Raw genomic sequence first — 53,220 nt, 5'->3', positions numbered from 1 at the left:
GTCATAGAAGCAAGCTTCTAATCAGTTCGCTCGACTTGCATGTATTAGGCACGCCGCCAGCGTTCATCCTGAGCCAGGATCAAACTCTCCGAAGAAATGTTTGACTTGCTCATAAAAGTTTAAAAAATTAACGTTGACGTTTGTCGCTTTGTTCAGTTTTCAAAGTTCAACCGCCGCTCTTAAGCGACTTTTCTATCTTATCAAGTTTACAACTCGATGTCAATAGTTTTTTTATTTCCTTTGAGATTCGTTTGTGTCTCTCAAGGACATTTATAAATATAACAGACATATTATCATATAGCAATACCAAAATAATAAGTTTAAATTTTCTAATATCTTCTATTCGTTATATCGATTGGATAAAAAGGAAAAAGACAGCTTTTTAGCTATCTTTTTCTAATTAATAATAAAATTTACTTCCCAGACGCATTCCCTTCTAAAATAAAGGTACTAAAAGCTGGTACAGTTACATTGTCACTTTTTACTTTCTTTATAGGCTTTGTACTCGCTTTTTTCCCATCAGCAAGCAGCGATAGATTACCTTTGGTAGACAAGTTGATCTTTATCTCTTTCGAATTAGCGTTGTGTATGATAGTTAGTTGCTTTTTGTTTTTATCCTTCAACGTATATGCTACTACATTTTTAGGTGCATTTAAAAATGATAGATTCTGACTAATCTCAGAGGCAGTTGTTGAACGAAATGCTGGATACTTTTTACGAATTTCAATCAAGCCTTTCATATACTCAACTTCTTGATTAAACGCTAAACGTCTCTTCCAATCTAGTTGATTTACAGAGTCTGGTGATTTATAGCTATTATGATCTCCACCTTTAGTTCTCATAAACTCTTGACCAGCGTGTATGAAAGACATGCCTTGTGAAGTTAATACCATAGATGAAGCAAGTTTATGCATTTGCTTACGCTCAGATTCAGTAGCAGTAGGGTTTGTTAATAGTAACTTATCCCATAACGTATGATTATCATGAGCTTCTACATACGTTACTACTTGTTCCGGATCTTGATAAGTAGCTGTTGATGAATCATATTGAAGTCCACCTGCTATACTCTTTTTCATTGTGTCTTCCATACCTTGTCTGCCATTTACAAAACCATTATCTTCATCATAAAATACGCTACCCTTTAAACCATCGCGAATAACATCATTAAAATGCGCTACACCTGGCATTTTCTTTGCATTCTTCTGGTTTGCTTTTTGATCAGCAGATAAAGGCGTGTTTAAGTCCCAACCTTCTCCTAAAACAATAATGCTTGGATCAACTTTATTTAAAGCTTCTCGAACCTCTTTCATGGTTTCTACATCATGAATTCCCATTAAATCAAAACGAAAACCATCTAAATTATATTCTGTTGCCCAATATGTTACCGAGTCTACAATAAACTTCCTCATCATTTTACGCTCTGAGGCTGTATCATTTCCAACTCCTGTTCCATTAGCTAACGTTCCATCTTCATTATATCGGAAGTAGTAACCTGGTACTAACTCATTAAAGTTTGACTCATTTACAGCATACATATGGTTATAAACAACATCCATAATTACACGTAAATTATTTTTGTGCAGTGATTGTACCATCTGCTTCATTTCTTTAATTCTCACTTTAGGTTCATATGGGTTTGTTGAATAAGAGCCTTCAGGCGCATTATAGTTCTTTGGATCATAGCCCCAGTTATACTGAGCCACGTCTAACTTGGTTTCATCGACTGTACGGTAATCATAAATAGGAATAAACTGCACGTGCGTTACACCTAAGTCTTTAATATGATCTAACCCTGTTTTCACTCCACCAGGACCTCTTGTTCCTTCCTCAGTAACACCTAAAAACTTACCTTTGTTTTTAATTCCACTATTTTCATCAATTGATAAATCTCGTACGTGAAGCTCATAGATAATCGCATCTTCACGATTTTTTAGAAAAGGTTTTTTCGCTGGCCACTTCTCTGGATTTGTAGTTTTTAAATCTACTACTACACCTTTATCTCCATTTACAGTTACAGCACGTGCATAAGGGTCAACAGCTTCATTCCATTTATCTCCAATTTTAACTTTATACGTGTAGATTAATTTATCTTGATTCCCTTCTAACTGTGCAGTCCATGTACCTCTCTCTGCTTTTTTCATTGAAATTTCAGTTCCGTTAGTTGAGTCCCACTTTTGATATGTAACTAGTTTCGCTTCAGTAGCAGTAGGAGCCCATAAGCGGAAAGATGTTTTTTCTTTTTTATACGTATTTCCTAGGTCGTTTCCATCGTAATAAAACATATCATCGAATTCTTTTGAGCGCACTGCTGCCCCAATTTCAACTGTCGCACTTCCAAACAAGGACTTTGAGATTTTATATACCTTTGTTAAATCTAAATTATTTTTTGTCACAATGCGGACTTTGTTCGTTGTTTTTTCACCCTTATTAAATGGTATCACTTCTTTAATTTCTGCTCCTTCTACTGTAATACCAGAGTTATCTGCCTCTGTTATAGGGAATGGAACATTTGTTTGAAGCGTGATTTCATTCATTTTGTCAATGCTCGCTCCAATAATCTTTGGATTTAAATCTATTTGGCTTGGATCATAAAATACACGCTCGATTCCTTGAGCAATCCAAATTTCAGCTGATCCATCTTCTTTAAATTTCGTGATATAGCGATTATCTAACTCTTTATTACCCCACTCATTTCCATCTATGCTTTGTCGAGCAACAAACCCTACCTTTTGAATACCCTTTGGATCATTTAATTCGACCGTAGCGACTTTTCCAAATTTATCTTCTCCTTTAAATTGAACAGCTTGACCATCCTTTCCATCTGGCCAAACCCATAAGTCCCATCCTTCATAGTTTTGATCATAACGTGCATAATGAATGGTAACTTTAACGTTTTCATAAGATGGTAAATCACGATATTCTCCATCGGGTGGTTCGTTATACACCGTATTATCTCCACTTTTTATCCATACTTCACCTTCACCATTTTGGATATCAACCCAGCGGTCTTCCCCATCTTTCTCCCAAGTATCTGTGCGAACAATGAACCCTACCCTTTTAGTATTTGTAGGAATTTCAATCTCAGCAACTTTTCCAAACGCATCTTCTCCTGTAAAGTCGTAAACTTTCCCTTCTCCACCTTCAGGCCAAACCCACAGGTTCCAATTTTTTGCGTTATTCGGTGCTTCTTGATAATGAATAACTACTTTCGTTGTATTTGCAATCGTTTGCACAGGAAAGCTCGAAAAAACTGATGCAACCATCGCAAAGACAATTAGAATAGCAAACCATCGATTAATTTTCATAACACCCATCCCCTTTGTTTATAGTCAATAACAAATCTATTATATAAACACTGAAAACGTTTGCACAATACAAAAAATTGAATTTTCGAAAAATGAATCCAAAAGACCTATTTAATGACAAATAAAAGAGACAACCAATTGGTTGTCTCTTTCTGTTAACGATGGCGCATTTGTGGGAATAATAGTACATCACGAATAGACGGAGCGTTTGTTAACAGCATAACTAAACGGTCAATACCGATTCCTAAACCACCAGTTGGCGGCATGCCATATTCTAACGCTTCAATGAAGTCATCATCCATCTCATGTGCTTCATCGTTACCTTGTTCTTTTTCTTTTAACTGCGCTTCAAAACGTTCACGCTGATCAATTGGATCGTTTAACTCAGTAAATGCATTGGCATGTTCTCTTGCTACAATAAACAACTCAAAGCGATCTGTAAATCGAGGATCATCCTCATTCTTTTTCGCTAATGGTGAAATTTCTACAGGGTGTCCGTAAATGAATGTTGGTTGAATTAATTGCTCTTCTACTTTTTGTTCAAAGAATTCATTTACAATGTGCCCATATAACATGTGCTCTGTAATTTCAACATTATGTTCTTTTGCAAGAGCACGTGCTTCTTCAACAGATGTTTCTTTCCAAAAATCAACGCCTGTATATTGCTTGATGGCATCTACCATATGAAGTCTTGTCCATTCTGGAGTTAAGTCTACTTCATGCTCCCCATATTGGATTTTAGTCGTTCCTAATACTTCTTTCGCAATATGTGCAATTAGGTTTTCAGTTAATGCCATAATATCCTTGTAATCAGCATACGCTTCATACAGTTCAATCATTGTAAATTCTGGGTTATGGCGAGTTGATACACCTTCGTTACGGAAGACACGGCCAATTTCGTACACTTTTTCTAAGCCACCAACAATTAATCGTTTTAGGTGTAGCTCAATAGCAATACGCATATAAAGTTCCATATCTAGAGCATTGTGATGAGTAACGAATGGACGAGCTGATGCACCACCAGCAATCGAATGCATCATTGGTGTCTCAACTTCTAAGTAGCCATTATTATCTAAGTAGCGACGCATTGATTGGATAATACGGCTTCTTAAGATAAATGTTTGTTTACTTTCTGGATTTGTAATTAAATCTAAGTAGCGCTGACGATAGCGTTGTTCAATATCTTTTAAACCGTGATATTTATCTGGTAAAGGACGTAAAGCTTTTGATAATAAAGTGAATTCTTTTACCTTGATTGATAATTCACCCACTTTTGTTTTAAACAATACACCTTGTACGCCGACATGATCACCAATATCAACTGTTTTAAAGATTTCGTATTGTTCGTCCCCTACTGCATCTTTACGAACATAAAGCTGAATTTGACCTGTTAAATCTTGAACATGAGCAAAGCCTGCTTTTCCTTTTCCGCGCTTTGTCATAATACGTCCTGCTAATAAAACTGAAACTTCGTTTTCCTCTAAAGCTTCTTTCGTTAGTTCTTCGTATGCGTTAACGATCTCTTGTGATGTATGTGTACGTTCGAAGCGTTTCCCAAATGGATCCATACCTTGTTCTCGAAGGTTGTTCATTTTTTCACGACGAACGAGAAGTTGATCATTTAATTCTTCATGATTCATTATGTGCTCATCTCCATCGTATTAATAAATTTTCTAAAACAGAAAAAAGGCCAGCTTTTCCACTGGCAATTCCTACGTTTCTTTAAAATTATTATAAATTCAGTCGTTTCTCTATGTCAAATCGCTTTAGACTTACAGTATTTTCTTGTCTCAAGCTAAAACAACTTAATATAGTAACACAACTGCCTTAACGCGTAGTTATATTACTTCTTTCCCTTACGCACTTTCGGCCTTAACGAATTCTAAATAATGTTTGGTTATCAATTTCTTATTGTAACGAACTAAGAAAAGCAAGTAAACCTCCTCGCTCTTAAAAACAAAAAACGTTTTTATGGAATCGTCACGTCATGTAAGTCACCAATTAATTTAATCCCTTGTTCTGCAGCTAATCGTTCCGCTAAGTATAATGTAGGTATATCTTCAGTAGGCATAATAAAGTCACTAGCAATTTCTGATAGAGGGACCATTACAAATGCTCTTTCTGTCATTCGAGGATGAGGAACGATAAGCCTAGAACTATGTATAACCTCTTCATTGTAGAGAAGAATATCCAAGTCTAACGTTCGTGGCCCCCATACAACCTCTCTTTTTCGATTTTGCTGTAGCTCAATCTCCTGCAAAACATCTAGTAACCCTAAGGGAGGAAGTTCTGTTTTAATTTCGGCTACCATATTTAAGAAAGCACTTTGGTTAGTGTAGCCAACCGGATCTGTCTCGTATACTGAAGAAAGATTTTCTAATAAAATACCTTCATGACTGTTTAGTGATTGGACAGCTTGCTTTAAATAGTTACTGCGGCTTTTAATATTAGACCCTAGGGCTATAAAAGCTCTATTGTTCATTAGCGGCTCCTTGTAATTTCGACGGCAACCGAATCATAATGACCTTGAATCGGAGGGTCGGGCTTATATACTTTTACGGTACAACTTTGAATCAGGTGGTAAGAGGATAAAACTGTTGTCGCAATAGTCTCAGCAATCGTTTCAACTAGCTTAAACGTTTCTTTCTCTACAATATTTTTACATACTTCGTAAAGCTCTGCGTAGCTTACAGTTGCCTCTAAATCATCCTCTTGACCAGCTTTTTTCAAATCTAATTCTACAGTTAAGTCTACATTAAAACGTTGACCTAACTTATTTTCTTCAGAAAAAACGCCGTGATAACCATAAAAGCGCATATTGTTTACATGAATTTTATCCATGCTCGATTACCCCTTTACCAACTAGAACATCCATCATCTTTGTGAAGCGAGCGATCTCTTTCACATCATGTACTCTTGTCATATGAATACCTTTGGAAATACCCATTCCAATAGTGGCAGCAGTTCCTTCCACACGTTCTTTTGGAGGTAGATTAAGAACATGTCCAATTGTTGACTTTCGAGATGTAGCCAACAAAACAGGGTAACCTAGTGCTGTAAACTTATCCATATTTTGAATAACTTCAATATTTTGCTCTACCGTCTTAGCAAATCCAACCCCTGGGTCTAAGATAATGTTCTCATCTTTTACACCAGCATTTTTAACGATTTTTATGCTTTCATACAAATCCCCAATCATATCTGGAATGAGGTTTTGGTAATTTTTATTGTCTCTATTATGCATGAGGATAATAGGTACATTATAATGAGCAGCTACTTCTGCCATTTGTGGATCTGCCTTAGCTCCCCATACGTCATTGATAATATGTGCACCTGCTTCAATTGCTTGCTTTGCTACCTGAGACTTATACGTATCAATAGAGATAGGAACGTCTAGGTTCCGAGATAACTCTTTAATAACAGGAATCGTACGCTTTAATTCTTCTTCCATACTTACTTTGTCGCTTCCTGGACGTGTTGATTCACCACCAATATCAATAAGGTCTGCACCATCTATGACCATTTGTTTAGCATGCTCAACTGCTTTATCGATATGATTAAATGAACCACCATCTGAAAACGAGTCTGGGGTTACGTTTAAAATTCCCATGATTAACGTCTTTGTAGAATAATCTAACTTATGGGAACCACAATCAATAAATTGACCATTTACTACCGTTTTTGTCATCTAAGACTTCCTTTCGTACATCTTCTTTACTCCATAAATAAGAAGTATACTTCTCATATTGTCGCTGTAATGTATAGGTTAGCGTTTGTTCACCGGTTTTAAACTCTTTTTCCCCAACTTTATGGATAGCAAAAATTTCTTGAATTGAATTTGTCATAAAGATTTCTTCGCTCTCCAAAAGCTCTGATAATGTAAAGAATCCTTCTTTAACAAAAATCCCTTTGGCGCTCAAAAGCTTACATATAAATTGGCGAGTAATACCATTTAATATTCCCGTTTCAATAGCAGGAGTAAAGACGGTTTTACCTTTCACAAAGAAAAGGTTTGAAACAATACCTTCAGCTAAGAACCCTTCCTTTGTTAAGAAAATCCCTTCCTTATTCATATCGTTTCCAACTTCCCTTTTGGCTAAGATATTATTTAAATAATGATGGGATTTCAGACGTTCATTACTTTCAGGTGTATTTCTTTTTGTTTCAAGAATAACCCCCTCTTTTACAAGAGGGGTTTTCTTATCAGGCATAGGCTTTACATAAACAATGAACGATGGGTGAGTGTATGCTTCTACCTGTAGTCCAATTTCACCTACACCTGCAGATACGTTTAGACGAACATACGCATTTTGAAGATTATTCTTTTGCAGCAACTCGTTAAGAATTGTAAGTACATCTTCCTTTGAATATGTCCATTCAATATTTAAAAGCGATAAGCCGCTTTGTAATCGACTCAGATGATCATCTAATAAAAATGGATGACCATTATAGATTCTCATCGTTTCAAATAAACCTAGGCCATACATATAACCATGGTCAAAAGGAGAAATAGTTGCTTTGCTTCTTTCTAAGATCTCTCCATTTACATAAATGTACAAAGGTTACACGCCCTTTTTTTGATACGTATTAATAAAATTCCCCAGCATTTCTCGACCATATGAAGTCATAATGGATTCAGGGTGAAATTGGACACCCTCAATTGGCATAGTTTTATGACGAATAGCCATAATCTCATTTTCATCTGTCCATGCTGACACCTCAAAGCAGTCAGGTAGCGATTCGGTCTCTACAATTAAAGAGTGATAGCGAGTAGCTGTAAAAGGATTATCCAACCCTTCAAAGATTGTTTTTCCATCATGGTGCATTTCGGACGTTTTACCATGCATAAGTTTATCAGCTCTAATAACATTTCCACCAAACGCTTGACCAATGGACTGATGTCCAAGACAAACCCCAAAAATCGGAATTTTACCAGCAAAATATTTAATTGCTTCCAAGCTAATACCCGCTTCGTTGGGACTACATGGTCCTGGAGAAATCATTAAAAAGTCAGGGTTAAGATTTTCAATCTCCTCAATTGTAATTTCATCATTACGCTTGACCACTAACTCATGACCTAGCTCACCTAAATACTGTACTAAATTAAATGTAAATGAATCGTAGTTATCAATCATTAAAATCATCTGTTCTCATCCTCCACTCAGCTCTTTTTCACTCTGCTCTTTTGCTTTCCACAAAGCCATAGCCTTTTTTAAAGACTCTTTGTACTCATATTTAGGGTTCGAGTCAATAACAACACCAGCTCCCGCTTGTACATGTACTTGACTATCTTGGACGACCATTGTGCGAATTGCGATGTTAATTTCCATCTCACCATTATAGCCTATCCAACCAATTGATCCCGTATAGATACCTCTTCGAACAGGCTCTAGTTCTTCAATAATTTCCATTGTACGAACCTTTGGTGCACCTGTAATGGTTCCTCCTGGAAATACGGCGTCTACTACATCTACAAAATCTTTATTCTCAGCAATTTCACCTTTGACATTTGATACGATGTGCATAACATGGGAGTATTTTTCAATCACCATAAATTCATCTACACAAACAGTCCCATACTTACTTACTCTACCTAAGTCATTTCTCTCTAAATCAACGAGCATCACGTGCTCAGCACGCTCTTTTTCATTTTCAATTAACTCTTTAGCCAGTGCATTGTCTTCTTCATTTGTCTTTCCTCTAGACCTTGTTCCTGCGATTGGCCTCGTGCTGAGCTCAACTCCCGACTTTTTAACTAACAACTCTGGTGAGCAGCTCACTAAATGAAACTCATCCGTTTGCATATACGACATGTATGGAGAAGGATTAATCTTTCGGACCTGTTCGTAAATATGCATTGGATGTGTATTAAGAGGCTGTGACTGTCTTACAGATAAGTTAACTTGAAATACATCACCTTGTCCAATGTATTCTTTTATCTTTTCAACAGCCACACCAAACTCTTCCTCTGACATTGACAAAGTTGTTTGCGTATTAACACTCTTCACCTTTTCATAAGCAAGGGTATAATTTGTTTTAGCCAACCATTGATTTTTATATGAAGTTAAACGAGCTTTAGCATGTTCTTCATCTGTGTGGTTCACTATTATCCATAGCTCTTCTTTATGGTGGTCATATACAAAGACATCATCAAAAATTAAAAAATAAATATCAGGCATCTTTAACGGATCATCTGCTATTGTTGGTACATGTTCTACGTACCTCACGTAATCATAGCTGATATAACCAATGGCCCCACCTTGAAATGGAGGCAGTTCTTTACGTTGAGATGTTTGGTACTTCTTCATCCATTTACGCATCAAGTGCAGTGGATTACCCTTTTCAACACTTCGTCTTTCTTGCTCTATAATATGAAGCTCGTTAGACTCTCCTCGTAGAATAGCGATAGGGTTAAGGCCCATAATATGAAAGTTACCGCCTCGCCCACTCTCCAACAATATGTGATGCGGCTCATCTACAGATAATTCTTGATACTTACTAAACCATTTATCCTTCGGAATCGAAATCGATTCACCCCATGTCATTCGTTGCTGCATTTGCTCACTCTCCTAAAATGAATCACCTATCTTTATTTTACATGATTTTTGAAAGTTATTCACTAGATGAAAAAAACTACCCCTTTAAGCCACAAAATTACTGTGGCTTAAAGGGGTAGCTAAATAAAAACGATTTATCGTAGCTTATCAAGACTGACCTTGTGTTTGCTCCTCAAATTGGAATAATGGTGTGCTTAAATAGCGCTCACCATTACTTGGAATAATGGCTAACACTTTCTTACCTTTTCCTAATTCTTTTGCTACTTTTAATGCTGCAAAAATTGCTGCACCTGAAGAAATTCCGACTAATACACCTTCAGTTTTAGCTACTTTTCGAGCATAGTCAAATGCTTCTTCATTTTTCACAGGAATGATATGGTCATATAGGTCTGTATTTAACACACCTGGTATAAAGTTAGCACCAATTCCTTGAATTTTATGAGGCCCTGGCTGACCACCACTTAAAATTGGTGAGTCTGCTGGTTCTACAGCATAAAGTTTGATCTCTGGGTAAGCTTCTTTCAATACTTCTCCAGCACCTGTAATCGTTCCCCCTGTTCCAATCCCAGCTACAAAAGCATCAAGTTGGTCACCAAATTGTTCAACGATTTCTTTACCTGTTGTTTTACGGTGCACTTCAGGGTTTGCTTCATTTTGGAACTGTTGAGGAATAAAATAACCATGTTCTTTCGCTAATTCAGAAGCCTTATTAACAGCTCCTTTCATTCCTTCAGGTCCTGGTGTTAAGACTAACTCCGCTCCATATGCACGAAGTAGGTTACGACGTTCAATACTCATTGTTTCAGGCATTGTTAAAATCGCACGGTATCCTTTTGCTGCTGCAACCATCGCTAAACCGATACCTGTGTTACCGCTTGTAGGTTCAATAATTGTGTCGCCAGGCTTTAAAACACCTTTAGCTTCCGCATCTTCAATCATTGCTAACGCAATACGATCTTTCACGCTGCTTCCTGGGTTCATAAACTCTAACTTTAAGTATACATCTGCCATATCTTCTTCAACTAAACGATTTAATTTAACAATTGGTGTTTGACCAATTAATTCCGTAATTGAATTTGCTACGCGTGCCATATCTCCACTCCTAATCCCGAGTAATTTTATTGAATTTGTATAAAATTTATCAGTTATTTTCTAAATTGTCAATCATTTTGTTTTGTGACAATGACTTTTTTTTCTATTTTTCTAGACCATTATATCCTTACTGTATCACTTTCAGACCAAACTTCAAAAGAAAAAGACACCGGCTGTATGCGATGTCTTTTTCAAAGGATTATATAGCTTCTTCTTTCATTTCTTTAAGTTCTTCAGCAGGGAAGTGATACATTTCATTGCAGAAGTGACACTGTGCTTCAGCTTTGCCATCTTCATCAATCATTGATTGAATTTCATCTTTTCCTAAGCTGATAATTGCATTGCCAATGCGCTCTTTAGAACATTGACATTTGAATTGAACAGGCATGGTTTCAAGAATTTTCAGGTTATCTTTTCCTAGAACTTCTTCTAAAATCTCTTCTGGTGTTAATCCACGTTGGATAAGTTTAGAGATTGGTTCAATGGTTTGTAAACGCTGTTCAATTGCTGAGATTGTTGCTTCATCTGTTCCTGGTAACAGCTGAATAATAAAACCACCTGCAGCTAAAATTGAATTATCTGGGTTTACTAAAACACCAACACCCACTGATGAAGGAACTTGTTCAGATGTTACAAAATAATAGGTAAAATCTTCTCCTAATTCACCTGATACAATCGGTACTTGACCATTAAATTGATCTCTCATACCAACGTCTTTTACTACGCTAAGCGTACCTCCCGTACCTACTGCACGAGCAACATCTAGCTTACCATGTTTGTTTAGGTCAAAGTGCGTTTGTGGGTTTGTAACATAACCACGAACTTCCCCTTTGGCATTGCTATCTACCAGGATTGCGCCAATTGGTCCTCCACCTTCAACCTTTATAGTTAACTTTTGTTCTCCCTTTAACATTGCGCCCATCATTACACCAGCACTCATCGTACGACCTAGTGCTGCTGAAGCTGTTGGCCACGTATAATGGCGACGCTGCGCTTCGCCTACTGCTTCCGTTGTTTTCACAGCGTAGGCACGAACTTGATTATTATATGCTAAAGCTTTGACTAAGTAGTCACTCATAATAATACTAACTCCTCTTATTCCATATTTTTCGTATAGATAATCTGTAGACCTTTTAATGTTAAAAACGGATCTACAATGTCAATAATATCTGACTCTTTTGCGATTAATGTTGCTAAACCACCTGTTGCAATTACTTTAGGGTTTACGTTTGATTGCTCTTTCATTCGTGTAACAATACCTTCAACTTGCCCAACATATCCATATAAAATTCCTGCTTGCATCGCAGAAACTGTATTTTTGCCTACAATGCTATTCGGCCTAGCAATTTCAATTCTTGGAAGCTTAGATGCTCTAGAATACAGCGCTTCCGTAGAGATGTTAATACCAGGTGCGATAGCTCCTCCCATATACTGCTTATCTTCGTCAATATAACAGTAAGTTGTTGCTGTTCCAAAATCGACAATAATTAGTGGGCTGCCATAAAGCTTAATACCTGCTACTGCATTGACGATACGGTCTGCTCCAACCTCTCTTGGGTTTTCATATTTAATATTTAAACCTGTTTTAATACCAGGGCCTACTATAAGCGGCTTTAAATGAAAATATTTTTGGCACATACGTTCCAATGCAAACATAATTGGTGGTACTACAGAGGAGATAATAATACCATGAATATCTCTAAAAGATAAACCAACGTGCTCAAGGAGTGCCTTAATTGTCATTCCGTATTCATCTTCTGTCTTATTACGACTCGTTTCAATGCGCCAATGATATTTTAGTTCATCACCATCATATACTCCTAATACAGTATTCGTATTTCCAACATCTAATACAAAAATCATGTTAATCACCACTTCGCCTTTAATCAATATTTACACTGAAACCATCATACCATAACTAAGAAAAAGGGGTGTACAGTAAAAGAAGCTTTTCCTTTTTCTTACTAATATTCATATAGAAACAAAAAAAAAGTAAGATGCTCATAGGAGCATCTTACTTTTTTATTCTTTAGGCTCTTCTTCTTGATCTGGCTTTGATTGAATGTTTACTTTTACATCTTCATCACTGCTTTTTGGAGAACGATCTGGAAGCGTGCCATGATCAACCAAGTGCTTGATTTGCTCAGCATCTAATGTTTCAACTTTTAATAACGTTTGAGCAACAAGTTCTAACTTATCACGATTTTCAGTTAGGATTTGTCTTGCACGCTCGTAGCTATCTTTAATGAACTGTTGAATTTCTAAATCAATTTGATGAGCAATTGCGTCACTATAGTTTTGTTCATTTTGGATGTCACGTCCTAAGAACACTTGGCCACCTTGTGACTGACCAAACTGCATTGGACCTAACTTATCGCTCATACCGTATTCAGTAACCATACGTCTTGCGATACTTGTTGCACGTTGGAAGTCATTATGTGCACCTGTACTTACTTCGCCAAAGATTAATTCCTCAGCTACACGTCCACCTAATAAACCAACGATCTTATCTAAAAGCTCTGGTTTTGTCATGAAATAGCGATCTTCTTTCGGAAGCATTACAGCATAACCGCCTGCTTGCCCACGTGGAACAATCGTTACTTTATGTACCATATCCGCTTCATCTAATACAACACCAATAATTGTGTGACCAGCTTCGTGGTACGCGACAATATTGCGTTCTTTTTTAGAAATAACGCGACTCTTTTTAGCTGGTCCCGCAATTACGCGGTCCGTTGCTTCATCGATATCACTCATATCAATTTTTTTCTTATCTTGTCGTGCAGCTACTAAAGCAGCTTCGTTTAACAAGTTTTCTAAGTCGGCTCCTGAGAAACCTGGTGTACGCATCGCAATAGCATTTAGATTCACATTTTCATCTAAAGGTTTGTTGCGGGCATGTACTTTTAATACCGCTTCACGACCATTTACATCTGGACGATCTACAGTAATCTGACGATCAAAACGTCCTGGACGTAATAAAGCTGGATCTAAAATATCAGGGCGGTTTGTTGCTGCAATGATAATGATTCCTTCATTAGCACCAAAGCCATCCATTTCAACAAGCAATTGGTTTAGAGTTTGTTCACGTTCATCGTGACCTCCACCTAGACCAGCACCACGTTGACGACCTACAGCATCAATTTCATCGATGAAGATAATACAAGGTGCATTTTTCTTTGCGTTTTCAAACAAGTCACGCACACGTGATGCACCAACACCAACAAACATTTCAACAAAGTCTGAACCACTGATTGAGAAGAAAGGCACGCCTGCTTCACCAGCTACAGCTCTCGCTAATAATGTTTTACCCGTTCCTGGAGGGCCTACAAGAAGCACACCTTTTGGAATTCGAGCCCCTAAGTCGGCAAATTTACGAGGGTCTTTCAAGAACTCTACAACCTCAACAAGTTCTTGCTTCTCTTCGTCTGCACCTGCAACATCTTTGAACTTAACTTTCTTCTTTTCTTCACTGTAAAGCTTCGCTTTACTTTTACCAAAGTTCATTACACGGCTACCGCCACCTTGAGCTTGGTTTAGTAAGAAGAAGAAGAGAATGAAGATAATGACAAAAGGTATAATTGATGTAAAGAATGTTACCCAACCACTTGTTTCATCTGCTGGGTCAACCTTTACCTGAATTTCCTTACTATTTGCAGCGGCATTAATACGCTCTAACGCTTGATCACCATCTACAATGTAAGTTTGGAATTTCTGATCCTCATTATAAGATTCTAATTTCCCTTGTACAACATAAACCCCACGTTCAGGCTTCAATGTTAATGATTCAATATCTCCACTTTCCAAGTGTCCTACAAATGTGTCATATCGCATTGCTTCAGTCTTTTGGTTGGAACCACTGAAGAAACTGACCACGCCAATAATGACTAAAAATATAAGTAAATAAAAGATGGTATTACGGAAGATCCGATTCATTTCTTACCTCCTCCCACGATAAACAAATACTGTATTCAATAGTACCATAGAACCTATATCCTATCCAACAAATTGCATTTGCAAATATGCTGATTAGTTACTATACACTTCTGGTTTTAGCACGCCAATGTAAGGTAGGTTACGATACTTTTCCTGATAATCTAACCCATACCCTACTACGAAAGCATCTGGAACTTCAAAGCCAACGTAATCTGCTTTAATATCCGCTTTACGACCAGTTGGTTTGTCTAATAGTGTTACGATTCTAATTGATTTTGCTTTGCGATACTTAAATAACTCTACTAAATAGCTTAGCGTTAATCCACTATCAATAATATCTTCTAAAATTAAGATGTCTCGACCTTCTACAGAAGTATCTAAATCCTTTAAGATTTTTACTTCACCAGAAGAAACCATTTCTTTACCATAGCTTGATACATCCATAAAGTCCATTTCTAAATATGTATCGATGCGTTTAATTAGGTCAGACATAAAAGGCATGGCACCTTTTAATACACCAATTACTAAAGGAAAGCGATCTTGATACTCTTCAGTGAGTAGTTGTCCTAAATCCTTTACCTTTGCCTGTATTTCTTCCTCTGAAATTAGAATTTCTTTAATATCATGCTTCATTCCTTGCTTGCCTCCTAGAAGTTTTCCCTACTTATAGTATAAAATAACATATCTTAACTTATGAGTGTGTAATTCATAAGCAGATTTTTTTAATTTTGGCAGCCATAAAATTGTACCATTACTATCTTCTACAATAGGCCACGCATTTCTTTTCTCTAAAGGCACTTTTTCATCAATAAAGATATCCTTTACCTTTTTATGCCCCTTCATGCCTTTTAATTGAATTTTATCTCCTGGTTTTCGCGTTCGAACCCGAATCGGAAACCTAACCTTACTATCATCTACTAAAAAGATGTCAGCGTCTTGCTTATCATATTCTCCATTATGTATGCTAGCAGTAAGGGAATGACCATTCGGAAGCTGAATAACCCCTGGAATGGGAATATCATATTCATATGCTGGAATAGACTGCGTAAATTCAAAAGTGAACATACAGTCGTCATACGAACGAGAAATTGTCAGCTTATTTGGAAAGTGAAGCACACCAGAAGGTTTATCAGCTTCTAAAAACCTCAATAAATTATTAATATGAACTGAGGAAAGATCTGAAGGGATTTTTTTATAGAGATAGTTTAATATTAGTTGAATCCCACGCCTTTGTAAAGGTTTGCTTATATTAAGGAAAGACCCTCGACTCATTAAAAGATACCCTTGTCTTTGCTGTTTAATTACCTTATTCATTTCTTGTGTTGTTAATTCCTCTAAATAGACTTGATCTTCATATAAGTTTTCACTAAAAGCCTGAAATTTTTCATGTATATCGTGATATTCATCCTTTAAAAAAGGTAATATATATTGCCTAATGCGATTACGAGTATATGTATCCTTCTCGTTAGTAGGGTCTATTCTAGGATTTAAGTTAAATTTCCTGCAATATAACAAAATTTGTTCTTTTGTAACAGATAAAAAAGGGCGAACGAGAGACCCTGTGGCATAAGGACGCTTTGCCTCCATACCTCCATACCCTTTCATCGTACTACCTCGCGCTAACCTCATAAGTATGGTTTCTACTTGATCATCTCCGTGATGAGCTAAAGCTAGTACCTCTGCACCGTACTTATTCATCATTTCTTCAAAGAACGTATATCGACATTCTCTAGCTGCTACTTGAGCAGATACTTTGTTCTTTTTTTGATAAGCTGTTACATCGATACTAACACCTTCAAAAGTAATACCTGCATCTCTGCAATAAGCTTGCACGTATTCTAAGTCACGTCTAGACTCTTCTCCTCGAAACATATGGTCAACGTGCAGCGCCACTAGGTGTAAATTTCTGTGCATCTGCTCCTTATGTAAAAAATGAAGCAATGCTAAGGAGTCTGGACCTCCAGAAACACCAACTAAGACCGTTGCATTAGTTGGTAAAAGGTTATGTTTATCAATAAATTCTGTTGTTTCCCTTTCCATTATCCTGTTCATCCTTACGTGATTAAGACTAGTTACCACTATTCCCTTCTCATTTTACGGATATTCCATTAAAAAGTTTCACATTTATAGTACTTGAATGAAAAGATATAACAAATACATAAACATGACGGATGCTCCTAATAAAACAGTTTCTAGGAAATGTGTACGCTTCTTCTTTACTTTAACACGCTTTGGACTATGCTGACGAACCTTTTGATTCCCTACAGATGTAACTGATTCACCGCCCTTGGTTCCTTCAATCAGATCTTGCTTCATCTCATAAGCTGTACGATAGTTGCCATGAACCGCTTTATACAAAGTAGAACGATGTGCTAACAGAGCGTTATGTGTTTTTAATAATTTCTTTAGTTGTTCATTAGGTTTATCGGTTTTATTTAAACGTTCGCCGATTAATAATTCGATTATAATCATGGCCATAGCAAACAAGTCATATGTTGGCTCAGCTTTTCGAGAGCCAAACCCCCAATATGCTCGATCATAGTAATCTGTAAACTCTTTGATAGCTCTCCCTTGCATTGTCGTTCCACCTACATCGATTAAACGAACCTTGACAGGCTGGTCACTTACAACCAAGTTCTCTGGCTTTAAGTCTCCAAAGACCCATCCTTCCTTGTGTAGTTCATGTAAGTCGCCTAATAGCTGTATGGCCAGTACATTTACCCATTCCTTGCCTCTTTTCGCAATGAAAGCTTTTAACGATGTTCCCTTTACATATTCCATTACATAAAAAGAGAGTGCTTGATTACGATAAACCCAGTCGTCTACATCGAATAAGAAAGGTCCAACAGACTTGCCATGGACCTTTGAGAAGTTACGTAATACATTTACCTCAGCTGTTACAGAGTTGTTATCAAAGCTTAACTTTAACGCTGTCATTTCTCCATTTGGCGAGTGAACCAAATAGACAACTCCGGTTGCACCTATGCCTAGTTGCTTTACGATGGTGTAATGATTATGATGCCACTTCCCTGTTAGTGTTGTACCAGCTGTTAAGTTACATACCAGATTCTTCATTGTAGTGTTCATCACTTCTTAACATCCCCCTTAAGGAACGTTTCTTCTGAACAAAGTGGTTTGTTGCCTCTTTAATCGCTGGGCCCGTAGGTGTAATGCCACCAGCTGTTAACTTCGGAAATATAGTAGATAATGATTCTAGCTTTGGGTTCCAATCCATAAGTTTTTCAACATCTTTCTTTTTCCCTGGAAATAAAAATACTGAAAATTGATTGTATCCAATTCTAGCATTGAGACTGAGAGACAAATCTAATAATGCTTCTTTAACAGTTGGAAGTTTCGATTTCATGCTTCCACTCATATCAACTAAAATGAGAATCTCTAAATCAACTGTTTCACCTAGCTCATCGACAACTTCCATAATTTCTCCACGCTTTTCCGGAGGTAAATCTTCCATCTTTGAAGCTGATGCACCTAATATTTGTTGAAGCTCTTTATTTACTACACCTTGCAAAGTTTGAGTCATTGCTTGTCTTGTAACCATCTGAACGGTTTGAGAGAGTTGCTTTACATAAACGATTTGGCTAACCCCTCCACCTGACATAGCTATACCTTCAATTTCATTTTGACTTTGTTCATCAATCACGTCTTCTTCCATAACGCCAATAACATTTACACTGATACCCTGTTCCTTAGCTAGTGCTGCCATTGCAATTGGATCTTCTCCCGTGTTAGAGCCTCCATCTGTAATAACCAACATTTGCTTTAACGTTCCTTTTTTCATAAATAAAATCCCCTCCTCATTATCAGTATTAACATGATAGACGAGGAAGGGATAATTTATACTCTATAATCTACTGTGCTTTTTTGCGATACGCATAGGTTGGAATTGAAGACCATTTTGGCGTATTATGCTTCAGTTTAGCAACCACCACGGTCATATCATCTTCAATTAAACCAGACCTTGTTCGAATGACTTCTTCCATAATTAAGTCTGCAATTTCCTGTGGATCATCGGTTTGTAATTCTCCAATTTTACGCTTCATCCACATCTCATAATTTTCAACATGTCTTGGGCCTTCAAACACTCCATCACTCATCATAATGAGTAAGTCCTGTGCTTTCATTTGCTCACTCACAACGTCTACTTCAAACTCTTCGATAATTCCCATTGGTAAATTACTTGCTTGTACCTTTATTACTTTGTCACCACGCTTAATAAAGCTTGGTGTCGAGCCGATTTTCAAAAAGTTTACGTTCGCATCTTGTAAATCAATCATTGCCAAGTCAAGTGTCGAAAAAATTTCATCACTCGTTCGTAATGAAAGAATAGAGTTAATAGATTTTATTGCTATAGTCTCTTCAATGCCTGTTTGTAAGATTTGTTTAAGGAGCTGTAGTGTTTCACTGCTCTCATAATGAGCTCTTTCACCGTTTCCCATACCATCGCTAATTGCTAATGCATATTTACCAGCATTTAATTCAATCATTGAATAGCTATCTCCTGAAACAAATCCTCCTCCTTTTGCCGCATGAGCCACCCCTGTATCTACAACATAAGCTTTTGTTGAACCAAAAGAAACGTGACAATAACCTTGAGGATATTTTGCACAGTCTTCATTTTTCACCACAATACTTTCACCAAGTATATCTGTAAGCATTGGCGCAATTATCTTTTCACACTCTCCTCTGCCATGACAGTACGGAACCCACATTTCTACATCTACATTACCAGGCTCTAAACTATAAATTTCAATTTGATTAATCTCCATGCCAAAGCTTCTCAATGCTTCAACAATCTGTTCTTCTTGGACATTTAAATTTTCTCTTTCTCTTTTAATTTCTTGGGCGAAATTATTCATAACCTGAGAAACTCCATGTAGCTGCTCAGCTACAATCCGACGACTTTCATGAATCTGAGATTTTAACTGCTGGTTGGCTTTAAAGTAAGTCAGCTCATGTTCAATGACGTCGATTACTTTTTTCGACTTTACACAATGCTTATCCATTTCTCTGACTAGCTTGGGATTTCTCTCTAACGAGTTGTTATCAATTTCCAGCATAATTTCTTTCATATATTCATAGGTTGTATCAAACTGCTGTGCCCAACATTGCTCTTTTTTGAAACAGAATTGACACGTCCTCTCCGTTACGCTACTGAGGAAATAGTCTATTTCTTTTTCTTCATTTCGCTTTTCCTCATAAAAGCCATTTTGAGTAAAGCTATCGGATAAAGCTTGAAATACATTTGAGAATTGTTCCACTCGATTTGCGGTCACATCTCTTACTTTTCGAATATATTGCTGTTGTTCCATCATGTTTTCCGATGTACCTGGAACGAGTTTACTTAAATTTTTCAAAAGGAATGTCGGCGTTAATAGAAATAAAGCAACAGCAATAAGCGACTCATATAAATTAGTTGAAAGTGCCTGTTCGGCTTGTGAATAGAGGCCAATTAAAAGAGATCCAACAATCAAACCCAGAGATGCACCAATTTTTTTGCCATCTTTTAATAACCCTCCTAACAAGCCTGAAAAAGCTAGTAAACTCATTTCATATAAACTCGTTACGTTAGCAAAGCTTAAAATTAATCCCGTTACTACACCCACAGTAGCTCCAATTGTTGGACCTGACACAAAAGCAAAAATCAATACTAAATAACGTGATAACACGTGCTCTGCTGATAAACCGTACATAACCCAACCAATAGTTCCTGTCATAACAGATGCTAAAAGGATAATGAGAGAAATAACCTCTTCTGTCTTAAGAGACTGTTTTCGCTTCCGATATGAAATAAGAGGTACACTTTGTAGAAAAATCATTGTTAGGATAAAACTTAAGCCCGCTTCCACAGCTATAAATGCAAAGTCATACATTGTAACTCCTTGTGAAAACAAGTAGAAAATCCCTAACTTCGTTAAAAACATAGAAATAAACACGGTAAATGGTAACTTTTTAAGAGGATCGATGGTTATAAAACCACTAAAGCGATGAAGAAGTAAAAATACGAATAGGGAACAGAAGACAACCCCACCGTTTTGTAAGGATAGACTAAATGCTCCAGCCAAAATGGCTAAGCCTGCAAGAGCTGCCTTATCTTTTTTAATAGCAAGTACAGCCGCAAAGAAAGGTAATGCAAACGGCATAATTTCCATTAAAATTAAAGCTCGTCCTAATAAAAATCCTACTGCTAATAAGATTAATCCCCACTGGAACAATACCTTTTCCGTTTTCAAACTCGTTTTCGTAAAAATGCGTGACATTTCTAACCTAGTACGATTAAAAACAGCTTCAGTTGCTGGACCGGCAAAATTCCGCTCAGTTTTTTGCATTTTTCCACCACCCGCTAATTATACTTATAAGCTATTATATCCAGAAAGAAGTTAAGATTTTGTCAAATCGACTCTCTCTAGTACAAGAATCGTTCGACGACTTTCTAGTTGGAGAGCGAAAACTATACAAAAAAATATATAATATTACATTGCAGCTTAAAAAAATTTAGAAGTTATGCTCTAAACTAGTATTTTCTTGTACTAATTTATTTAAATTGATTAGGTTTATTATTTATATTTTTTGGTTTCCCATTATTTTTAAAAATGTTATTGACAAGCAATGGAGATTTTTATATTATTATACATGTCTTTTATAAAGAATTTATGGCGGTGTAGCTCAGCTGGCTAGAGCGTACGGTTCATACCCGTGAGGTCGGGGGTTCGATCCCCTCCGCCGCTACTTATTATAAAGGCCCGTTGGTCAAGTGGTTAAGACACCGCCCTTTCACGGCGGTAACACGGGTTCGAATCCCGTACGGGTCATCCAAAAACATGTACATCATTGTACATGTTTTTTATATGCAAAAAAAGCACCTTCAATGAAGGTGCTTTTTAGAACTCGCTATCTATATCGTGATAAGCAGCAAGTTAGCCGCGTTTCGCGCCGCGTCCGCCACGTTTTGATTCTGTATGGCGTTTTAGGGAAGATAAACGTTCTTCACTATCTTTTAAGAAACGATTCATTTTTTGTTCAAACGTTTCTTTTGAACGGAAGTCATTACCACCACCGCGATTATTACGCTGTGGGCGATGTGAGTCACGAGGTCTGTCAGAACGTGGTGCACGCGCTGGTCTCTCTGGTCGCTCTGGACGTTCTGGTCTCTCTGGACGATCTACAGCCTTCTTAATTGAAAGGCCAATCTTTCCATCTTTCTCTACGTTAATAACCTTTACTTCAACTTCATCGCCGACTTTTAAATGGTCGTTAATGTCTTTTACATAGTTATCAGCTACTTCACTAATATGAACTAAGCCTGTTGTTCCCCCTGGAAGCTCAACAAAAGCTCCAAAGTTTGTAATACCTGTTACCTTTCCCTGTAACTTGCTGCCTACTTCAATTGACATAAAAAAAATGCTCCTCCTTAAAATGATAAAAGAAATCAATTTACTCTATTATACAAAAAGCGAAAATATGCTGTCAACGCACCGTGAATTTAGTCTTTTTTGATGTTAAAGATAATCTCACCGTCTTCTGATAAGAAGTAATCTCTTCTCGCAATTTTTTTAATATACTCATCATCATTTAACTTAACAATTTCAGACTCAAGCTGCTTTTCTTTGCTTTCTAGTTTTGTTAATTGTTGTTCTAACTTTTCTTTTTCAGCTTTTTTATTTTCAATAGCTGATGCTTGAGTAATCAACGTTGTAACGATACCTACACCAATAAGCAGAGCTAAAACACCAAAGAAAGTTAGACGTCTAATTAAGCCAATGCGCTTTCGATCTGTTTGTTTTTTAAGACTTTGTTGTTGTTGACTATATTCTGTATTTAACTTTGTTACATTTTTCTTACGTTCAGCACTCATTAACCTAGTCGTCCTCCTTATTTTTAAAAGTGTTTAACCATGATACAGCCCTCATTATGGTATTCTTTACACGTTGAAAAACTCCTTCTAGATACGTAAAACACCTCTGTAAAAATCGTCTTACAGATTTAGGCATAATTCTCCAAAATACCAAGAATATCCACCTTATTGGTAGAAAAATCACCTTTAGTATAAATGAAACAAGGCTATATCCAAAGCGATAACATAATAAGCCTAAAGCAATTATACACCTTAACAGCATTCGAGCAGGCTTGACCAATATAATAATAAGAATCGTTAGTAAGGCTCGATAAACGGCTAATACACTTGAAACAATAAATTTTAAAGCCTTTAAATAAATAGATTGGATTAAGCTTTGATAAGCTGCAAATCCACATAATAAGGCAAGAAATGCATAAAATCTTAACTCACCTTCATTAACTAAAAATAACACGTAAAAGATGAGTAATGCTTGAACTACCCAAAACAGTAAGTCGCTAATAAAGACAAACCACCTTACTGTTTGAGCCCGATTTACAAAGTAGCGATATGTATCCAGTGATGCTCCAATACATCCACCCATCGAAATCATTGCAAGCATAGTATAGAATTGTATATTAAGGCTCATCGAAACAACTTACTAAAGAATCCTTTAGCTTTCTCCGATTGGTTCTCATCTAAGTAAACTATATCAAAGATTTTTCCTTTTATCGATACAATTCCTTTTTCAACATCCAAATTTTTCATCTGAAGGTTTTGACCTCGTACAGATAAAAATCCCATCACAGTTTCCAGTAAAAATTCCTCATTGTCAAAACTCTCTACTTGCTTGACTCCGGTAATATCTAAGAGGCGTCTCCCCTTCATTACTAAATCATGATTTGGAGTTTGATCTTTATTTGCACTGCCCATTTCGTAAAATTGACTCATCTTCATCCCCACCTCATTATTAAGCTCTTCATTACGTTTGGTTTAAACATATGAAGTGAGAATGAAGTTTAGAACAAGCTCACAGATGTCCTAATTGTTCTATGAGTTTGTTACTTTTTCTTCTTTTACTAAAGAGTATAAATTTGCAGCTTCTTCTTTCTTAGCGTTTTCTTGAAGAGTTTCTACTTTTACTGTCACAATCTTTGTCCCAAATTGAATGGCTAACTCATCACCTACTTTTACGTTTGAGCTTGCTTTTGCAACGATTCCATTAATAGAAATTCTTCCTTTGTCTGAAATCTCTTTTGCTAACGTACGACGTTTAATTAGACGAGATACCTTTAAGAACTTATCTAATCTCATAATTCCCTCACCTTTCGTTATTACAAACCTATTTTTTTCGCTTCATTCCAAAATTGATCTAGCTCTTCTAAAGTAAAGTTTGCAAATGAATGACCAGATTTCTTTACCTGCTCTTCAATATAGCGAAAGCGCGCACCAAATTTTTCATTTGTTTTAGCTACTGCGGTTTCCGGATCAATTTTATAGTAGCGAGCTACGTTTACTAACGCAAATAAAAGATCCCCAAACTCATTACTCATTTCTTCCAGATTCTCTGCCTGCACTTCTTCTTCAAATTCCTGAAGCTCTTCTTTTACTTTATCCCACATCGGCTCAATCGTTTCCCAATCGAATCCAACTTTAGCAGCTGCCTTTTGATATTTATATGCTCTCATTAAGCTAGGCATAGCAGAAGGCACATCATCTAATAACGAAGCTGGCTCTTCCCCTTTTTCTTGCTTTTTAATTTCATCCCAGTTTTGGAGAACCTCTTCTTCATTACCTGCTCTTACATCGCTAAACACATGTGGGTGACGTCTAACCATTTTTTCTGCTACGGTAGAAATTACATCCTCAATGGTAAACATCCCTTCATCTTCACCAATTTGAGCATGTAGCATTACTTGTAGCAGAACATCTCCTAGCTCTTCAACAATATGATCGTCATCCTGTTGATCGATAGCATCTAGCAGTTCATAAGCCTCTTCGATTAAATAACGCTTTAATGATTCATGCGTTTGTTTTTTATCCCATGGACACCCATTTGGTCCCCTCAGCACTGCGATAATACGGCGAAACTCTTCAAATTGATGATATAACAAGGTCGAATCTTTTACAGGTGGAACATAAATCGTTGTTAAATTATTGAGCTCCATCCCATGGTCAAGCTCATAAAGTTTAACCTTTTGAATATGCTCATCTGAGCTACCTGCTGCTGTTACAATATATACTTCATATTCATCTGGTAGCTGTTCCATTAACGTAAGTTTTACATCAGAAGCTACAAACTGATCATATACTTGTCCGATTAAGATATGCTGCTGTAACCTTATTTCATCTCGTTGAAGCGCAGTACCATCTAAAAGTTGAAATCCTTCAATCGGGTCAATTTTCAACGAGGTAAAGATAGGGTCTAGAAAGCTTTGACCGCCTTTTACATCCACCTCTACCCCTTCTCTATTTTGTAATAATAGTTGAACTGTTCGCTCAGCAACTAGTGGATGCCCAGGAACAGCATAAAGAATTTCTCCATTCTTAGACTGTTCTAACAGTTGTTTTGTAATGCTCTCGTATACATCATCGAATGTATCAAAGGATTCATAAACATTATCAAAGGATTGATATACAAAACCCTCCTCTTCTAGCGCTTTAACAACTGGGTGTTCTTTTGTTCGTAAAAATACGTTGTTTTTTTGTTGTAACAAACGATAAATTCCTACTGGAAGCTGATTAAGGTCTCCTGCACCCAAACCAACAATGGTTATTTTATTAGCCATGGAATCCTCCTTCATATTCTAGTTAAACTATAAAATGTACTTTATAATTGACTTCCCTAGCGGAACGTCTCTTAATTCACTTTTTGTAAAAGTATTGCTCTTAATAATCAAAACCAAATAAAAAACCCCGCCAAATACAACACCTAACAGTGCTATACCGACATTTAGCCCTCTACTCGAATGTGCATCTAGTATACCATTCATTGTCCATAAATACCCTCTTAATACCATCAGCATTAAGAGACCGACTGCTATAATCTTTATTGCATGACGAATAAGCTTATTTTTTTGGCCAAGTGCTCTATACAAAAATACGCTGTTCATAACGGTAATAATTAAAAAGCTAACAGCAGACGAAATCGCGGCCCCTTCTGTATACATAATAGGCACAAGCCACATATTAAGCAAAATTTTAATAACGACACCGATACAAATGGGGTATACAGGTGCTTTCATTCGACCAATCCCTTGCAGTACAGCAGCTATAGTAGCGGAAATCGTCGTAAAAATGACGAGCATACTTAAAATTTGAAGCACCTGTGAACCTTCCATGTTTCCGTATAACATATGGTTAATAGGTTCCATTAAGCCTGCTAGTCCACAAGATGCACCAACACCAACAACCAACGAAAGCTTAATTGAAACATTAACCTTACTTTTTACGAATGCCCAATCATTTTGAGCAATAGCTGAAGATATAACCGGAACAAGTGAAAGTGAAAATGCCGTTCCAACAACCGTTCCAAGCTGAATTAAAGGAACACCTCGATCATAGACACCTTTCATGCCCTTAGCTTTTTCAGCATCAATTCCGCTTGTAAGGAGAGAAGGATATAAGGTAAAGGAATCAATAAGTTGAATTAACAGCAGCCCCATCCCGCTAATACAAATGATGATTCCTTGAATGGCTATTTTTTTTAAAATTGGAGATGCTCCAGCAAACGTTTGTTTTGAGAAGCCCCATGTATTAACTATACGACTTCGAAATAAAAAGAAGATGAGTACCATTAATGAAAAAGTAATACCTACAACTGAACCAAAGATTGCTCCTGCACCTACTATATAAGGATTGTAGTTGTTTTTAACGAGTACAAAAGATAACAGCAAAATTGTGGCTACGCGAAGCGTTTGTTCTGATACCTGGGAAACAGCTGTTGGGAGCATTTCATTTAACCCCTGATAGTACCCTCGAATACTCGCTACAAATGGAACAAATAGAAAAGAAAATGAAATAATTTGAATTAATAACGTTAACTGTTTATCTCCCATTAAAGTCGCAATATCTTCTGCGAATCCATACTGCAAACCAAAAAGCGCAAAACTTAAAATGCTCAAAAACAAAAAGCTAACTTGAATAACTTGGATGGCTTGATTCCTTTGATTGTTTGCCATATATTCTGAGACCAGCTTTGAAATAATGACGGGAAACCCGTACGTACTAATTTGCAGAATAATTCCATATAAAGGATATACCTGTTGATAAATATAAAAGCCAACATCACCTGCAATATGATGATATGGAATGCGATAACTAGCACTTAGTATCTTTGTAAAAAGACCAGCTAAAGTTAAGATAACAGCGCCATTTAATAACACTAAAACATTTGATTTCTTCTGCATCGTGACACCTTTCGTATTATACCAATTCTTTATGATGACCTTGCAATATCAACCGCTAAAGGGATATGCAGTTAAGCTGGTATTGTAAGACTTTTATATTATAGCACGTTCTCATTACATGCTCTTTATGTGTTTTACAGAAAAAACCACATAGAAAAAAGACAGCGGTTCTGCTGTCTTTTCGTAAATAAATTAAAATAACATTGATTAGATCTATCGCTTATTGCTCCATTTGACGAGATAAGAAACCTGCAGCCGTTTCAGCTGCTTTATGCTCTACTTCACCAAGCGATTTCTCTTTTGAAAAGAGAATTACTGCTCCAATCGGGTCCCCATTCGCAATAATTGGACCAATTGTATAAGATGAAATTGCTTCTTCATGCCCATCAACGAACTCTAAGCTCTTGCCTTCTGTCACTAACGTTGAGCTTCTGCTTTCCATTGTAGACTCAACTAGAGAGCTGATGTTTTTATTTAAGTACTCTTTTTTTGAAATACCTGCAATAGCAATAAATGTATCGCGATCACAAATTAATACTGGATGACCTAGGCTATCGTAAAGAGCTTCACCATATTCTTTAGCAAAATCACTTAACTCACTGATTGGTGAATACTTTTTCAAAATGACTTCTCCATCACGATCAACAAAAATCTCTAATGGATCACCTTCACGAATACGGAGCGTTCTTCGAATTTCCTTTGGAATTACGACACGCCCTAAATCATCAATACGACGAACAATACCTGTTGCTTTCATTGGTTAAAGCCTCTCTTTCATCTGATGATTAAAAATATTGGATGAATGCGTGGAATAATTTATTAATCATTCACCCGTGTTGAGGTTAGTATTCGTTACTATGCAACTTCTATTCACCAACCATCTCTTTTTTTGTTAAAAAGTTCCCTTTTTTCAAAAAAACAAGCCATTTGTCAACGACAAATGGCTTTGTTTTTTAATTTGGAACTTGTTCTTTCTTAACTTTTGCTAAATCACGTGTTAAATGGTGAACAATTTTTAACCATTCTTTTTGTGCAAGGCCTTTTGTATTAATAACAACCTTCACTTTCTTTCCTTCCATACCTAGGCTAACCATTCTGCCAAACTCATTACCTAACATAAATAGCTTTTGACCGTCCACAGTGGCGCTAGCTTCTTCAGATAATAAAATTGTAACGTCTTGTTTTGATTGAGTAACGGATTCCACTAGGTTCGTATTGGCATATACTTTTGTTTCAGCTACCGTAAATAAATGCATCACTTCAACTGGGTATTCACCAAAACGATCAATCATCTCATCTTGTAAGTCTTGAATATCGTCAAACGTTTCAATAGCACGGAAGCGCTTGTACATTTCAATTTTCAAACGTCCATCTGTAATGTATTGATCCGGTATATATGCATCTAGGTCCAGATTAATTTCAACTTGTATTTTCTTTTTCTCCTCATCTGTGCCGCGTCGTTCCTCAATAGCTTCCTTAAGCATTTGGGAATATAAATCAAAACCGACTGAATCAATAAATCCATGTTGCTGTGCCCCGAGAAGGTTTCCGGCACCTCGAATAGATAAGTCACGCATTGCAATCTTAAATCCTGAACCAAGCTCTGTAAACTCTTTAATTGCTTGTAACCTTTTCTCAGCGACTTCTGTCAATACTTTATCTTTATGGTACGTAAAATATGCGTAGGCAACGCGGTTAGAACGCCCCACACGCCCTCTCAGCTGGTACAGCTGCGACAATCCCATTTTATCTGCATAATTAACAATAAGTGTGTTAACGTTTGGAATATCAACACCTGTTTCAATAATTGTTGTACTAACCAACACATCATATTCGCCTTCTAAAAAGCTTAAAATAACAGCTTCTAATTCTGTTTCATTCATCTTACCGTGAGCATACGTTACGCGAGCATCAGGTACTAACATCGAAATCTCTTCAGCTTTTCTTTCAATATCTTCAACCCTGTTATATAAAAAATATACCTGGCCATCTCGAGCCAATTCACGTTCTATTGCTTCGCGAACTAATACAGGATTATACTCTACTACATAAGTTTGAACAGGAAAGCGATTTTCAGGCGGAGTTTCAATGACCGATAAATCCCTGACACCCAGCATTGACATGTGTAGCGTACGTGGAATTGGCGTAGCAGTTAGCGTTAGCACATCTACATTTGCTTTCATTTGCTTGATTTTCTCTTTATGAGTTACGCCAAAACGTTGCTCTTCATCAATGATTAGTAACCCTAAGTCTTTATATATTACATCTTTTGACAATAAACGATGAGTTCCAATTACAACGTCAACCGTACCGTCCTTTAAACCTTTAATTGTTTCTTGTTGCTGCTTTCGACTTCTAAAGCGACTCAAAAGCCCAATATTAATTGGATAGTCTTGAAATCTTTCTCGAATCGTTTCAAAATGCTGTTGAGCTAGAATCGTTGTTGGTACCAGTATTGCGACTTGCTTCCCATCTGTAACCGATTTAAAAGCAGAACGAATAGCGACTTCCGTCTTTCCATATCCAACATCACCACATAATAAGCGATCCATTGGACGCTCTTTTTCCATATCCTTTTTGATTTCTTGAATAGAACGAAGCTGATCTTCAGTTTCTTGGTATGGGAATGAAAGTTCAAATTCACGCTGTAGATCTCCATCTGGAGAAAAAGCGTACCCTTTGCTAGCTTCACGCTCTGCATATAGTTTAATTAAATCATCAGCAATATCTTGGACAGAAGATTCTACTTTACGTTTAACCTTCTTCCAATCGTTACCACCTAATTTATATACTTTTGGTTCTTTGCCTTCAGATCCAACGTATTTTTGCACCTGATCGATTTGTTCAACAGGAACATATAATTTATCAGAGCCCTCATATTTAATATGAATATAATCTTTATGATTTCCATTTATTTCAAGAGTCTCCATACCTAAGTATCGACCAATTCCGTGATTGACGTGCACAACATAGTCGCCAACATTTAACTCAGAATAGCTCTTAATACGCTCAGCATTAGATAGTTTTTGACGTCTTTTTGTCTTTTTCACACGCTTTTTAAACAGTTCCTCTTCTGTTAACACTGCGAGCTTTTGCATTGGCAGTTCAAACCCAGCTTGAAGATCTCCTTCAATGACTTGAACAATTCCTGGCATTAGCTGGCCATCACCGTCTAAGATAGCGGCTTCAATATCATAATCAGCTAATACACCTTCTAATTTAGTAACTCGTTCACGGTCTGCTCCAAGCATAACAATTGTGTAGTTTGCTTTTTTCCATCGCTCAATTTCGCCTTTTAACAAATTCATCTGCCCATAGAACTGTTGCATTTGCTTATATGAAATAGTCACGATATTTTGCGGGTTTGTATATGAAACATGCTTTAGAAATAAAGATGTATAAATGAGCTGATGCGGTGTCGATTGAATTAACCCTGCCAACGGATGTGAAAGCTGTACATCTCGCACAATCTGACCTTGTCCCAAAAGCTCTGTTATCCATTCACCTTCTTCATTATCTAGTTGTTCGGAAGTCTCTTGAATGCGAGTTGTCTCATCAAAGATAACAACTCCACCTTCTGGAAGATAATCTAGCAAACTAGCAGGCTGCTTATAGAACAGAGACAAGTACTTAAACATGTTATCTAATGACTGTCCTTGTTTTAATTGTTCAATTTCCCCTTGAATGTTTTCAACCAGTCTTTCCTTTATGGTTTTGTCTTTTACTTTGGCTAAGCTATCACTTAAACGCTTTTCAAGCTCGACTGTTCCATCTTTTAACTCATCCTCTGAAAAAATGAACTCTGTAGCAGGCCCAATGCTAATTTCATCTAGTTGCTTTTGAGAACGCTGGTCTTCAAGCGTAAAAGTACGAATAGAATCAATCTCAGTATCAAAAAGCTCAATTCGAACAGGAAGTTCCTCCGTTAACGGGTAAATATCAATAATTCCCCCACGTACGCTAAAATCCCCTGGAGCTGAAACCATTGACACCCGTTCATATCCTAGTTGAATTAACTTTTGCAAATAATGGTCAACATCAATATCATGACCGCTTTGAAATACTAACTGAGTTTGTTCCCATCTGGCTTTAGGTGGAAGGATTTTTCTTACTCCTGATACAGTTGTTACAACAATACCAGATTGTTTATGACTCCAATGATTTAGCGCTTCAATCCTTTGTGCTTTTAACTCTGGGCTAGCAATTCCTACTTCTGTTGCTACAAGATCATTAACCGGATAGAGAAACACATCTTTGCTCGGTAAAAGATGTACTAAATCTTCATACACCTTTTGAGCCTGAAATAAGTTATGGGTAACCACTAATAACGGATAGCCTTCGTTTTCATTCAGCAATCCCATCAAAACTGAACGTGCTGAACCAGAAATTCCTGTTATTAATTGTTCTTTTAGACCTTCTTTTAAGCTATTAACAATTGTATTTATTTCATTATTCTCAACAAAACGTTGTATAATCCCTTTCAAGGAATTCCCTCCTCCCATGTTGCTATGTAAGTAAATAGAAAAATGCTTTGGTATATAACCAAAGCTTTTTATTGTATAAATGTTTCATACTGATGATAGTCTGGGTTTCGATCTAAAGCTTCCTGGCAATCTTCACAAATTGTTTTAACAGTTAAATCGCCATTTGCTTGGTATTGAACTAGCTCTTGCCTTTCATCAGCTGTTAAATGATGAAAGCCTAGTTTTTCTGTGCTATATTCTTTCCCTTCTATCATACCGACTTTTGCATGACAATGTCTACAGAAATAATGAATAGACAGAATAAAGCCCTCCTAAATGTTTTATTGTTAGTATTAGCATTTAGGAAGAGCTTTATTCCTGTTAATTATATCGATTCATTACTTCTAGGAATGGTTTAGACAACCACTCTTCAGTAGCTTTAACGGATTTCTCTATAGCTCCATTCATTTCGACCATCTCTTCAGATGTAAATCGTCCAAGTACATAGTCCACAACTTTCATGCCGTTTTTAGGGCGATCAATGCCGATTCGAATACGGTTGAATTCTTGTGTTTTTAAGTGCTGAATAATTGATTTAATTCCATTGTGGCCACCTGCACTACCTTTTGTTCGTAAGCGTATTTTTCCACAGGGCAAGTCTAAGTCATCGTAAATAACAACCAAATCTTCCACATCAATATCATAATATTCCATCAGTGGACGAATGCTTTCTCCTGAGAGGTTCATATATGTTAATGGTTTTAATAAAAGGACTTTCTCTCCTCGTACCATTCCCATGCCATACAATCCATTAAATTTTGTGCGATCCAACTTAATATCAAAGTAATCTGCAAGTTCATCAATTGTCATAAAGCCAATGTTATGACGTGTTTGATCATACTCTTTTCCAGGGTTACCCAATCCAACAATTAATTTCAACGAAATGCTCCTTTCTCTTTAAACACTCTATCCTTCTTATTATAATCAATTCATCATAAAAGGCGTAACCTTTTGGTTACGCCTTTGTATTATTCTTCGTCTTTTTGTTCAGTTGCTTCTACTTCTTTATTTTCTTCATCACCTTGTTGTTCTCCACTATCAGGTAATTCCTCTTGTTGTGGAGGTAATACTGAAGCGACTGGCTCTTCAAGATCTTGTGTAATTTCAATTTTACCATCTACTTTTACATCCTGTAAAGTTAATACATCATTAATCCCCAGCTCAGTTACATCTACATCAATTGATGATGGGATATTTTGCGGTAAACCTTGAACTGTTACTTCGTATAGTGACTGCTGTAATACGCCACCTTCTTTTGTACCTTTAGCTTCTCCAACTAATGATAGAGTAACTGTAGACTCAATTTCTACCGACATATCAACAACTTGAAAATCAGCGTGTACGATTTCATTTTTTAATGGGTCAGTTTGAATATCATGCAAGATAACTGAATGTTTGTTCTTGCCGACATGTAACGTTAATACGCCATTTCGACCTGCTTCGCGAATTGTTTTAATAAACTCAGCGCTATTTAAGTAAATTGACGTAGGTTCTACTTTATTACCGTAAACAACTGCTGGAAAATTACCCTCTTCACGAATTTTTCTATTTACAGAGTTTTGAAAGCTTGTTCTTTCTTTTGCCTCAATTGAAATACTCATATTTTTCACCTTCCAGTATGTTTTCTATATTAAAATGTACCCTATTTAGAAAGTGATTAAACCTCAAAATCAAATTAATTTGTAGCAATGTTGTGCTTAGCATAAAAAAAGAAGCCTCTTTCACAAGGAAAGAAGCTTCTTTTCAACCCATTAATCGAATAGTGTGCTCACTGACTCTTCTTCATGAACACGAATGATTGCTTCAGCCATTAAAGGTGCAACTGAAAGCTCTGTTACTTTATCAATTTTCTTTTCTTCTGTTAAAGAAATTGAGTTTGTAACTGCTAATTCTTTAATCTTAGAATTTTGGATACGCTCAATTGCAGGTCCTGATAGGACTGGATGTGTACAACATGCATATACTTCTTTTGCACCTGATTCAATAAGTGCGTTTGCTGCCAATGTAATGGTACCAGCTGTATCGATCATATCGTCAATTAAAATTGCCGTTTTGCCTTCTACTTGACCGACAATATTCATTACTTCTGCAACGTTTGGACGCGGACGACGCTTATCAATGATAGCAATTGGTGCTTTTAAACGTTCTGCTAAACGACGTGCACGTGTTACACCACCATGGTCTGGAGACACGATGACAACATCATCAAGGTTTTTGCTCTTGAAGTATTCACCTAGAATTGGAACACCTACTAAGTGATCAATTGGAATATCGAAGAAACCTTGAATTTGTGGAGCATGCAAGTCTAATGTGATGATACGAGTCGCACCAGCTTTTTCAATAAGGTTTGCTGTTAATTTAGCTGTGATTGGTTCACGAGCGCGTGCTTTACGATCTTGGCGAGCATAACCGTAGTAAGGAATTACAATGTTAATTGTTTTAGCAGATGCACGTTTTAAAGCATCAATCATAATAAGTAACTCCATTAAATGTTCGTTAACAGGTGCACTTGTTGATTGAATAATAAATACATCGCAACCACGAATACTTTCTTCAATGTTAATTTGAACTTCTCCGTCGCTAAAACGGTCTACAGAACACTTTCCTAATTCAACACCAATCACCTTAGCAATTTCTTCAGCTAAAGCCTTATTAGAATTTAACGTAAACAATTTCAAATTTTCATCAGCATATACATTTGGCATTTTGTTGTAAAACCTCCGTTAGGATTTTTTATTAATATCAAGCTTTTCAGCGTAGTTCTCTTTATTAACTTGTTTTGCACGAGCAATTGATAAAGCTTTACCTGGTACATCATCTGTAATTGTAGATCCAGCAGCTACATAAGCGCCTTCTCCAATCGTTACTGGTGCAATTAGATTTGAATTGCAACCAACAAATGCACCATCTTGAATCTTAGTTAAAAATTTGTTTTTTCCATCGTAATTAACGGTAATTGATCCGCACCCCAAGTTTACATCCTGACCTACTTCTGCATCCCCAATATAACTTAAATGTGAAGCTTTACTTCCTTTACCAAATGATGCTTTCTTAATCTCGACAAAATTTCCTATTCTCACTTCATCATCAATCATAGACTGTGGGCGAATATGCGCAAACGGTCCAATTGTTACAGATTGACCAATTTCACTGTTATGAGCGACCGAATGGCGAATAGATGTATTATGTCCGATTTGGCAATCTTTGATTTCGCTGTTAGGTCCGATTTCACAGTTCTCACCAATAGATACAGCACCTTGAATGACTGTTCCCGGGTAAATAACCGTATCGCGTCCAATGACTGTATCCGCTGAAATATATGTGTTAGAAGGGTCGATAATTGTTACTCCGTTTAACATATGTTTCTTATTGATACGCTTCTTCATTGTTTCTTCTGCCTGTGAAAGCGCAAAGCGATCATTTACACCTAATGTTTCAGCAAAGTCACTTGTTTGATAAGCAGAAATGATTTCACCTTCATTTTTTAAAATCTCAATAACATCCGGTAAATAATACTCACCTTGAACATTGTTATTTGATACTTTTGAAAGCGTCTCAAATAGCTTTTCATTATCAAAGCAATACGTACCTGTATTAATTTCTTTTACTGCTCGCTCCTGTTCAGTTGCATCCTTGTGCTCAACTATCTTTTCAACTGACGCAGAGCTATTACGAATAATTCGCCCATATCCAGTTGGATCTTGAGCATGAGCTGTTAAAATTGTTGCTTTGGCATTTGTCTCTTCGTGATGCTTAAGCAACGCTTCAATTGTTTCCGTTGTAATAAGTGGCGTATCACCACAAACAACAATTGTCGTACCCTTTTCATGTGCAAGTAAAGATTCTGCTTGCATGACTGCATGAGCTGTTCCTAATTGCTCTTCTTGCAAAGCAAATAAGCTTTTATCTCCAACATGTGATTTCACTTTTTCGGCACCATGGCCTACAACAGTAATTAGTTTACTTAACGAAACGTTTGACACTTGGTCAATTACATGTTGTACCATTGGTTTTCCACACACAGGGTGTAACACTTTATATAAAGATGACTTCATACGTGTACCCTGACCAGCTGCCAATATGACTGCATATCTTTTTGACATAACAGGCCTCCAATTTTACCTTTTTATCCATTAAGAATATTATATCAAAAATGACCTCATTTCAAGAAATCATTCGAAAGTCATTCATTTTATTTTAAAATTTTGTTAAATTTTTATAATGAAGAAATTTTATGGATAAAAGAGAAGAACAAAATAAAAAGCCTACTGTTAAGTAGGCTTTTAATCTATCATATTTTATGAAGCACCCGCTTCTTCAAATTCAACTTCTAGTTCACCTAATCGATGATACTCTGCTAAAACAGCATCTTGAATTTTTCCGCGAGTATTAGAATTAATTGGATGTGCAATATCGCGGAACTCACCATCAGGTGTACGTTTACTTGGCATTGCTACAAACAAGCCGTTATTACCATCAATCACTCGAATATCATGAACAACAAATTCACCATCTAATGTGATTGAAGCAATCGCTCTCATACGTCCTTCAGTGTTTACGCGGCGTAATCTTACGTCAGTTACTTCCATTTTGTTCACCACCTTTTCCTATGCGAAGCTTTACTACATAAATTCCACGGAATTTTTGTTTTTCCTGCCTCTACAGAAAAGTTTTTAGAAAATTTTCGCAAAAAAAGTGAACAATTGGAAATAATTTGGTTTTAGTTCGTTAATTTACCCTTTGACTAACGCAACTACTTCAATTTCAACTAAAACATCTTTTGGTAATCTTGCTACTTCCACACATGAACGTGCAGGCTTATGATCACCAAAGTATTGTCCATAGACTTCATTAAGGTCAGCAAAATTATCCATATCCTTGATGAATACCGTTGCCTTTACTACTGTATTTAGTGAAGCACCAGCTTCTTCTAGAACAGCTTTAAGGTTTTGAAATACTTGTTCAGTTTGTGTTTTGATATCGCCTTCAACTAGCGTGCCATCTGGGCGTAAAGGAATCTGTCCTGAACTGTAAAATAAATTATTAACAACAATCCCCTGAGAATAAGGCCCAATAGCCTGCGGCGCTTGCTTTGTTTGAACTTGTAACATGATTCTTTCCTCCCCAACCTTAGATATATTTCAAATAATTTCCTTCCTGTACGGTGATATGTTTCTCTTTTATGTTAACATCTTTCAGTTGTACAAGAGAAATGTATTCATCAACTAGGCGCTCTTCAATATCCTCTGACTCAACTAATACACCGATTCCAGCAACCGTTGCATCAAACTCTTCAAGCAAGCTAATCATCCCATTAACTGTTCCGCCTGCTTTCATAAAATCATCAATAATTAAAACGTTCGAACCCACAGCTAGACTTCTCTTAGCTAGCAGCATGGTTTGAATACGCTTTGAAGAACCCGATACATAATTAATACTTACAGTTGAACCTTCAGTTACTTTACTATCTCTTCTTACCACCACAACCGGTACATCTAGATATTGCGCTACTGCATAAGCAACCGGAATTCCTTTTGTTGCCACAGTCATAACTACATCAATTTTGCGATTAGCAAATAAAGACGCATATAAACGACCAATCTTATTAACAACACGAGGATCTCCTAAAATATCTGTGAGGTACAAATATCCACCGGGTAATAGTCGCTCTGGTTTTTCAATCATCCCACATAGCTCTTCAACAAGTTGACTCGCTTCTTCATTCGACATCTTTGGCATAAATTTAACGCCGCCAGCTGCCCCTGGTAAAGTAACAAGCGTACCAATACCTTGTTGTTCAAAAGTTTGCTTTATAATCGCCATATCTTCACTTATAGATGATTTTGCAGAGTTATATTTATCTGCAAAATATGTCAGAGGAATAAGGCGCTGAGGGTTTTGAATGAAATAATTCGTCATATCAATTAAACGTCCACTCCGTCGAAACTTCATAACTTCCTCCCTAAAATCCGAATATTATATTATAAATATAACATTAATATACGGATTTATTCAAGCGTTATTCGTTCTCCAATAAGTCGGACAGCATATACCTTATCACAGAAACCTCGTAAACCGTTATAAATACGGTGCATGCGAGAATCATGCTGTACAAGGCCAAAAACTGTTGGTCCGCTACCGCTCATGAGAACTGCATCTGCTCCAAACCTCTTCATTTGTTCTTTAATTAATGAAACTTCCGGATGCATCTTTAACGTTACTTCTTCTAATACATTTCCTACAGATTGACACATCTTTTCGTAATCTCCTGTATCAATTGCTTTAATCATACCTTCTACATTAGGATGACTCACATTTTGCACCTTTAAATTACGATATACATCTGCTGTGGATACGCCTATTTCTGGCTTTGCTAATATCACCCAGCAGTTTGGAGGTGCTTCAATATGTTTGATTACTTCTCCTCTTCCTGTTGCAAGAGCTGTGCCACCATATACACAAAACGATACATCAGAGCCAATTTCTGCTCCAAGCTCTGCTAGCATGTCTAGAGACAAACCTAAGTCCCATAACTTGTTTAGCCCTCTAAGAGTAGCTGCTGCGTCACTGCTTCCTCCTGCTAATCCCGCTGCTACAGGAATTTGCTTATCAATTAAGATATTGACACCCTTATCCACTTTATAACGTTTTTTAAGCAGCTGTGCAGCTTGATATGCTAAATTTCGCTGGTCATCAGGAACAAAACGATTATGTGAATAAATAACAATTCGACCATCTTCACGTTCAGAAAGTTCAATACGATCTGCTAAATCAATCGTTGTCATGACCATCTTAACTTCATGATAACCATCCGTACGCTTATGTAACACATCAAGGGATAAGTTTATTTTGGCTGGTGCCTTAACCATTAACTTCATAAATCTTTCACCTACTTCATCTAATCAATTGTAAAGTTATTTTATCACAAAATGAGAAGGTTTATATATCTTTACATAAACAGTGTATAAAAGTATGAAAACCACTAAAAATCCGAAGTGATTTCCACTTCGGATTATCATTACTTTATTCTAGAAAAACAAGTAGAGTATGTTTATCACTTACGACTTAGACAACTGTTCTTTTGCTATTTCTATGGCACGCTTTACCATATTACCTGCATCTTTGGAATGAATAGCACCCCATCCATCGCTTTTTACAACATCATAAAAGTTAAGTTCTTTAGCCAATTCTTCTTTACATTTTGTTGACATAATACCTCTACGTCTGCTCATTTAGTAAAGCCTCCTTTAAAACTCCTCAAACCTTACTTATAGTATAAATCACCAAAGAGGGAGTATGTTTTGAAAAAAAGCCCAATAAAAAAAGCAGCAAACCAAAAACGTCCACTGCTCATCGCTACGTACTATATTACTTTTGGTTTAAAAAAACTTTAGCTCAACTGTTTCAGTTAACACGTCGGCATAGCTATAAGAAACTCTCTCTAAAGAGTTTTCTTCTTGATCTAGCTCCACAATAAAAACAGAAGGATACGTCTCAGTTAAGACTCCTGAACGCTCTACCGTTTTTCTTCGTCCACCGTTCGCTTTTAAAGTCAATCGTTGACCTAGGTGCAAATCCAGCGCTTGCTTAATATCAGATAAAGTTTTCGCCATATTGGTCCACCTCACTATACGTAGTGTAACACGAAAAAATAAAAAAGTCAAAAACATAAAATTATAACAATGTATATCTAATGATGTCAACAAATAATTTTCTACATAAATCTACATTTCCTTTCTATTTTGTGCAAACAACTCCATAATATGTATAAGTTTTACATTTATTTAAAATAATTCTTCTAAAAGAAACGTATAACACTGAAATTTATTTATAATATAGATAAAAAAACTGCTATACAAAAGGGGTGAAGCCTCTTTTGCATAACAGATTGACGTTCATTATTCAGCTTCATAAGGCATTCCCGTTCGTAAAAGACCTCTTGTTTCTATTCCACCTAATCCCTTTGCACCTGTTAGTGTATTACGCAATACATCCCACACATTAATGCGATCATTAAAAGGGGTGAAGCTTAGCTTTGCTACAACATATACAGGGTCTAAAGCATGAATGTTGACCCTAGATGGAGAACTTGCAAAATTTGCACCTGCTTGTATTAGCTGTTCGAAATGAGATTGACAAGCGCCGGCAAAAATCACGAGCTGATCTAGATTGGCAATTTTACGCCTTGCCTCGTACACCGTTTTCACATAATATTTCGAGTGGCGATAGGCTAATAAGTCATTTTTATTACCTTTTGATTTTGAATAGGCATCATGGCCAGTTAACACTAAAATATCAGGTCTCACTTCTTCTAACAAAGCACCTATTTTATTTGGCATTTCTGCTTCTGTACAATGTACACCATATACCGGAACACCTATCTTTTCATACACTGCTAAACACTTCTGTAAATAGTTAGGGTCTCCATCTACATGTAGCACCTTACCTGGCATCTGAAAAAGGCGGTGTGAATGATTATACCCATTTGTCATACCATATTCGGCTTTTTCTCGAATGAGGTCGTAATCTTGGCGTAACAGCTTTAGAGACCTCTCTAACAGTTGCTCTTCTTGTTCTTTTCGTCGCTGTTGCTCTTGAACATCTACAACTTCTAAATCGGATAAAGGAGCATCAGCAATAAGGCGGATATCTTCTCCAATTAATGTTGCATATTGTTCCTCACCTTCATTAACCGCAATTACGCGAAATAACAAATCACGATCATAAGAAGGACGTGTTACAATATCACCAATTTTGATATTCATAAACTTCACTCCGTCTTTACTACTTAAAAGCTAAATATTCAACTCTCTTCATAGCCTATGAACACGAAGCAAAAAGGTGATTATTCTATGCGAACGATTTTCCTAGCTCATCGCTTAACTTGCCAAACTCTTCAATTGATAATGTTTCTCCTCTTCTTTTTGGGTCGACTGAAGCTTCCGAAAGAGCTTGTTCAATGGCAGCTTTATTTGCTTTTCCATTTGGTAGATTATTTACTAAATTATTTAAAATTGTTTTACGTCTTTGACCAAAGCTTGCTCTAACAACTTTAAAGAAAAAGGATTCATTTTTCACCTTTACGGCTGGTTCATCACGTCGAATTAAACGAATAACAGCTGAATCAACGTTTGGTTGAGGGTTAAACACTGTCTTTGGAACAATCATAACAGTTTCAGCTTCTGTATAATATTGAATAGCAATAGAAAGAGAACCATATTCTTTTGTTCCTGGCTTTGCTGCAATACGGTCAGCTACTTCTTTTTGCAACATAACAACAATTCCTCGAACTGGAATCTGTTCCTCTAACAATTTCATTAAGATTGGGGTTGTAACGTAATAAGGCAAGTTCGCTACTACCATTAAGTCTTCAATACCTTCAAACTCTTGTGCTAAGGTTTCTTTCAAATTAGCTTTAAGTACATCCTGATGAATGACTTTAGCGTGTGGGTACGGTGAAAGTGTATCAGCCAAAATTGGTAACAAACGCTGGTCAATTTCAAAAGCCAATACTTTTTTTGCACGCTTCGCCAATTGCTCAGTTAAAGCCCCAATTCCAGGACCAATCTCAATAGCTCCTGTCTCTTCTGTCAACTCAGCATGATCAACAATACGATTTAAAATGTTAGTGTCAATTAAAAAGTTTTGTCCTAGGCTCTTTTTAAACGTAAATCCATATTTCTTTAAAATTTCTTTCGTACGAGTTGGGGTTGCAATATCTTTTGTCACGACTTTTGTTCCTCCTGATTAATTTTCTGAACAGCTTTGATAAACTCATCTTTTGAAATTTGAAACATTTTTAATCTTTTGTGTAGCTGCTTTCCGTTCGCATAACCAATTTTAAGGAATTTACCTATTCTCTCACGTCTAATTTTTGCTTCGCTATCTCCTACTAAGCGAGCAACAATTAAATCCTCTTGTGTAATTTGCTCATCAATTCCCTGCCATTCTTGCTTTACGTCTTGTAAAGCTTGTCTAATATCTTCAATAGACGCATGCTCAACGCCTATACCTTTTCCATTTTTACCTTTTGCTTGTTCTTTTGATAAAAATGCATGCTTACATCCCGGAACTTGCTCTGAAACAATATTACGAATACGCTGACCTGGATAATCAGGGTCTGTAAAAATAATAACGCCTCTCGTTTGTTGTGCTAGCTTTATCTTTTCAATGGTTTCATCGTTTACGGCTGAACCGTTCGTCTCGATTGTATCAGCTTGTACTGCTCGACGAATTGTAACAGTATCATCCCTACCTTCAACCACAATTATTTCCTTAATCTTCATTATGAACCTCCTCAAAAATGAAGCCTTTTTCTTCATTTTGCATCTAACCTGTCAGTATGAAATCAACTGAAAAAAAGCAGAGGATTGTAAGACCCTCTGCAAGTGTTACTACATTTTAATACTTTTTATTTTAACATTGTTTTAAGCCAATAGATATGTTAAACATTTAATCATGAATTCGGAATAATTTTAGCGCATTTTCAGTAGTATGCTTTGCTAGTTCGTCGTAACTAATACCTTTTAATTCTGCAATCTGCTCTGCTACATATGAGACATATGCTGGTTCATTTCTCTTTCCTCGATAAGGATGAGGTGTCAAATATGGACAGTCTGTTTCTATTAATAATTTATCAAGAGGAATTTCAGTTGCGACTTCTTTCGGCTTCTTCGCATTTTTAAACGTGACAGGTCCGCCGAATGAGATATACATATTCATATCCATACACTGTTTGGCAACTTCAATACTCCCTGTAAAGCAATGCATGATGCCACCAACTTCTTCAACAGACTCTTCTTTTAAAATAGTTACAACGTCTTCTGTTGCATCACGGTTATGAATAATGATTGGAAGATTTACTTTTCTTGCTAAACGAATTTGTCTACGAAATACTTCTTTCTGTATATCTTTAGGTGACTTATCCCAATGATAATCTAATCCCATTTCTCCAATAGCTACTACTTTAGGATGTCCTGCTAATTCTTCAATCCAAGCTAAATGTTCATCTGTCATATCAATAGCATCTACAGGGTGCCAACCAACACTAGCATACATAAAGTCATACTTTTCAACAAGTTCCATCGCTCGATTAATGGTTGGTTCATCAAATCCAACCACGACCATTTTTTCTACATTACGTTCTTTTGCTCTTGCAATAACGTCTTCTAAATCATTATTAAATTGTTCTGCATTTAAGTGTACATGTGTATCAAATAACATATTACTTCTCCTTCCATTTACGAAATAAAAAAGGGCTTTCCCGTGTTCCACGTGAAACGCCCCCTTTTTTATTATTTTACTTTAGTTCCGTTACTTAGAGATTGGTCAACCTCGGCAAGTGATAAGCCATTCGCATCTTCACCCGCTAAGATCATTCCCTGTGAAAGTTCACCACGTAATTTGACTGGCTTTAAATTTACAATGCAGATAACTTTACGGCCGATGAGATCTTCAGGCTTGTAGAACTTCGCAATACCTGATACAACTTGACGTTTTTCATAGCCTAAGTCTAGCTGAATCTTTAATAACTTATCCGCTTTCTTTACAGGCTCAGCATGAATAACTTCCGCTACGCGTAAATCTACTTTTAAGAAGTCATATAAACCAATTTCTTCACTTTGTTCTGGCTGAACATCTTCTTTCTTCTCTTCCTGTGTTGGTAACGAACTTAACATTTTTTCTTTAATAAATGTGATTTCTTCGTCACGATCAAGGCGTGGAAACATTGGTTCACCTTTTTCCACTTTTGTTCCTTCACGAAGCATATTAAATGCTTCAATGCTTTCCCAACTCTTTAACACATCTTCTTTTACTCCAATTTGTGCAAAGATTTTTTCTGGTGTTCTAGTTAGGAATGGCTGTAACAGAACAGCAGTATGGCGAATAGCTTCTGCTAAGTGTACCATTACTGAAGCTAACTCATTATGCTTCTCTTCGTCCTTAGCAAGAGCCCAAGGTTTAGTTTCATCAATATATTTATTTGTACGACTTACATATTGCCAAATCGCTGATAAAGCTACAGAGAACTCCATGTTTTCCATGGATTCTTCGTATTTTTTCACCATATCTTTTTGAGCTTGCACAAGCTGACCATCAAACTCTGTTACATTACCTTCATACATAGGAATGACACCGTCAAAGTATTTGTTAATCATTGCTACTGTACGGTTAACTAAATTCCCAAGGTCGTTGGCTAAATCAAAGTTAATACGCTCTACAAACGCTTCAGGGGTGAACACTCCGTCTGAACCGAATGGGACTTCTCTTAATAAATAATAGCGTAAAGCATCCAAGCCATAGCGATCAATTAATGTTACTGGATCAACAACGTTTCCTTTTGACTTAGACATTTTACCGTCTTTCATTAATAACCATCCGTGTGCAAATACTTTTTTTGGAAGAGGCAAATCTAATGCCATTAAAATAATTGGCCAATAAATTGTATGGAAGCGAACAATTTCTTTTCCTACAAGATGAACATTAGCCGGCCAGTATTTTTTGTATAACTCGTCATTTTCAGTACCGTACCCTAGTGCTGTAATATAGTTTGATAATGCATCAACCCATACATAAATAACGTGCTTAGGATTTCCAGGTACTTTAATACCCCAATCAAAAGTTGTACGTGAAACAGCCAAGTCTTCTAACCCTGGCTTAATAAAGTTATTAATCATCTCATTTTTACGAGATTCCGGCTGAATAAAGGTCGGATTTTCTTCATAAAAAGCTAATAAGCGATCTGCATATTTACCCATTTTAAAGAAATAAGATTCTTCTCTTACTAATTCTACCGGATGACCGCTGTCTGGACTTTTTCCGCCCACTACTTTTCCATCTTCAATAATCGGATCTACTAACTGAAGTTCTGTATAGTAAGTTTCGTCAGGAACTGAATACCAGCCCTCATATTCATCTAGGTAAATATCACCTTGTTCTAGTAAACGATTGAAGATTTTATCAACAACCTCTTTATGTCTAGATTCTGTTGTACGAATAAAATCATCATAGGATATATCCATTTTCTCCCACAACTCTTTAATCCCTGCTACAATATTATCTACATACTGCTGAGGAGTCACATTATCTTCTTCTGCTTTGCGCTGAATTTTTTGTCCATGCTCATCTGTACCCGTTAAATAACGAACATCAAATCCTCTTAACCGTTTATAACGAGCCATTGCATCTCCTGCAACTGTTGTATACGCATGTCCTATATGTAATTTACCACTTGGATAATAAATTGGTGTGGTAATGTAAAACGTGTTATTTCCCATTTATATAACCTCCAAAATCCGTTTAAGCACTTCCAAAATACAGAGTGATGTATTTCAAGAAAAAATGAAATCAACTATTTATTCTATCTTCTATAATACTATTTTCTAGGACGTTTTGAAAACCATCTAGCTAAAGACATTAGAAATTTAAATAAAAGCTATTTACTCCTACCATTTTTGCCTCTTTCATAGATAAAATACCCTATTAATTTTTGAATCAACTTGAATGAAAGTAGCTTTTTGTCTTTTTTTGTCGAAAGAATGAATTTTCGATTAAAAATGCTTGAATTCAATCATCTTTACATCAAATATATTATGTTATTTTTTTCAATATACTACCTAAAAATATTACTTATATCTTTCATAAACCCTTTTATATAAGTGTTTTTATATTTTTTTATTTCCATCTACATTTTTTTACATACAAAATGATTGACTACTTTTGGAAACGTTGGTATTATAAAAGTACGTTGAATTTGTCGAATAATGACGAAAGTAATGACATAGAAAACTAAGAGTTGAGAGGGGAAAACAAGATGAAATCTACAGGTATTGTTCGTAAAGTTGATGAGTTAGGACGTGTAGTAATTCCAATTGAATTACGCCGTACATTAGGGATTGCTGAAAAAGATGCGTTAGAAATTTATGTTGATGAAGAGCGTATCATTTTAAAGAAATATAAACCAAACATGACTTGCCAAGTAACTGGTGAAGTTTCAGATGAAAATATTCAATTAGCTGGTGGTAAGCTAATTTTAAGCCGTGAAGGTGCAGAACAAATTATGAAAGAGCTTGAAAATAATCTACAATCTTCAAACTAAAAAAAAGCTGTCGTTAGACAGCTTTTTTAATTTATATGATATTCACTATATATCTCTCTTTTTGATTGATTACGATCTTTTGCTACTTGTTTGATAGCATCCTTATTACTGAATTGCTGATCATTTACATAATAGTCCACATGTTCAATAATCGTTAACTCTGTCCACCAAGCCTCTGTTTCTTCTACAATTTCTTCAGTTGTTCCTGAAACAATGAAACAAAACTCTCCTCTCAGCTCTGTTTCGTTAGCCCAAGTTATTGCTTCTTCGATATTCCCTCTCAAAAACTCTTCATAACGCTTTGTTAACTCTCTACATAATACAATTTCTCGGTTTCCAAATGCTTCAAACATCAACTTCAACGTCTCTTTTAAACGGTGAGGTGCTTCATAAAAAATCATCGTTTCTTTTTTCATAGATAAAAGCTGAAGTTCTTCCTTTTTATGTTTTTTATTTCGATTTAAAAAACCGTAAAAATAGAATTGATAAGTAGGTAGTCCCGAAGCAATCAGAGCTGTCAATGCAGCATTAGCACCCGGTAAAGGAATAACAGTACAACCTTTGTTTGCCGCTTCTCTTACTAATTCATATCCTGGATCAGAGACACATGGCATACCAGCATCGCTCACAAGACCAATTTTAAGACCTTTTTCTAAATCTTGAATCAGCTTTTCTGTTTTCGTCTCTTTATTATGGTCATGATAGCTAACAATTGGTGTCCCAATCTCAAAATGATTACACAGCTTTTTTGTATGTCTTGTATCTTCTGCAGCAATATAATCTACTTCCTTTAATAATCGAATTGCGCGAAATGTCATATCTTCTAGATTACCAATAGGTGTTGGAATTAGATATAATACCCCTTTGTCTTCAATTCCTTCATAGCTTTTTTGTGAGTTCATGACTTTTCTTCTGCTCCTTTAGGATATATTGCTCTTTCTGCTTACGACTTAACTGTTTAAACCAGTATTCTTTTCTCATAGCTTCAGTTTTTGTCTTGTACTCTTCATGCCATAAAAGGACAACTGGTAAACGACTTTTAGTATATTTAGCGCCTTTGCCACTGTTATGAACAGCTAAACGCTTATTCAAATTATTTGTGTATCCTGCATAATAACTTTGGTCTTTACATTCTAATACGTAAAAGTAATGCTTAGTTTGTTCCATACAAAATTTCCTTTAGCTCGTTTGTATATTCATTATCTTCCTTATAAACAACGAGTGGTGGAAGGATTTTCAAGTCTGCATTACCATCTTTAATCCCTTCAATTAAAATGGTATTTGCCTCTTTGTTTTTCTTTGGGTAGATAAACTGTAAGCGTTTTGGCTCTAAGCGGTATGCCCTCATTAACGTAATAATATCAACAAGTCGACCAGGTCGATGTACAAGTGAAACCTTTCCTCCTTGCTTTACTAATTGACTACTTACACGAATCACATCTTCTAGATTACAATGAATTTCATGTCTAGCAATTGCATAGTGCTCATTCTTATTTTGTTCATCAACTTTAGGCGTAGGAAAATAGGGTGGATTACATGTTACTACATCATATTTTCCATGTCCTAATTTCTGTGGCATGTCTTTCAAATCGCCTAGAACAACGTTAATTTGATTACTTAAATTATTGTAATCAACACTTCTAGTAGCCATGCTAGCTAAACGCTCTTGAATTTCTACACCTGTAATCTTAGCATTCGTTCGTTTTGATAAAAATAAAGGTATAACGCCGTTCCCTGTACATAAATCAATGATATTACCTTTCTTTATCGGTACATAAGCAAAGTTTGATAGCAAAACAGCATCTAATGAAAATGAAAAGACAGAATGACTTTGAATAATACGCATACTTTCATCCGCTAACAGATAATCAAGTCGTTCATCTTCATATAATTGAACCATGTTCCATTTCTCCTTATATAAAAGCAGCCTCTCCTTGTGGAGAGGCCTTGTTATTTTTTATTTAAAAATGATAAGCAAAACAAACAATCCCCATCTTGACGAACGCTACCATAATGAATGTTACAAATGTGGAAGCCTTCTTGATACAATCTAGCTAGATTATCGTAACCTTCACCGATATCTATTTGCTTTTGTACTTTTGTTTGACTACTTACCTTTTGATTATGACTTTTTGGCTTTGTTTCCAAATTGGTTTGGTCAAGGCGGCGGCGCAAATGGTCATTTTCAATCTGTAAGTGATGATTTTCTTCAATTAGTTCAGCTAAATACTCTTTTAAGTCTCCTAATTGTTTGTATAAGTGACCAATTTGTTCCTCCATATTTGTAACCGAATCAAAAATCTCTTTTTTATCCACCTTTACCCACCTCGTTAATCTGTGGCTTGAAACGAAACAGCACCTTCATTAAGAATTTCATCTAATGTATACTCTAAGATTTGCTCACGATTTGATAATTCTACCTGTATAATACGCTCTAAAATATTTAGACCTATTACACGACCCGAACCTTCAGGAGTTTTAATGGTAGATCCAATATCCGGAAGCTGCTCTTTTGCTGTTTCGTATTCATCATTTTCGTATTTAAGACAGCACATAAGACGACCACACAACCCTGAAATCTTTGTAGGATTTAACGATAAGTTTTGGTCTTTTGCCATTTTAATTGAAACTGGCTCAAAATCTCCTAAGAAAGTTGAACAACAAAGCATTCTTCCACACGGGCCAATACCACCCAAGAGTTTTGCTTCATCTCTAACACCAATCTGACGTAATTCAATACGTGTACGGAAGATGGCTGCTAAATCCTTTACTAATTCTCTGAAGTCGATACGTCCATCTGCTGTAAAATAAAAGATTACCTTATTACGGTCAAATGTATATTCTACATCTACTAGCTTCATATCTAGATTATGTGCCTGAATTTTTTGAACGCATACATCATATGCTTCGCTAGCAGCTTGTTTGTTTTCTTCAACAATGAGCTTGTCTTTAGGCTCTGCAATACGAATGACTTTTTTAAGTGGTAGAACAACATCATGTTCACTGACTTGCTTTTTATTAATAACAACCCTACCGAATTCAACACCACGGATTGTTTCAACAATAACAAACTCCCCATCCGGTATTGTTAAATCACCAGGATCAAAATAATATATTTTACCCGCTTTTTTAAAGCGAACACCTACTACATCATACAAGCTTTTATCCCTCCTGCAAATCCAACACCAGCTGTTCCATTAATAACTGTATATTCATATTTGAATTTAATTTATTTTTAGCTCTTAAAATTACTTCAATCTTTGCAATAATTTTTTGTTGAGTAGCTTGAAGTGCATGAGATTTTAATTGGTCTTCTTTATAAAAATAAATAAGCATTGGCTCTTCTTCTACTTGCAACGTTAAAACATCGCGATACAGAAGCATTAGTAAATTTAACCCAATATGAGCTTGTTCTTTTTCTTTAAAATGAGGTACCCATTTTTCATGAATAAAGAGAAGCGCTTGTTGAGGTCTAGTTGTTAACACTTCATATAATTGTATCACTAACTTTCTTGCAAGTCCAAACCATTCATCTTCACTTAATTCAATTGCTTCTGTAATACTATTCGTTAAGTATGGCATTAGCGTTGCGTCTGCTTTGGAAAGATTATGGTTCATTAGTTGTTCAGCTAATTGTTTTTCTGTTAAAGAACGCAGAGAAATAACCTGACATCTAGATATAATGGTATCCAACAGCTTCTGAATAGTTTCCGTTAATAAGATTGCATATGTACCATCCGTTGGCTCTTCTAAAAACTTTAATAAGCTATTAGAGGCACTTACTGTCATCTTATCAACATGATTAATAATATATAACTTTTTATTGGATTCAACACCAGTTTTTGTGAATTCAGCTTGCAAATATTGTACTTGCTCTTTTTTAATAGATAACCCATCTGGTTCAACAAAATGTACATCCGGATGATTGCCGGAATCAATTCTTTTACAGTTGATACATTCATAGCATGGTTCATGTTCATGAGGGTTTAAGCAAAACAATCGTTTTGCAAATAAAAAGCTAATCTCCTTTTTACCAGTTCCTTTACTTCCTTCAAGTAGGTAAGCATGAGCTACTCTATCTTTTACAATACTATTTTTTAACATCTTAAGAGCAGTTGGCTGGACACCTTCTAGCTCTCCCCACTTTTTGTTCATTTCATCACACTTTCTACTTCAATTGTAAGGCATTTTTTAAAATTGATGAAATTGGTCAATTGGCAATACAAATACCGTTGCGCCTCCAACCTCTACTTCAACTGGATAAGGAATATATGAATCTGCATTACCACCCATTGGAGAGACTGGGGAAATAAATTGATTGCGATTTTCACATTCACCTTTAATAATATCTAAAACAGTTTGAACTTTTTCATCTTCTGTTCCAATCATGATAGTTGTATTTCCAGATTTTAAAAACCCACCGGAACTAGATAATTTTGTTGAGCGAAAACCTTTTTCAACTAATGCATTTAACAACTTTGTACTATCCGAGTCTTGTATAACTGCAATTACTAATTTCATGAATATGCACCTCATTATGAACTTATTTACTTTATTATATCAAGAATTATTAGCTTTCAAAAATCTTCTTAACACATCACATATATCATTGTATACATCATCAACGCTTTGTTCAGCATTAATTTCCTTAATACGATTTGGAAATTGATTTAATAAAAGTTTATATCCTTCTCTTACTTTATAATGGAAGTCGATTTTCTCTAAGTCTAAACGATTAATTTCATGACTACGGCCTTTTTCTATTCGCTGCAATCCTATTTCAGGCCTTATGTCTAAATAAAAAGTTAAATCTGGTATAAGATCATCAATAGCAAATTGATTAATTGTCAATACTTCTTCAATCCCTAATCCTCTTGCGTACCCTTGATATGCGAGAGAACTATCAATAAATCGATCACATATTACTACTTTACCCTGTTCTAACATGGGGATAACTTTTTCAACTAAATGTTGTCTTCTAGCTGCCGCATATAAAAGGGCTTCTGTTCTACCGTCCATTTCTTTATTTCTAGGACTTAAAATGACTTCACGAATTTGCTCTGCAATTGAAATACCACCCGGTTCTCTTGTCAGAACAACCTCTACTCCTTTTTCTTTTAACATACTTTCAACCATTTGAATAACCGTTGTTTTTCCAGCACCTTCAGGCCCTTCAAATGTAATAAAAATTCCTGTTTGCATCTCAATTCCCCTTTTATGTAAATACACGAATGAATCCATGTCTTATATTTTTACTTCCTTGTATTTTACCTTTAAAAAATAAGGTTTGCTTTAAATACTTTAAATGATGCAGTGAGATTTTTTCACCTTCTAACAACAGTGGAATACCTGGTGGGTAAGGTATAATGGTTTCGGCACATATCTTTCCTAAAGCATTTTCTAGTGAAATTATCTCTGTTTCATTTGTATGATTATATATTTTTTGTGTAATTTTTTCAGGGTAGTAAAGAGTATCAATCTTATCCTTTTCAAACCCACTTTGTGCCTTTAATCCAACTGCTTTTTTTATTCGAAATAACGTATCACTAAAATCAAATGATGATGATAAAGGTAGCACTAATAAGACATACAAAGGATCTGCCAGCTCTGTATATACTCCTTCCGCTTCTAAAGCTTCCTGAAGCTCATAACCAGTTAATTGTGTAGATGATAAGGTAAGTTTTAATAAATCCACTTTAAGATTCTCCTGCTTTAACTTTACAATAGAAAGAGTATCAAGCAGATTGACTTCCTCATAAAATGCTTTTAAATTAGCTTTAATTTTTTCCGTACCTTCATTTTTTAAGCACTGTACATAATAGCGTGCAATATCTAAAGAAACCATAATAGGATAAGAAGGACTACTGGATTGTAAAGCTCCTAAAAGATAAGATAATCTAGGTTTATTAATAAGGTTTCCCTTTACATGTAAATATGAGCCCATCGTCATTGCTGGTAGTGTCTTATGAGCGGATTGGATGACAATATCTGCACCAAACTCTGTAGCTGACTTTGGAAAAGGAGCTCCTAAAATAAAATGAGCACCGTGAGCTTCATCGACAACAACTGGAATAGAATGTTTGTGTGCAAATGAAACAATCGGAGCTAAGTCAGTTGAAACACCGTAATAAGTGGGGTTTGTTAAAACAATTGCTTTTACCGAACTAGGTGCGGTTTTAAGGGCTTGTTTGATATCTTCAACATTTATACCTATCGTTAATTGTGAAGTCAAATCAACGTCAGGAGAAACAAAGATAGCATTAGCTTTTGCTAAGTTAATTGCATTAAAAATTGATTTATGTGAATCCCTTTGAACAATAATACTATCTCCTTCTTCACAAAGAGATAATATAGCAGATAAATTACCTACAGTAGAGCCATTCACTAAAAAATATGTTTGATCTACGCCATATAGATTGGCAGCTAATATCTGAGAATCTTGAATAGCCTCTTCTGCTTCATGTAAATCATCTAATCCTGTTATTTCTGTTAAATCATATTTTAAGAACTGTAGAAAATCTTTTTCAATGTCTTCAGGAAAGACATATCCACTCTTATGTCCCGGTACATGATAAGATAATGGCTTTTTAGCAATATGATTTAGAACACAATTATATAAAGGCAGTTTGCTTCGTAGATATTCCAAACTTATAATCTCCTTTTATTTCTTACACATTTATAAATAAAGACTGTGTTTATTATAACAAATTCATAAGAGTTTTTTCATCATGCAAAAAAGCCCTTAAAAAGGACTTCAGCTTTATTTATAAATTTCTATTTTCTTTAATTGATTTAAAATATCATCATATTGTTGGTTTGATAAATTTACTTCTGTAATATCTTTTTCACAGTGTTGACATATCAATGAAGAAAAAATTGTAATACCCTTAACCGTTTTTTCATTACAAACTAAGCAAACCGTATCATGATTTTTTCCGTTCATTATTCTACACCTCCACTATGTCATTGTGGACCATTTATTTATTTCCTATACCTATGCTACATTTAAGTCTACAATACATTATACGCAGATAGCTTATACCTTGTTAAACTAAAATAAAAAGACTAGCTAATTTTAGCTAGTCTTTTAAAAGTGCCTGGCAACGTCCTACTCTCACAGGGACAAAGTCCCAACTACCATCGGCGCTAGAGAACTTAACTTCCGTGTTCGGCATGGGAACGGGTGTGACCTCTCTGCTATCGCCACCAGACATGAATTGAGATTATTCTCTCAAAACTAGATAACATTTTGCTGAGTACTTCGTGTACTATCATTTGGTTAAGTCCTCGATCGATTAGTATCAGTCAGCTACACACGTCGCCGTGCTTCCACCTCTGACCTATCAACCTGATCATCTTTCAGGGATCTTACTAGCTTGCGCTATGGGAAATCTCATCTTGAGGGGGGCTTCATGCTTAGATGCTTTCAGCACTTATCCCGTCCACAC

Annotated in this window: 53 protein-coding genes, 2 tRNA genes and 3 rRNA genes; 3 read left to right on the top strand and 55 right to left on the bottom strand. The window is 36.1% G+C overall.

Annotated elements, in window-relative coordinates; genetic code table 11:
* From EPL02_RS20700 to spoIIE, 18 genes are all read right to left on the bottom strand, one after another.
* Positions 1 to 95 (bottom strand): 16S ribosomal RNA (locus tag EPL02_RS20700); the annotation flags it as partial.
* Positions 96 to 413: 318 nt separating this feature from the next.
* A complete protein-coding gene (pulA, locus tag EPL02_RS20695) occupies positions 414 to 3,305 on the bottom strand; it encodes a type I pullulanase (protein ID WP_131888606.1) in 2,892 nt (963 codons plus the stop codon).
* A gap of 155 nt (positions 3,306 to 3,460) precedes the next feature.
* Positions 3,461 to 4,945 (bottom strand): lysine--tRNA ligase, encoded by a 1,485-nt coding sequence (gene lysS, locus EPL02_RS20690; RefSeq protein WP_094913101.1) that lies wholly within the window; start codon positions 4,943 to 4,945, stop codon positions 3,461 to 3,463.
* A gap of 329 nt (positions 4,946 to 5,274) precedes the next feature.
* The gene (gene folK / locus EPL02_RS20685) at positions 5,275 to 5,787 is read right to left on the bottom strand and encodes a 2-amino-4-hydroxy-6-hydroxymethyldihydropteridine diphosphokinase (protein ID WP_094913102.1); all 513 of its coding nucleotides are present in this window, start codon (positions 5,785 to 5,787) and stop codon (positions 5,275 to 5,277) included.
* Positions 5,787 to 6,146: a dihydroneopterin aldolase gene (gene folB / locus EPL02_RS20680; RefSeq protein WP_131888605.1), complete on the bottom strand. Its 360-nt coding sequence runs from the start codon at positions 6,144 to 6,146 to the stop codon at positions 5,787 to 5,789. The genes folK and folB overlap by 1 nt, the downstream gene beginning before the upstream one ends.
* Positions 6,139 to 6,993: a dihydropteroate synthase gene (folP, locus tag EPL02_RS20675; protein ID WP_094913104.1), complete on the bottom strand. Its 855-nt coding sequence runs from the start codon at positions 6,991 to 6,993 to the stop codon at positions 6,139 to 6,141. Before folP ends, folB begins: the two co-directional genes overlap by 8 nt.
* Positions 6,959 to 7,864, bottom strand: a complete 906-nt coding sequence (pabC, locus tag EPL02_RS20670) for an aminodeoxychorismate lyase (RefSeq protein ID WP_131888604.1) — start codon at positions 7,862 to 7,864, stop codon at positions 6,959 to 6,961. Before pabC ends, folP begins: the two co-directional genes overlap by 35 nt.
* Before the next feature lie 3 nt (positions 7,865 to 7,867).
* Positions 7,868 to 8,449: an aminodeoxychorismate/anthranilate synthase component II gene (gene pabA, locus EPL02_RS20665; protein ID WP_094913106.1), complete on the bottom strand. Its 582-nt coding sequence runs from the start codon at positions 8,447 to 8,449 to the stop codon at positions 7,868 to 7,870.
* 6 nt (positions 8,450 to 8,455) lie between these two features.
* Positions 8,456 to 9,862 carry an anthranilate synthase component I family protein gene (locus tag EPL02_RS20660; RefSeq protein ID WP_131888603.1) on the bottom strand — a complete coding sequence of 469 codons (1,407 nt, stop codon included), beginning with the start codon at positions 9,860 to 9,862 and terminating at the stop codon, positions 8,456 to 8,458.
* A 147-nt stretch (positions 9,863 to 10,009) separates the two neighbouring features.
* On the bottom strand, positions 10,010 to 10,954 hold the full coding sequence (gene cysK / locus EPL02_RS20655) for a cysteine synthase A (RefSeq protein WP_094913108.1): 945 nt from the start codon (positions 10,952 to 10,954) through the stop codon (positions 10,010 to 10,012).
* 199 nt (positions 10,955 to 11,153) lie between these two features.
* Positions 11,154 to 12,032 (bottom strand): Hsp33 family molecular chaperone HslO, encoded by an 879-nt coding sequence (gene hslO, locus EPL02_RS20650; protein WP_094913109.1) that lies wholly within the window; start codon positions 12,030 to 12,032, stop codon positions 11,154 to 11,156.
* 17 nt (positions 12,033 to 12,049) lie between these two features.
* Entirely contained in the window at positions 12,050 to 12,817 is a 768-nt protein-coding gene (locus EPL02_RS20645) for a type III pantothenate kinase (protein ID WP_094913110.1), read from the bottom strand.
* Positions 12,818 to 12,976: 159 nt separating this feature from the next.
* A complete protein-coding gene (ftsH, locus tag EPL02_RS20640) occupies positions 12,977 to 14,890 on the bottom strand; it encodes an ATP-dependent zinc metalloprotease FtsH (protein ID WP_094913111.1) in 1,914 nt (637 codons plus the stop codon).
* A 93-nt stretch (positions 14,891 to 14,983) separates the two neighbouring features.
* Positions 14,984 to 15,523 (bottom strand): hypoxanthine phosphoribosyltransferase, encoded by a 540-nt coding sequence (gene hpt, locus EPL02_RS20635; protein WP_094913112.1) that lies wholly within the window; start codon positions 15,521 to 15,523, stop codon positions 14,984 to 14,986.
* A 27-nt stretch (positions 15,524 to 15,550) separates the two neighbouring features.
* A complete protein-coding gene (gene tilS, locus EPL02_RS20630; RefSeq protein WP_131888602.1) occupies positions 15,551 to 16,930 on the bottom strand; it encodes a tRNA lysidine(34) synthetase TilS in 1,380 nt (459 codons plus the stop codon).
* Positions 16,931 to 17,014: 84 nt separating this feature from the next.
* Positions 17,015 to 17,977 carry a protein kinase domain-containing protein gene (locus EPL02_RS20625; RefSeq protein WP_131888607.1) on the bottom strand — a complete coding sequence of 321 codons (963 nt, stop codon included), beginning with the start codon at positions 17,975 to 17,977 and terminating at the stop codon, positions 17,015 to 17,017.
* Positions 17,946 to 18,689: a vWA domain-containing protein gene (locus EPL02_RS20620; RefSeq protein WP_094913115.1), complete on the bottom strand. Its 744-nt coding sequence runs from the start codon at positions 18,687 to 18,689 to the stop codon at positions 17,946 to 17,948. Before EPL02_RS20620 ends, EPL02_RS20625 begins: the two co-directional genes overlap by 32 nt.
* A 70-nt stretch (positions 18,690 to 18,759) precedes the next feature.
* Complete coding sequence (gene spoIIE / locus EPL02_RS20615; protein ID WP_131888601.1) at positions 18,760 to 21,237, bottom strand: stage II sporulation protein E; 2,478 nt, start codon at positions 21,235 to 21,237, stop codon at positions 18,760 to 18,762.
* Positions 21,238 to 21,563: 326 nt separating this feature from the next.
* On the opposite strand from spoIIE, the gene EPL02_RS20610 reads away from it, so the two are divergent.
* Positions 21,564 to 21,637: transfer RNA gene (locus EPL02_RS20610), tRNA-Met, on the top strand.
* 11 nt (positions 21,638 to 21,648) lie between these two features.
* Positions 21,649 to 21,720, top strand: a tRNA-Glu gene (locus EPL02_RS20605).
* A gap of 105 nt (positions 21,721 to 21,825) precedes the next feature.
* Here the strand turns inward: EPL02_RS20605 and EPL02_RS20600 are convergent.
* The 25 genes from EPL02_RS20600 to metG all read right to left on the bottom strand — a co-directional run bounded on the left by EPL02_RS20600 (position 21,826) and on the right by metG (position 44,951).
* Entirely contained in the window at positions 21,826 to 22,302 is a 477-nt protein-coding gene (locus EPL02_RS20600; RefSeq protein ID WP_094913117.1) for a S1 domain-containing RNA-binding protein, read from the bottom strand.
* 89 nt (positions 22,303 to 22,391) lie between these two features.
* Positions 22,392 to 22,763: an FtsB family cell division protein gene (locus EPL02_RS20595; protein ID WP_094913118.1), complete on the bottom strand. Its 372-nt coding sequence runs from the start codon at positions 22,761 to 22,763 to the stop codon at positions 22,392 to 22,394.
* A 4-nt stretch (positions 22,764 to 22,767) separates the two neighbouring features.
* Positions 22,768 to 23,391: a spore cortex biosynthesis protein YabQ gene (gene yabQ / locus EPL02_RS20590; RefSeq protein ID WP_094913119.1), complete on the bottom strand. Its 624-nt coding sequence runs from the start codon at positions 23,389 to 23,391 to the stop codon at positions 22,768 to 22,770.
* Positions 23,388 to 23,675 (bottom strand): sporulation protein YabP, encoded by a 288-nt coding sequence (gene yabP / locus EPL02_RS20585; protein WP_483295843.1) that lies wholly within the window; start codon positions 23,673 to 23,675, stop codon positions 23,388 to 23,390. Before yabP ends, yabQ begins: the two co-directional genes overlap by 4 nt.
* Positions 23,676 to 23,792: 117 nt before the next feature.
* Positions 23,793 to 24,056, bottom strand: a complete 264-nt coding sequence (locus tag EPL02_RS20580) for an RNA-binding S4 domain-containing protein (protein ID WP_094913120.1) — start codon at positions 24,054 to 24,056, stop codon at positions 23,793 to 23,795.
* Between the two features lie 20 nt (positions 24,057 to 24,076).
* On the bottom strand, positions 24,077 to 25,531 hold the full coding sequence (gene yabN, locus EPL02_RS20575) for a bifunctional methyltransferase/pyrophosphohydrolase YabN (protein ID WP_131888600.1): 1,455 nt from the start codon (positions 25,529 to 25,531) through the stop codon (positions 24,077 to 24,079).
* Between the two features lie 27 nt (positions 25,532 to 25,558).
* On the bottom strand, positions 25,559 to 27,151 hold the full coding sequence (locus EPL02_RS20570) for a putative polysaccharide biosynthesis protein (protein WP_131888599.1): 1,593 nt from the start codon (positions 27,149 to 27,151) through the stop codon (positions 25,559 to 25,561).
* 220 nt (positions 27,152 to 27,371) lie between these two features.
* Positions 27,372 to 27,908 (bottom strand): stage V sporulation protein T, encoded by a 537-nt coding sequence (gene spoVT, locus EPL02_RS20565; protein WP_094913123.1) that lies wholly within the window; start codon positions 27,906 to 27,908, stop codon positions 27,372 to 27,374.
* 196 nt (positions 27,909 to 28,104) lie between these two features.
* Complete coding sequence (gene mfd, locus EPL02_RS20560; protein ID WP_131888598.1) at positions 28,105 to 31,635, bottom strand: transcription-repair coupling factor; 3,531 nt, start codon at positions 31,633 to 31,635, stop codon at positions 28,105 to 28,107.
* Between the two features lie 68 nt (positions 31,636 to 31,703).
* Positions 31,704 to 31,934, bottom strand: a complete 231-nt coding sequence (gene fin, locus EPL02_RS20555; protein ID WP_094913125.1) for an anti-sigma-F factor Fin — start codon at positions 31,932 to 31,934, stop codon at positions 31,704 to 31,706.
* 61 nt (positions 31,935 to 31,995) lie between these two features.
* Positions 31,996 to 32,553 carry an aminoacyl-tRNA hydrolase gene (gene pth / locus EPL02_RS20550; protein WP_131888597.1) on the bottom strand — a complete coding sequence of 186 codons (558 nt, stop codon included), beginning with the start codon at positions 32,551 to 32,553 and terminating at the stop codon, positions 31,996 to 31,998.
* Positions 32,554 to 32,642: 89 nt separating this feature from the next.
* On the bottom strand, positions 32,643 to 33,275 hold the full coding sequence (locus EPL02_RS20545; protein ID WP_094913127.1) for a 50S ribosomal protein L25/general stress protein Ctc: 633 nt from the start codon (positions 33,273 to 33,275) through the stop codon (positions 32,643 to 32,645).
* Positions 33,276 to 33,425: 150 nt separating this feature from the next.
* Positions 33,426 to 34,379, bottom strand: a complete 954-nt coding sequence (locus EPL02_RS20540) for a ribose-phosphate diphosphokinase (protein WP_131888596.1) — start codon at positions 34,377 to 34,379, stop codon at positions 33,426 to 33,428.
* A gap of 18 nt (positions 34,380 to 34,397) precedes the next feature.
* Complete coding sequence (gene glmU / locus EPL02_RS20535) at positions 34,398 to 35,777, bottom strand: bifunctional UDP-N-acetylglucosamine diphosphorylase/glucosamine-1-phosphate N-acetyltransferase GlmU (RefSeq protein WP_094913129.1); 1,380 nt, start codon at positions 35,775 to 35,777, stop codon at positions 34,398 to 34,400.
* A gap of 195 nt (positions 35,778 to 35,972) precedes the next feature.
* On the bottom strand, positions 35,973 to 36,263 hold the full coding sequence (gene spoVG, locus EPL02_RS20530) for a septation regulator SpoVG (RefSeq protein ID WP_094913130.1): 291 nt from the start codon (positions 36,261 to 36,263) through the stop codon (positions 35,973 to 35,975).
* Positions 36,264 to 36,407: 144 nt separating this feature from the next.
* On the bottom strand, positions 36,408 to 36,785 hold the full coding sequence (gene ridA, locus EPL02_RS20525) for a 2-iminobutanoate/2-iminopropanoate deaminase (RefSeq protein ID WP_094913131.1): 378 nt from the start codon (positions 36,783 to 36,785) through the stop codon (positions 36,408 to 36,410).
* A 19-nt stretch (positions 36,786 to 36,804) separates the two neighbouring features.
* Positions 36,805 to 37,626 (bottom strand): pur operon repressor, encoded by an 822-nt coding sequence (gene purR / locus EPL02_RS20520; protein ID WP_094913132.1) that lies wholly within the window; start codon positions 37,624 to 37,626, stop codon positions 36,805 to 36,807.
* Between the two features lie 56 nt (positions 37,627 to 37,682).
* Positions 37,683 to 38,552 (bottom strand): 4-(cytidine 5'-diphospho)-2-C-methyl-D-erythritol kinase, encoded by an 870-nt coding sequence (ispE, locus tag EPL02_RS20515; protein ID WP_131888595.1) that lies wholly within the window; start codon positions 38,550 to 38,552, stop codon positions 37,683 to 37,685.
* A 180-nt stretch (positions 38,553 to 38,732) separates the two neighbouring features.
* A complete protein-coding gene (locus EPL02_RS20510; protein ID WP_131888594.1) occupies positions 38,733 to 38,906 on the bottom strand; it encodes an alpha/beta-type small acid-soluble spore protein in 174 nt (57 codons plus the stop codon).
* Positions 38,907 to 39,053: 147 nt separating this feature from the next.
* Complete coding sequence (veg, locus tag EPL02_RS20505; protein WP_025909819.1) at positions 39,054 to 39,287, bottom strand: biofilm formation stimulator Veg; 234 nt, start codon at positions 39,285 to 39,287, stop codon at positions 39,054 to 39,056.
* A gap of 285 nt (positions 39,288 to 39,572) precedes the next feature.
* Complete coding sequence (gene yabG / locus EPL02_RS20500) at positions 39,573 to 40,439, bottom strand: sporulation peptidase YabG (protein WP_094913135.1); 867 nt, start codon at positions 40,437 to 40,439, stop codon at positions 39,573 to 39,575.
* Between the two features lie 85 nt (positions 40,440 to 40,524).
* Positions 40,525 to 41,403 (bottom strand): 16S rRNA (adenine(1518)-N(6)/adenine(1519)-N(6))-dimethyltransferase RsmA, encoded by an 879-nt coding sequence (gene rsmA, locus EPL02_RS20495; RefSeq protein WP_094913136.1) that lies wholly within the window; start codon positions 41,401 to 41,403, stop codon positions 40,525 to 40,527.
* On the bottom strand, positions 41,400 to 41,960 hold the full coding sequence (gene rnmV / locus EPL02_RS20490) for a ribonuclease M5 (RefSeq protein WP_094913137.1): 561 nt from the start codon (positions 41,958 to 41,960) through the stop codon (positions 41,400 to 41,402). Before rnmV ends, rsmA begins: the two co-directional genes overlap by 4 nt.
* A 166-nt stretch (positions 41,961 to 42,126) precedes the next feature.
* A complete protein-coding gene (locus EPL02_RS20485; protein ID WP_094913138.1) occupies positions 42,127 to 42,897 on the bottom strand; it encodes a TatD family hydrolase in 771 nt (256 codons plus the stop codon).
* A 71-nt stretch (positions 42,898 to 42,968) separates the two neighbouring features.
* Positions 42,969 to 44,951 carry a methionine--tRNA ligase gene (gene metG, locus EPL02_RS20480; RefSeq protein WP_131888593.1) on the bottom strand — a complete coding sequence of 661 codons (1,983 nt, stop codon included), beginning with the start codon at positions 44,949 to 44,951 and terminating at the stop codon, positions 42,969 to 42,971.
* Between the two features lie 536 nt (positions 44,952 to 45,487).
* Here metG and EPL02_RS20475 point away from each other — a divergent pair.
* The gene (locus EPL02_RS20475) at positions 45,488 to 45,772 is read left to right on the top strand and encodes a transition state genes transcriptional regulator AbrB (RefSeq protein ID WP_025909813.1); all 285 of its coding nucleotides are present in this window, start codon (positions 45,488 to 45,490) and stop codon (positions 45,770 to 45,772) included.
* Between the two features lie 26 nt (positions 45,773 to 45,798).
* Here the strand turns inward: EPL02_RS20475 and rsmI are convergent, their stop codons facing one another.
* The 12 genes from rsmI to EPL02_RS20415 form a co-directional block, all read right to left on the bottom strand.
* A complete protein-coding gene (rsmI, locus tag EPL02_RS20470) occupies positions 45,799 to 46,674 on the bottom strand; it encodes a 16S rRNA (cytidine(1402)-2'-O)-methyltransferase (RefSeq protein ID WP_094913140.1) in 876 nt (291 codons plus the stop codon).
* Complete coding sequence (locus tag EPL02_RS20465; RefSeq protein WP_094913141.1) at positions 46,652 to 46,939, bottom strand: GIY-YIG nuclease family protein; 288 nt, start codon at positions 46,937 to 46,939, stop codon at positions 46,652 to 46,654. Before EPL02_RS20465 ends, rsmI begins: the two co-directional genes overlap by 23 nt.
* Positions 46,926 to 47,672: a tRNA1(Val) (adenine(37)-N6)-methyltransferase gene (locus tag EPL02_RS20460; RefSeq protein WP_131888592.1), complete on the bottom strand. Its 747-nt coding sequence runs from the start codon at positions 47,670 to 47,672 to the stop codon at positions 46,926 to 46,928. The genes EPL02_RS20465 and EPL02_RS20460 overlap by 14 nt, the downstream gene beginning before the upstream one ends.
* Positions 47,673 to 47,722: 50 nt before the next feature.
* Positions 47,723 to 48,088, bottom strand: coding sequence for a DNA replication initiation control protein YabA (gene yabA / locus EPL02_RS20455; RefSeq protein ID WP_025909809.1), 366 nt, complete (start codon positions 48,086 to 48,088; stop codon positions 47,723 to 47,725).
* Positions 48,089 to 48,102: 14 nt separating this feature from the next.
* Positions 48,103 to 48,930, bottom strand: a complete 828-nt coding sequence (locus EPL02_RS20450; protein WP_094913143.1) for a PSP1 domain-containing protein — start codon at positions 48,928 to 48,930, stop codon at positions 48,103 to 48,105.
* Between the two features lie 4 nt (positions 48,931 to 48,934).
* Entirely contained in the window at positions 48,935 to 49,927 is a 993-nt protein-coding gene (gene holB / locus EPL02_RS20445; RefSeq protein ID WP_131888591.1) for a DNA polymerase III subunit delta', read from the bottom strand.
* A gap of 36 nt (positions 49,928 to 49,963) precedes the next feature.
* Positions 49,964 to 50,293: a cyclic-di-AMP receptor gene (locus tag EPL02_RS20440; RefSeq protein ID WP_094913145.1), complete on the bottom strand. Its 330-nt coding sequence runs from the start codon at positions 50,291 to 50,293 to the stop codon at positions 49,964 to 49,966.
* Between the two features lie 39 nt (positions 50,294 to 50,332).
* Positions 50,333 to 50,974, bottom strand: coding sequence for a dTMP kinase (gene tmk / locus EPL02_RS20435; protein WP_094913146.1), 642 nt, complete (start codon positions 50,972 to 50,974; stop codon positions 50,333 to 50,335).
* A 13-nt stretch (positions 50,975 to 50,987) separates the two neighbouring features.
* Positions 50,988 to 52,418, bottom strand: a complete 1,431-nt coding sequence (locus EPL02_RS20430) for an aminotransferase class I/II-fold pyridoxal phosphate-dependent enzyme (RefSeq protein WP_131888590.1) — start codon at positions 52,416 to 52,418, stop codon at positions 50,988 to 50,990.
* A 114-nt stretch (positions 52,419 to 52,532) separates the two neighbouring features.
* A complete protein-coding gene (locus EPL02_RS20425) occupies positions 52,533 to 52,715 on the bottom strand; it encodes a sigma factor G inhibitor Gin (RefSeq protein ID WP_094913148.1) in 183 nt (60 codons plus the stop codon).
* 152 nt (positions 52,716 to 52,867) lie between these two features.
* Positions 52,868 to 52,983, bottom strand: a 5S ribosomal RNA gene (gene rrf / locus EPL02_RS20420).
* Between the two features lie 64 nt (positions 52,984 to 53,047).
* Positions 53,048 to 53,220: ribosomal RNA gene (locus tag EPL02_RS20415) — 23S ribosomal RNA — on the bottom strand; the annotation flags it as partial.

Origin of the sequence: Bacillus sp. CBEL-1 (assembly GCF_004348885.1) — a bacterium.
Classification (GTDB): domain Bacteria; phylum Bacillota; class Bacilli; order Bacillales; family Bacillaceae_H; genus Priestia; species Priestia aryabhattai_A.
The sequence above is the reverse complement of the archived record's forward strand: the minus strand, read 5'-3'. Positions and strand labels throughout refer to the sequence as shown.

Excerpts from the sequence above, each read along its gene's own strand:
- pulA (WP_131888606.1), bottom strand. The coding sequence starts at position 3,305 with ATGAAAATTAATCGATGGTTTGCTATTCTAATTGTCTTTGCGATGGTT.
- lysS (WP_094913101.1), bottom strand. The coding sequence starts at position 4,945 with ATGAATCATGAAGAATTAAATGATCAACTTCTCGTTCGTCGTGAAAAA.
- folK (WP_094913102.1), bottom strand. The coding sequence starts at position 5,787 with ATGAACAATAGAGCTTTTATAGCCCTAGGGTCTAATATTAAAAGCCGC.
- folB (WP_131888605.1), bottom strand. The coding sequence starts at position 6,146 with ATGGATAAAATTCATGTAAACAATATGCGCTTTTATGGTTATCACGGC.
- folP (WP_094913104.1), bottom strand. The coding sequence starts at position 6,993 with ATGACAAAAACGGTAGTAAATGGTCAATTTATTGATTGTGGTTCCCAT.
- pabA (WP_094913106.1), bottom strand. The coding sequence starts at position 8,449 with ATGATTTTAATGATTGATAACTACGATTCATTTACATTTAATTTAGTA.
- EPL02_RS20660 (WP_131888603.1), bottom strand. The coding sequence starts at position 9,862 with ATGCAGCAACGAATGACATGGGGTGAATCGATTTCGATTCCGAAGGAT.
- cysK (WP_094913108.1), bottom strand. The coding sequence starts at position 10,954 with ATGGCACGCGTAGCAAATTCAATTACGGAATTAATTGGTCAAACACCA.
- hslO (WP_094913109.1), bottom strand. The coding sequence starts at position 12,032 with ATGAGTGACTACTTAGTCAAAGCTTTAGCATATAATAATCAAGTTCGT.
- EPL02_RS20645 (WP_094913110.1), bottom strand. The coding sequence starts at position 12,817 with ATGATTTTTGTATTAGATGTTGGAAATACGAATACTGTATTAGGAGTA.
- ftsH (WP_094913111.1), bottom strand. The coding sequence starts at position 14,890 with ATGAATCGGATCTTCCGTAATACCATCTTTTATTTACTTATATTTTTA.
- hpt (WP_094913112.1), bottom strand. The coding sequence starts at position 15,523 with ATGAAGCATGATATTAAAGAAATTCTAATTTCAGAGGAAGAAATACAG.
- tilS (WP_131888602.1), bottom strand. The coding sequence starts at position 16,930 with ATGGAAAGGGAAACAACAGAATTTATTGATAAACATAACCTTTTACCA.
- EPL02_RS20625 (WP_131888607.1), bottom strand. The coding sequence starts at position 17,977 with ATGAACACTACAATGAAGAATCTGGTATGTAACTTAACAGCTGGTACA.
- EPL02_RS20620 (WP_094913115.1), bottom strand. The coding sequence starts at position 18,689 with ATGAAAAAAGGAACGTTAAAGCAAATGTTGGTTATTACAGATGGAGGC.
- spoIIE (WP_131888601.1), bottom strand. The coding sequence starts at position 21,237 with ATGCAAAAAACTGAGCGGAATTTTGCCGGTCCAGCAACTGAAGCTGTT.
- EPL02_RS20600 (WP_094913117.1), bottom strand. The coding sequence starts at position 22,302 with ATGTCAATTGAAGTAGGCAGCAAGTTACAGGGAAAGGTAACAGGTATT.
- EPL02_RS20595 (WP_094913118.1), bottom strand. The coding sequence starts at position 22,763 with ATGAGTGCTGAACGTAAGAAAAATGTAACAAAGTTAAATACAGAATAT.
- yabQ (WP_094913119.1), bottom strand. The coding sequence starts at position 23,391 with ATGAGCCTTAATATACAATTCTATACTATGCTTGCAATGATTTCGATG.
- yabP (WP_483295843.1), bottom strand. The coding sequence starts at position 23,675 with ATGGGCAGTGCAAATAAAGATCAAACTCCAAATCATGATTTAGTAATG.
- EPL02_RS20580 (WP_094913120.1), bottom strand. The coding sequence starts at position 24,056 with ATGAGATTAGATAAGTTCTTAAAGGTATCTCGTCTAATTAAACGTCGT.
- yabN (WP_131888600.1), bottom strand. The coding sequence starts at position 25,531 with ATGGCTAATAAAATAACCATTGTTGGTTTGGGTGCAGGAGACCTTAAT.
- EPL02_RS20570 (WP_131888599.1), bottom strand. The coding sequence starts at position 27,151 with ATGCAGAAGAAATCAAATGTTTTAGTGTTATTAAATGGCGCTGTTATC.
- spoVT (WP_094913123.1), bottom strand. The coding sequence starts at position 27,908 with ATGAAAGCAACAGGTATTGTTCGTCGTATTGATGATTTAGGGCGTGTC.
- EPL02_RS20545 (WP_094913127.1), bottom strand. The coding sequence starts at position 33,275 with ATGAGTATTTCAATTGAGGCAAAAGAAAGAACAAGCTTTCAAAACTCT.
- EPL02_RS20540 (WP_131888596.1), bottom strand. The coding sequence starts at position 34,379 with ATGCCAAATGTATATGCTGATGAAAATTTGAAATTGTTTACGTTAAAT.
- glmU (WP_094913129.1), bottom strand. The coding sequence starts at position 35,777 with ATGTCAAAAAGATATGCAGTCATATTGGCAGCTGGTCAGGGTACACGT.
- spoVG (WP_094913130.1), bottom strand. The coding sequence starts at position 36,263 with ATGGAAGTAACTGACGTAAGATTACGCCGCGTAAACACTGAAGGACGT.
- ridA (WP_094913131.1), bottom strand. The coding sequence starts at position 36,785 with ATGTTACAAGTTCAAACAAAGCAAGCGCCGCAGGCTATTGGGCCTTAT.
- purR (WP_094913132.1), bottom strand. The coding sequence starts at position 37,626 with ATGAAGTTTCGACGGAGTGGACGTTTAATTGATATGACGAATTATTTC.
- ispE (WP_131888595.1), bottom strand. The coding sequence starts at position 38,552 with ATGAAGTTAATGGTTAAGGCACCAGCCAAAATAAACTTATCCCTTGAT.
- EPL02_RS20510 (WP_131888594.1), bottom strand. The coding sequence starts at position 38,906 with ATGAGCAGACGTAGAGGTATTATGTCAACAAAATGTAAAGAAGAATTG.
- veg (WP_025909819.1), bottom strand. The coding sequence starts at position 39,287 with ATGGCGAAAACTTTATCTGATATTAAGCAAGCGCTGGATTTGCACCTA.
- yabG (WP_094913135.1), bottom strand. The coding sequence starts at position 40,439 with ATGAATATCAAAATTGGTGATATTGTAACACGTCCTTCTTATGATCGT.
- rnmV (WP_094913137.1), bottom strand. The coding sequence starts at position 41,960 with ATGAAGATTAAGGAAATAATTGTGGTTGAAGGTAGGGATGATACTGTT.
- EPL02_RS20485 (WP_094913138.1), bottom strand. The coding sequence starts at position 42,897 with ATGTTATTTGATACACATGTACACTTAAATGCAGAACAATTTAATAAT.
- metG (WP_131888593.1), bottom strand. The coding sequence starts at position 44,951 with ATGGGAAATAACACGTTTTACATTACCACACCAATTTATTATCCAAGT.
- EPL02_RS20475 (WP_025909813.1), top strand. The coding sequence starts at position 45,488 with ATGAAATCTACAGGTATTGTTCGTAAAGTTGATGAGTTAGGACGTGTA.
- rsmI (WP_094913140.1), bottom strand. The coding sequence starts at position 46,674 with ATGAACTCACAAAAAAGCTATGAAGGAATTGAAGACAAAGGGGTATTA.
- EPL02_RS20465 (WP_094913141.1), bottom strand. The coding sequence starts at position 46,939 with ATGGAACAAACTAAGCATTACTTTTACGTATTAGAATGTAAAGACCAA.
- EPL02_RS20460 (WP_131888592.1), bottom strand. The coding sequence starts at position 47,672 with ATGGTTCAATTATATGAAGATGAACGACTTGATTATCTGTTAGCGGAT.
- holB (WP_131888591.1), bottom strand. The coding sequence starts at position 49,927 with ATGAACAAAAAGTGGGGAGAGCTAGAAGGTGTCCAGCCAACTGCTCTT.
- EPL02_RS20440 (WP_094913145.1), bottom strand. The coding sequence starts at position 50,293 with ATGAAATTAGTAATTGCAGTTATACAAGACTCGGATAGTACAAAGTTG.
- tmk (WP_094913146.1), bottom strand. The coding sequence starts at position 50,974 with ATGCAAACAGGAATTTTTATTACATTTGAAGGGCCTGAAGGTGCTGGA.
- EPL02_RS20425 (WP_094913148.1), bottom strand. The coding sequence starts at position 52,715 with ATGAACGGAAAAAATCATGATACGGTTTGCTTAGTTTGTAATGAAAAA.